The 46,326-nt window shown below is 50.7% G+C and carries 46 protein-coding genes, 2 tRNA genes and 1 pseudogene; 29 read left to right on the top strand and 20 right to left on the bottom strand.

The window, feature by feature from the left end:
- A pseudogene (locus B5D58_RS07335) lies at positions 1 to 236 on the bottom strand (IS982 family transposase); the annotation flags it as partial.
- Between the two features lie 13 nt (positions 237 to 249).
- On the opposite strand from B5D58_RS07335, the gene B5D58_RS07340 reads away from it, so the two are divergent.
- Complete coding sequence (locus B5D58_RS07340) at positions 250 to 750, top strand: EAL domain-containing protein (protein WP_041356677.1); 501 nt, start codon at positions 250 to 252, stop codon at positions 748 to 750.
- 64 nt (positions 751 to 814) lie between these two features.
- Here B5D58_RS07340 and B5D58_RS13955 read toward each other — a convergent pair whose 3' ends face one another.
- The 5 genes from B5D58_RS13955 to leuS form a co-directional block, all read right to left on the bottom strand.
- Complete coding sequence (locus B5D58_RS13955) at positions 815 to 973, bottom strand: hypothetical protein (protein WP_173251262.1); 159 nt, start codon at positions 971 to 973, stop codon at positions 815 to 817.
- Between the two features lie 164 nt (positions 974 to 1,137).
- Entirely contained in the window at positions 1,138 to 1,554 is a 417-nt protein-coding gene (locus tag B5D58_RS07345; RefSeq protein WP_011111727.1) for an OsmC family protein, read from the bottom strand.
- Positions 1,555 to 2,625: a DNA polymerase III subunit delta gene (holA, locus tag B5D58_RS07350; RefSeq protein WP_011111728.1), complete on the bottom strand. Its 1,071-nt coding sequence runs from the start codon at positions 2,623 to 2,625 to the stop codon at positions 1,555 to 1,557.
- An 11-nt stretch (positions 2,626 to 2,636) separates the two neighbouring features.
- The gene (locus B5D58_RS07355; protein WP_011111729.1) at positions 2,637 to 3,134 is read right to left on the bottom strand and encodes an LPS-assembly lipoprotein LptE; all 498 of its coding nucleotides are present in this window, start codon (positions 3,132 to 3,134) and stop codon (positions 2,637 to 2,639) included.
- Positions 3,135 to 3,151: 17 nt separating this feature from the next.
- Positions 3,152 to 5,761 (bottom strand): leucine--tRNA ligase, encoded by a 2,610-nt coding sequence (leuS, locus tag B5D58_RS07360; RefSeq protein WP_011111730.1) that lies wholly within the window; start codon positions 5,759 to 5,761, stop codon positions 3,152 to 3,154.
- Positions 5,762 to 6,010: 249 nt separating this feature from the next.
- Between leuS and queA the strand changes: the two genes are divergently transcribed.
- From queA to ubiE, 7 genes are all read left to right on the top strand, one after another.
- Positions 6,011 to 7,045, top strand: a complete 1,035-nt coding sequence (gene queA / locus B5D58_RS07365) for a tRNA preQ1(34) S-adenosylmethionine ribosyltransferase-isomerase QueA (RefSeq protein WP_041357138.1) — start codon at positions 6,011 to 6,013, stop codon at positions 7,043 to 7,045.
- A complete protein-coding gene (gene tgt / locus B5D58_RS07370; RefSeq protein ID WP_011111732.1) occupies positions 7,042 to 8,157 on the top strand; it encodes a tRNA guanosine(34) transglycosylase Tgt in 1,116 nt (371 codons plus the stop codon). The genes queA and tgt overlap by 4 nt, the downstream gene beginning before the upstream one ends.
- Positions 8,158 to 8,191: 34 nt before the next feature.
- Positions 8,192 to 8,668, top strand: coding sequence for a preprotein translocase subunit YajC (yajC, locus tag B5D58_RS07375; protein WP_011111733.1), 477 nt, complete (start codon positions 8,192 to 8,194; stop codon positions 8,666 to 8,668).
- A gap of 74 nt (positions 8,669 to 8,742) precedes the next feature.
- Positions 8,743 to 10,590 (top strand): protein translocase subunit SecD, encoded by a 1,848-nt coding sequence (gene secD, locus B5D58_RS07380; RefSeq protein WP_011111734.1) that lies wholly within the window; start codon positions 8,743 to 8,745, stop codon positions 10,588 to 10,590.
- A 23-nt stretch (positions 10,591 to 10,613) separates the two neighbouring features.
- The gene (gene secF / locus B5D58_RS07385) at positions 10,614 to 11,546 is read left to right on the top strand and encodes a protein translocase subunit SecF (RefSeq protein WP_011111735.1); all 933 of its coding nucleotides are present in this window, start codon (positions 10,614 to 10,616) and stop codon (positions 11,544 to 11,546) included.
- A 58-nt stretch (positions 11,547 to 11,604) separates the two neighbouring features.
- Positions 11,605 to 11,982, top strand: coding sequence for a gamma-butyrobetaine hydroxylase family protein (locus B5D58_RS07390; protein ID WP_011111736.1), 378 nt, complete (start codon positions 11,605 to 11,607; stop codon positions 11,980 to 11,982).
- Between the two features lie 49 nt (positions 11,983 to 12,031).
- Positions 12,032 to 12,766 carry a bifunctional demethylmenaquinone methyltransferase/2-methoxy-6-polyprenyl-1,4-benzoquinol methylase UbiE gene (gene ubiE / locus B5D58_RS07395; RefSeq protein WP_011111737.1) on the top strand — a complete coding sequence of 245 codons (735 nt, stop codon included), beginning with the start codon at positions 12,032 to 12,034 and terminating at the stop codon, positions 12,764 to 12,766.
- 69 nt (positions 12,767 to 12,835) lie between these two features.
- Here ubiE and speB read toward each other — a convergent pair whose 3' ends face one another.
- The 5 genes from speB to B5D58_RS07420 form a co-directional block, all read right to left on the bottom strand.
- Positions 12,836 to 13,807 (bottom strand): agmatinase, encoded by a 972-nt coding sequence (gene speB, locus B5D58_RS07400; protein WP_011111738.1) that lies wholly within the window; start codon positions 13,805 to 13,807, stop codon positions 12,836 to 12,838.
- 87 nt (positions 13,808 to 13,894) lie between these two features.
- Entirely contained in the window at positions 13,895 to 14,377 is a 483-nt protein-coding gene (gene lspA, locus B5D58_RS07405) for a signal peptidase II (protein ID WP_011111739.1), read from the bottom strand.
- A gap of 42 nt (positions 14,378 to 14,419) precedes the next feature.
- Positions 14,420 to 17,239 (bottom strand): isoleucine--tRNA ligase, encoded by a 2,820-nt coding sequence (ileS, locus tag B5D58_RS07410; protein WP_011111740.1) that lies wholly within the window; start codon positions 17,237 to 17,239, stop codon positions 14,420 to 14,422.
- A 1-nt stretch (position 17,240) separates the two neighbouring features.
- Positions 17,241 to 18,212, bottom strand: coding sequence for a bifunctional riboflavin kinase/FAD synthetase (locus B5D58_RS07415; protein ID WP_011111741.1), 972 nt, complete (start codon positions 18,210 to 18,212; stop codon positions 17,241 to 17,243).
- Between the two features lie 108 nt (positions 18,213 to 18,320).
- The gene (locus B5D58_RS07420) at positions 18,321 to 18,752 is read right to left on the bottom strand and encodes a group III truncated hemoglobin (protein ID WP_011111742.1); all 432 of its coding nucleotides are present in this window, start codon (positions 18,750 to 18,752) and stop codon (positions 18,321 to 18,323) included.
- A 162-nt stretch (positions 18,753 to 18,914) separates the two neighbouring features.
- Here B5D58_RS07420 and B5D58_RS07425 point away from each other — a divergent pair, with 162 nt between their 5' ends.
- From B5D58_RS07425 to B5D58_RS07460, 8 genes are all read left to right on the top strand, one after another.
- Complete coding sequence (locus tag B5D58_RS07425; protein WP_050731301.1) at positions 18,915 to 21,128, top strand: ABC transporter substrate-binding protein; 2,214 nt, start codon at positions 18,915 to 18,917, stop codon at positions 21,126 to 21,128.
- Positions 21,129 to 21,145: 17 nt separating this feature from the next.
- Positions 21,146 to 22,123 carry an ABC transporter permease gene (locus tag B5D58_RS07430; protein WP_011111744.1) on the top strand — a complete coding sequence of 326 codons (978 nt, stop codon included), beginning with the start codon at positions 21,146 to 21,148 and terminating at the stop codon, positions 22,121 to 22,123.
- 100 nt (positions 22,124 to 22,223) lie between these two features.
- Positions 22,224 to 23,924, top strand: a complete 1,701-nt coding sequence (locus B5D58_RS07435; protein WP_234989033.1) for a diguanylate cyclase — start codon at positions 22,224 to 22,226, stop codon at positions 23,922 to 23,924.
- A 47-nt stretch (positions 23,925 to 23,971) separates the two neighbouring features.
- Positions 23,972 to 24,916 carry a DnaJ C-terminal domain-containing protein gene (locus B5D58_RS07440; RefSeq protein ID WP_011111746.1) on the top strand — a complete coding sequence of 315 codons (945 nt, stop codon included), beginning with the start codon at positions 23,972 to 23,974 and terminating at the stop codon, positions 24,914 to 24,916.
- A 1-nt stretch (position 24,917) separates the two neighbouring features.
- Positions 24,918 to 25,217, top strand: a complete 300-nt coding sequence (locus tag B5D58_RS07445) for a chaperone modulator CbpM (protein WP_011111747.1) — start codon at positions 24,918 to 24,920, stop codon at positions 25,215 to 25,217.
- A 56-nt stretch (positions 25,218 to 25,273) separates the two neighbouring features.
- Positions 25,274 to 26,167, top strand: a complete 894-nt coding sequence (locus B5D58_RS07450) for a DUF2914 domain-containing protein (protein WP_011111748.1) — start codon at positions 25,274 to 25,276, stop codon at positions 26,165 to 26,167.
- A gap of 16 nt (positions 26,168 to 26,183) precedes the next feature.
- Positions 26,184 to 26,741, top strand: a complete 558-nt coding sequence (locus B5D58_RS07455) for an NUDIX hydrolase (RefSeq protein ID WP_011111749.1) — start codon at positions 26,184 to 26,186, stop codon at positions 26,739 to 26,741.
- 146 nt (positions 26,742 to 26,887) lie between these two features.
- Positions 26,888 to 26,964: transfer RNA gene (locus B5D58_RS07460), tRNA-Met, on the top strand.
- Positions 26,965 to 27,039: 75 nt separating this feature from the next.
- Here the strand turns inward: B5D58_RS07460 and B5D58_RS14090 are convergent.
- Both B5D58_RS14090 and B5D58_RS07470 read right to left on the bottom strand, forming a co-directional pair.
- Positions 27,040 to 27,225 (bottom strand): hypothetical protein, encoded by a 186-nt coding sequence (locus B5D58_RS14090; protein ID WP_041356680.1) that lies wholly within the window; start codon positions 27,223 to 27,225, stop codon positions 27,040 to 27,042.
- A 288-nt stretch (positions 27,226 to 27,513) separates the two neighbouring features.
- A tRNA-Asn gene (locus tag B5D58_RS07470) sits at positions 27,514 to 27,589 on the bottom strand.
- Positions 27,590 to 27,760: 171 nt separating this feature from the next.
- Between B5D58_RS07470 and B5D58_RS07475 the strand changes: the two genes are divergently transcribed.
- The 6 genes from B5D58_RS07475 to B5D58_RS07500 all read left to right on the top strand — a co-directional run bounded on the left by B5D58_RS07475 (position 27,761) and on the right by B5D58_RS07500 (position 33,118).
- Complete coding sequence (locus B5D58_RS07475; protein ID WP_011111750.1) at positions 27,761 to 28,030, top strand: exodeoxyribonuclease VII small subunit; 270 nt, start codon at positions 27,761 to 27,763, stop codon at positions 28,028 to 28,030.
- Positions 28,020 to 28,913, top strand: a complete 894-nt coding sequence (locus B5D58_RS07480) for a polyprenyl synthetase family protein (protein ID WP_011111751.1) — start codon at positions 28,020 to 28,022, stop codon at positions 28,911 to 28,913. The genes B5D58_RS07475 and B5D58_RS07480 overlap by 11 nt, the downstream gene beginning before the upstream one ends.
- 57 nt (positions 28,914 to 28,970) lie before the next feature.
- Positions 28,971 to 30,815: a 1-deoxy-D-xylulose-5-phosphate synthase gene (dxs, locus tag B5D58_RS07485; protein ID WP_011111752.1), complete on the top strand. Its 1,845-nt coding sequence runs from the start codon at positions 28,971 to 28,973 to the stop codon at positions 30,813 to 30,815.
- 48 nt (positions 30,816 to 30,863) lie between these two features.
- Positions 30,864 to 31,214: a hypothetical protein gene (locus tag B5D58_RS07490; RefSeq protein ID WP_011111753.1), complete on the top strand. Its 351-nt coding sequence runs from the start codon at positions 30,864 to 30,866 to the stop codon at positions 31,212 to 31,214.
- A 195-nt stretch (positions 31,215 to 31,409) separates the two neighbouring features.
- Positions 31,410 to 32,216, top strand: coding sequence for a GTP cyclohydrolase FolE2 (gene folE2, locus B5D58_RS07495; protein WP_011111754.1), 807 nt, complete (start codon positions 31,410 to 31,412; stop codon positions 32,214 to 32,216).
- A gap of 287 nt (positions 32,217 to 32,503) precedes the next feature.
- The gene (locus B5D58_RS07500; protein WP_011111755.1) at positions 32,504 to 33,118 is read left to right on the top strand and encodes a TIGR00645 family protein; all 615 of its coding nucleotides are present in this window, start codon (positions 32,504 to 32,506) and stop codon (positions 33,116 to 33,118) included.
- Positions 33,119 to 33,141: 23 nt separating this feature from the next.
- On the opposite strand, the gene B5D58_RS07505 is transcribed toward B5D58_RS07500, so the two are convergent.
- Positions 33,142 to 33,882: a pteridine reductase gene (locus B5D58_RS07505; protein WP_011111756.1), complete on the bottom strand. Its 741-nt coding sequence runs from the start codon at positions 33,880 to 33,882 to the stop codon at positions 33,142 to 33,144.
- A gap of 75 nt (positions 33,883 to 33,957) precedes the next feature.
- Here B5D58_RS07505 and B5D58_RS07510 point away from each other — a divergent pair, with 75 nt between their 5' ends.
- On the top strand, positions 33,958 to 35,130 hold the full coding sequence (locus tag B5D58_RS07510; RefSeq protein WP_011111757.1) for a class I SAM-dependent methyltransferase: 1,173 nt from the start codon (positions 33,958 to 33,960) through the stop codon (positions 35,128 to 35,130).
- A gap of 69 nt (positions 35,131 to 35,199) precedes the next feature.
- Here the strand turns inward: B5D58_RS07510 and B5D58_RS07515 are convergent, their stop codons facing one another.
- The 5 genes from B5D58_RS07515 to B5D58_RS07535 form a co-directional block, all read right to left on the bottom strand.
- Positions 35,200 to 35,940, bottom strand: coding sequence for a phosphorylase family protein (locus B5D58_RS07515; protein WP_011111758.1), 741 nt, complete (start codon positions 35,938 to 35,940; stop codon positions 35,200 to 35,202).
- Entirely contained in the window at positions 35,937 to 37,937 is a 2,001-nt protein-coding gene (gene shc, locus B5D58_RS07520) for a squalene--hopene cyclase (protein WP_011111759.1), read from the bottom strand. The genes B5D58_RS07515 and shc overlap by 4 nt, the downstream gene beginning before the upstream one ends.
- A gap of 124 nt (positions 37,938 to 38,061) precedes the next feature.
- The gene (locus B5D58_RS07525; RefSeq protein ID WP_011111760.1) at positions 38,062 to 38,832 is read right to left on the bottom strand and encodes an MlaA family lipoprotein; all 771 of its coding nucleotides are present in this window, start codon (positions 38,830 to 38,832) and stop codon (positions 38,062 to 38,064) included.
- Between the two features lie 52 nt (positions 38,833 to 38,884).
- The gene (gene hpnA / locus B5D58_RS07530) at positions 38,885 to 39,943 is read right to left on the bottom strand and encodes a hopanoid-associated sugar epimerase (protein ID WP_050731251.1); all 1,059 of its coding nucleotides are present in this window, start codon (positions 39,941 to 39,943) and stop codon (positions 38,885 to 38,887) included.
- A gap of 56 nt (positions 39,944 to 39,999) precedes the next feature.
- Positions 40,000 to 40,608, bottom strand: a complete 609-nt coding sequence (locus tag B5D58_RS07535) for a MotA/TolQ/ExbB proton channel family protein (protein ID WP_011111762.1) — start codon at positions 40,606 to 40,608, stop codon at positions 40,000 to 40,002.
- Positions 40,609 to 40,902: 294 nt separating this feature from the next.
- Here B5D58_RS07535 and xseA point away from each other — a divergent pair, with 294 nt between their 5' ends.
- The 6 genes from xseA to B5D58_RS07565 all read left to right on the top strand — a co-directional run bounded on the left by xseA (position 40,903) and on the right by B5D58_RS07565 (position 45,930).
- Complete coding sequence (gene xseA / locus B5D58_RS07540) at positions 40,903 to 42,249, top strand: exodeoxyribonuclease VII large subunit (protein ID WP_011111763.1); 1,347 nt, start codon at positions 40,903 to 40,905, stop codon at positions 42,247 to 42,249.
- 208 nt (positions 42,250 to 42,457) lie between these two features.
- On the top strand, positions 42,458 to 42,838 hold the full coding sequence (locus B5D58_RS07545; protein WP_011111764.1) for a DUF423 domain-containing protein: 381 nt from the start codon (positions 42,458 to 42,460) through the stop codon (positions 42,836 to 42,838).
- A 40-nt stretch (positions 42,839 to 42,878) separates the two neighbouring features.
- Complete coding sequence (locus B5D58_RS07550; protein WP_011111765.1) at positions 42,879 to 44,066, top strand: THUMP domain-containing class I SAM-dependent RNA methyltransferase; 1,188 nt, start codon at positions 42,879 to 42,881, stop codon at positions 44,064 to 44,066.
- A 6-nt stretch (positions 44,067 to 44,072) separates the two neighbouring features.
- Positions 44,073 to 44,567: a disulfide bond formation protein B gene (locus B5D58_RS07555; RefSeq protein WP_011111766.1), complete on the top strand. Its 495-nt coding sequence runs from the start codon at positions 44,073 to 44,075 to the stop codon at positions 44,565 to 44,567.
- A 27-nt stretch (positions 44,568 to 44,594) separates the two neighbouring features.
- A complete protein-coding gene (locus B5D58_RS07560; RefSeq protein WP_011111767.1) occupies positions 44,595 to 45,383 on the top strand; it encodes a peptidoglycan-binding protein in 789 nt (262 codons plus the stop codon).
- Between the two features lie 157 nt (positions 45,384 to 45,540).
- The gene (locus tag B5D58_RS07565; protein ID WP_041356684.1) at positions 45,541 to 45,930 is read left to right on the top strand and encodes a RidA family protein; all 390 of its coding nucleotides are present in this window, start codon (positions 45,541 to 45,543) and stop codon (positions 45,928 to 45,930) included.
- A 144-nt stretch (positions 45,931 to 46,074) separates the two neighbouring features.
- Here B5D58_RS07565 and B5D58_RS07570 read toward each other — a convergent pair.
- The coding region (locus B5D58_RS07570; protein ID WP_143779557.1) for an integrase core domain-containing protein at positions 46,075 to 46,326 on the bottom strand (252 nt) is incomplete at its 5' end.

Raw genomic sequence — 46,326 nt, forward strand, 5'->3', positions numbered from 1 at the left:
AACTTCGGAAACTCAGCCTGCAAGTGACGGCATACGTAAACCAGGTAGAAACTCTTGAACTGGCGAAAGCGCAATTGATGAAACAAAACGGTCAAGGTCATCAACTCCGACAAACTCAACCCGCTGCAGCGCTTGCGCTTCTTTACCCCTGTTTCCAGAAGGCGGCGTTCTAAAGCGGGCTCGAATTGGCAGCAGAAATCATCTATGAGACAAAAAAGTTCAGTTAAACTGTCCATGAGCGCCTCCTGAATGCGATTGATTTGTTTTTGGAAACATAATCTTACGCAAAAAGGCGGGCGCTCACTTCCTCTTTTCTTATCCCGAACTCAGGTTATTTACCATATCGATCCAAGCTTGCTGATATTCGAAATAACGGAAACTGCTGCATTAGACAATCTCCCCGGGACACGCAGCCTTTTACGTGATCTGAAGCAACTCGGCTGTGGCTTCGTCCTGGATGATTTCGGAGTGGGTTTTTCTTCTTTCTATTATCTGCGCGAATTACCGGTTGATGCAGTTAAGATTGACGGTACATTCATCCGTAATCTTGCCAACAATCCGGATGATCAGATACTCGTCAGTGCCCTGTGTACCGTAGCAAAAGGATTTGGCAAAAAGATCACTGCAGAATTCGTTGAAAGTAAGGAGATACTGGACATTCTGGATAGGATGGATATCGATTTTGCCCAGGGGTATTACATTGGCACACCTGTGCCGGCTGAAAATTTCTTTCCTGATCAAACAGATTGATAGAAAAATACCGGATAAAAAAACCGCCCGAAAGGGCGGTTAGAATATTCGAATCATATCTCTCTCAGTTTTTGTTGTCTTTTTCTGCCTTGTCTACGTTATCGGGCATGGAATCACGTTCCATCGACATGCTTGGCGGATATTGGGCAGGCTTTGGATCTCCGCAGGCAGTCAAAAAGGTTGTTACAGCCAGTGCAGCAGCCAATACAAGCGAAAGCTTCATTTTTTCATCTCCCATAAATTAAATATATAGTCTTTTTTGAGTCACTTTTTGCCTGGCTTCCATTACTGAAAAACCAGCGCACGTTATTTTTAGCAGAATCAAATTTTGTTGTCCAGTAAATTCGGAACAGACCTGATATTTATTTCTCTGTCAGCATATTCTGCTCATCCGACAATGATTTCATAATCATGCGTGATGTCCACTGTTGCCTTCAGCATCATAGAAGCAGAACAGTATTTCTCGGCAGAAAGACTGATCGCCCGTTCTATGTGTCGAGGGTCGAGATTTTTTCCTGTAATAATGAAATGCAGATGAATATGGGTAAACACTTTTGGATCTTCTGTTGCACGTTGTGCGTCCATCTCGACCTGACAACCGGTAATTACCTGTCGCCCCTTGCGCAGAATATGTACCACATCGAAAGCGGTACAGCCGCCCAGGCCCAGTAATATCATTTCCATCGGACGCGGCCCAAGGTTCTTTCCACCCGCTTCCGGCGCACCGTCCATCAATACGGAGTGTCCACTTCCGACCTGCCCGAGAAAACTGACTCCTTCCTGCCACGCAATATTTGCTTTCATTTACTTTAAAGATAAGTTGATAATGAATGAAAGATCTTTTCTTCCGATAATCTTGAAACTGCTATCAGCAGCAAAACAAATCCCGAGATTCAATAATTCCTCCCAGATATCCCCTTGCTCCACTCCCTTGATGATCCGATCAATGACAGCTGCCTGCAACAGTGCTTGTACCAGCAATGGATAGCGTATACGCTGAATTGCCCCCATCATCAGTTTTTGTCTGGCAGGCCATATTCGCAATGCTGTCATGGCCTGTTCGATCGTCATACCCCGGCTGGAATTTTTTAGCAGATGAATTTTTATCAGCAGACGAATCTGTTCCGACAAAATAGCCAGTATCAATGGAGGTGCCACCCCTTCCCCCTGCAACCCTTCCAGAATGTGGCGATAACGCACCATATCGGCCGTTAGCATGGTCTCCGGTAACTGCAGCACATCAAAACGGGTAACGTCGAGAATGGCATTTTTGACCTGTTCGAAAGTCAGTCGGCCGGGCGGATAGAGTAATCCAAGTTTGTGGATTTCCTGGTGAGCTGCCAGCAGATTGCCTTCCACCTTACCAGCAAAGAATTGCAGCGTATCCTGATCAATCATCTGATTCTGCCGGTCGAGACGCTGCTTTATCCAGTGTGCCAGCCGGTCACGCCCGACCGGTTTTACTTCAATCACCTGGCCTGCCTGTTCAAGTGCCTTGAACCACTTGCTTGCACGTCCCTGTTTATCGATTTCCGGCAGAGTAACGACAGTCACAGTATCACGCGGTAACTCCCGGCAGAATGTTTCGATCGCTACACCGCCTTCTCTGCCCGGCTTCCCGGAAGGAATTCGCAAATCGAGCATGCGTCTTTCACTGAATAGCGAGGATTGCCGCCCCCATTGAAACAGATTCATCCAGTCAAAACGCTGATCGGCAGTCAGGATCGTACGTTCGGTGTAGCCCTGCCCTCTGACATACGCACGGATCCCGTCAACGGCTTCCATTACCAACAGCAACTCATCCCCGAGTACCACATATAGTGGTGCAATACTTCCATCAAGCTGTCTGGCAAGATGCTCAGGATCCAATCGCATACGCTACTATCTTATCCCGCAGAGGTGACTGCCGAAACCTGACGAAGAATCTGTTGCACGGCATCTTTCTGCATATCCTTGTACAGCATCTCCTCCTCTGCCGCCTTCGCCAGCTCTTGTGCATCCAGGAAAGGAAGAATGCGGGTCAGTCTGATTTCCTGCAGAGACGCCAGTTCAGCATTGTGCGCATCGAGCAGCCGGGCAGCGACTCGATAGACCAGCTCAAACTCACGCACTCTTCCACTCTCTGACAGCGACAGGATTCTTTTTTCCCTGATTGCATGAACGATCTGAATGATTGCCTCGGATTTTTCGGCTTTATTGACGACCTTCGCCCGGGTATGTGTACTGATCACCCGTTCCAGATCGGAACCAATGGTCAGTCCTGCAGGTGCTGTGATGTAAACCCGTTCAAAAGGAAGTTCAGAAACCTGTCCCCGCAGTTTGAAACCGCAAGCAGCCAGATTCAGTACAAGCGAAACAGCCATCAGGGTTCGCAATGTCGTCATAGGTAAGACCTCTTCCGCTAAACAACGATATTGATCAGTTTTCCCGGCACGACGATGACTCTCTTGACAGGCCGGTAGGCTATACTCTTTTGTATATGCTCATCTTGTAATGCTGTTCGTTCAACAGCAGCCCGATCTGCTTCCCTGGCAATGCGTATCTGCCCGCGCAGCTTGCCATTGATCTGGACGACAATTTCAACTTCATCCTGAATCAATGCCTGATCATCTGCTTGCGGCCAGGGTTGATCGAGCAGTTCGGTACCCGGTCTCAGTTCACGCCACAATACATGACAGATATGCGGAACGATGGGTGAAAGCAGCAGCACGATATTCTCCAGTGCTTCCTGCATCAGTTGGCGTGCGGCCGGATGGGTGCCCTGTACATCGGACAGCTCATTCATCAGCTCCATGATGGCTGCAATCGCAGTATTGAACGTGTGACGCCGCTCAAGATCATCCGTCACTTTGACGATAGTTTGATGCAACTGGCAACGCAAATCCCGCAGATCAGCCGGGTATTCCTGATGCGGTACCAGAGTAGTAGTCGCAGCAGCTTCGCCATCCAGCTGTCTGTGCAAATAAACTTGTCGCCACAACCGCTTGAGAAAACGGAAAGCACCTTCGACACCGGCATCCGACCATTCCAGCGTTTGTGTCGGCGGGCTGGCAAACATCATGAACAGTCGCGCAGTATCTGCCCCATATTGCTCAATGATTTCTTGTGGATCGATCCCGTTGTTTTTCGATTTTGACATGGTGCCGATACCGCCGGATTCAACCGGTTGGTTATCCGCCTGCAAAACGGCGCCGACTCTTTTTCCTTCTCCATCGTGCTGCACATCCACTTCTGCCGGATTGAAATACTGGATACGCCCGCTGCTGGTTTTACGGAAAAATATCTCGTTCAGCACCATGCCTTGTGTCAACAGATTGGCAAAGGGTTCATCGAACGACACCAGCCCCAGATCGCGCATGACCTTGCTCCAGAAACGCGAATACAACAGGTGCAGAATGGCATGCTCGATCCCGCCGATGTACTGATCGACCGGCAGCCAGTAATTTGCCCGCTGGTCGGTCATGGCAGCAGACTGATCCGGACAGGCATAACGGATGAAATACCATGAGGAATCGACGAATGTATCCATGGTATCGGTTTCGCGGCGTGCCTGCCGCCCGCAACGTGGACAGGTACACTCATAGAATGAAGGTGTTTTTGCCAGCGGATTGCCCGAACCATCCGGTACCAGATCTTCTGGGAGTACAACAGGTAACTGGTCGTCTGCTACCGGTACTACACCGCAACTATCACAATGGATCAGTGGAATCGGACAGCCCCAGTAACGCTGACGTGAAATTCCCCAGTCGCGTAAACGATACCGCACCCGTTTCTCACCCAGCGCTTTCTGCCCCAGTTCCACTGCAATTGCATCGATCGCTTCCGGTGATGTCAGATCTGAAAACCGGTCGGAATTGAACGTTACCCCATATTCGGTAAAGGCCTGAACGAGTGGTACGGATAGCTCGCCATTTTCTGGCCTGATGACCGGTTTGATCGGCAGAGAATGCTGGCGGGCAAAATCAAAATCACGTTCGTCATGCGCCGGGACCGCCATGACAGCGCCTTCACCGTAGCTCATCAGTACATAGTTGGCGACCCATACCGGCAGACGCTCACCGGTCAGCGGATGCAGGACATACAACCCGGTGGCCATCCCTTTTTTCTCCTGGACAGCCAACTCCGCTTCCATGGTGGCACCCTGCCGGCAGGATTCAATGAAAGCCACCAGATCAGGCTGATTGTGTGCTGCATGTAAAGCAACCGGATGCTCTGCCGCAACCGCCACATAGGTCACCCCCATCAGCGTATCTGCCCGGGTAGTGAATACCTTAAGCGCTTGTGGCATGCCGGAAGCAGTATCCGGCGGGAACGTAATGTCCACACCAAAGCTTTTGCCGATCCAGTTGGCCTGCATGGTTTTTACGCGCTCCGGCCAGCCTGGCAGTTTTTCCAGGTCGGCCAGCAATTCATCTGCGTAGCGGGTTATCGCCAGGTAATAGCCCGGAATTTCCCGTTTTTCCACCACTGCACCGGTACGCCAGCCGCATCCGTCAATCACTTGCTCGTTGGCCAGTACAGTCTGATCAACCGGATCCCAGTTGACCACCTGCGTTTTCTGATAGGCAATACCCTTTTCCAGCATGCGCAGAAACAGCCACTGATTCCAGCGGTAATACTGTGGATCGCAAGTGGCCAGTTCACGCTGCCAGTCGATAGCAAACCCCAGACTTTGCAACTGGCTGCGCATGTAAGCGATATTGTCATAAGTCCATTTTGCGGGTGGCACTCCTTTCTGGATCGCAGCGTTCTCGGCCGGCAATCCGAATGCATCCCAACCCATCGGCTGCATGACGTTATACCCCTGCATGCGGCGATAACGTGACAATACATCCCCGATCGTATAGTTGCGCACATGCCCCATATGCAGCTTGCCGGAAGGATAAGGAAACATGGAAAGGCAGTAGTATTTTGGCCTGTCTGGGATCTCAGTCACATTGAAAATGTTTGTTTCCTGCCAGCTTTGCCGGGCTTGTCGTTCTATTTCCTGGGGATGGTATTTTTCTTGCATGGATAGATGATTTTCTGCCGGAATGATAAAACTGCGATTATACCTTTAAGGAACCTCTGATTAAGTTCTCCATGAGCCGCATTGCGGGCAAAATCGTGATGATTGCAAGAAGCACGAAGAAGATCGTAGCGTTGAAGGAGCAAGCCATTCAGATCTGACAGAAAACTTCTGGTGAGGAATCTCTCGCTGCTGTGTGTTCTTCCCGCAAAAGATAGGGCTACTTTGCTTGCCATCGGTATAATCCGCAGCATGAAAACCGATGATTTCGATTTCCACCTTCCCGATGAGCTGATTGCACAATTTCCGCTTGCAAACCGGTCAGACAGCCGGATGCTGTATGTGAACGGCAAGCACGCTGATTTGCGTGATGCTGCTTTCAGGAATCTGCCTGATTATCTCAAACGAGGCGATGTCATCGTGCTCAACAATACCCGTGTCGTCAAAGCCCGCTTGTCAGGCGTCAAATCCACCGGTGGTAAGGTTGAAGTCATGGTCGAGCGCATCCTGGACACTCATCGGGCACGGGTACTGATCCGTGCCAGTCATGCGCTGGTGATCGGCTCCACCCTGCTGTTGGAAAACAAGATAACCGCACAGGTGGAAGCACGCGAGCAAGATATTTATACCCTGTGCTTCATGCATTCACTGCCGCTGATCGAATTGCTCGATCAATTTGGACATACACCGCTACCGCCTTACATCGGGCGAAATGCGACTGTTTCCGATGAAAACCGCTATCAGACTGTTTTCGCACAGGAAAGCGGAGCCGTTGCAGCCCCTACTGCCGGCTTGCATTTTGATGAAACCATGTTGCAAACATTACGTACTCTGGGAGTGAAAATCATCTACGTCACGCTGCATGTCGGAGCGGGAACCTTCCAGCCGGTACGCGTGCAAAATATCGATCAGCATGTCATGCATACCGAGCCATACCATATTCCGACAGAAACGGTGGAAGCCATCCAAATGTGCAAATCTGCCGGTGGCAGTGTGCTTGCGGTGGGTACTACCAGCCTGCGCGCACTGGAATCCTGCATGCTGACTAACGATGGAACCCTGGTTGCCGGTGCTGGTGAAACCAATCTGTTCATCACCCCTGGTTTCCGTTTTCGCATCGTAGATCGGTTGCTGACCAATTTTCATCTGCCTCGCTCCACGTTACTGATGCTGGTATCGGCCTTCGCCGGAATGGAAACCATCCGCCATGCCTACCGGCATGCCATCGACAATCATTATCGTTTTTTCAGTTACGGTGACGCCATGCTGATCGACAGCCAGCCATGAAATTTCAACTCCACTGCCGTGATCATGAAGCCCGCCGGGGAACGCTGACACTTGCCCATGGCACGGTGGAAACTCCAGCCTTCATGCCGGTAGGTACCTATGGTGCAGTCAAAGGATTATCCCCGGATGAACTGCACACCCTGGGTGCCGGAATCATTCTGGGTAACACCTTCCATTTATGGCTGCGCCCCGGTCTGGAAGTGATCGGAGCACATGGGGGATTGCACCGGCTCATGAACTGGGACGGGCCGATCCTGACAGATTCGGGTGGATTCCAGGTATTCAGCCTGGGGGCACTGCGCAAAATCTGTGAAGAAGGTGTGCGTTTCCGTTCACCGGTCAACGGGGATACCTGTTTTCTGACACCGGAAGAATCCATGCGGATCCAGCAGGTACTGAATTCGGATATCGTCATGATATTCGACGAATGTACTCCCTACCCGGTCGATATGCAGATTGCTGAATCTTCCATGCAGCTGAGCCTGCGCTGGGCTGAACGTTCAAAAACAGCCCACGCCGGTAACCCGAATGCACTGTTCGGTATCGTGCAGGGAGGCATGTATGAGTCACTGCGCGATCATTCCGCGGCCGGGCTGTGTGCCATCGGTTTCGACGGCTACGCCATCGGCGGATTATCCGTGGGTGAACCCAAAGCAGACATGCAGCGCATCCTCAGACACACTGCACCGCAACTGCCCGCAGACAAACCACGCTACCTGATGGGTGTGGGAACACCCGAGGATATTGTCCATGCTGTAGCGCAGGGTATCGATCTGTTCGACTGTGTGCTGCCCACCCGCAATGCACGTAATGGCTGGCTTTATACCAGCCAGGGTATTCTCAGGCTGCGTAACAGCCGCTACCGGCTGGATACCTCGCCACCGGATGAACACTGTGATTGTTACACCTGCCGTCATTTCACACGTGCTTACCTGCACCATCTGCAGCGTACCGGCGAAATGCTGGGTGCCCGGCTCAACTCGCTGCACAACCTGCATTACTACCAGCGGCTCATGGCAAATATTCGTAAAGCAATCGAAACCGGTCAGTTTGAACAGTTTGCACGCAAATTTTCTGGTCAGGACTTCATGCTAAAATGTGCTTCAGTTTAATTCGCATCCATACCCAATCGAAGGAGAAGATCATATGCTCATAACAGAAGCTTTTGCCCAGACTGCCAATGGTGCAGCTCAGACTTCCGACCCCACCCTGATGAGCTTTCTGCCCATGATTGGTATTCTGGTCATTTTCTATTTCCTGCTGATCCGTCCGCAGACAAAACGAGCTAAGGAACAGAAAGAAATGCAGAATGGGTTACAGAAGGGAGATGAAATCGTCATCAGTGGCGGTGAACTGGGTCGAGTCGTCAGTGCTGGCGATAGCTACATCACCATGGAAATTGCAACCGGTGTCGAGATCATCGTTCTCAAATCCTCCGTTCAGACACTGTTACCCAAAGGAACGCTGAAAAGTGTCGAAACCGGTAAAAGCAATCGGGCACTGAAAAATAGCAGACAGAAAGCCGGCGAATCCCGTCAGGATGAACCTGAAGACAACGTAACGGAAACCAGTGAAGTTGAATCTTCCTCAGCACCCTCCAAACAGGATAGCGAAAAAAATTAGTTTAGCGGTATATCCGATCTCTATGAGATTGCAACAGCATTTCCGCCCTTTTTTCTTCTGAAACACTGGTTATCATGAATCGCTACCCCCTCTGGAAATATATCGTCATCGCCGTTTCAATACTGCTTGGATTGCTGTATACCCTGCCCAACTTTTTTGGTGAATCTCCCGCCGTCCAGATTTCACCCTTGCGGGCCGGCATTCAAACCGATATGGCCCTTCTGCAGCGTGCTGAACAAGTACTCAAACAGCATGGTCTCCCCTACAACGGAACGATACTCGAATCCACCGGAATCAAGATCCGGTTTTCCGATACCGATACCCAGATCAAAGCGCGGGATATTCTGGATGCTGAAGTGGGTAGTGATTACATCGTTGCCTTGAACTTGCTGCCGAATTCCCCTCAGTGGATGCGTCATATTGGTGCGCTGCCCATGTATCTGGGCCTCGACCTGCGGGGAGGTGTCCACTTTATGCTGCAGGTGGATATGGCAGGAGCATTGACCAAGGCACTCGACCGTTACAACGCCGATCTGCGCAGCACTTTGCGCGAACAGAGAATTCCTTCAGCCGGCATTGACCGGGATCGTTCGAGAATCATCATCAAATTCCGTGATGAACAGGCGCGTGAAAAAGCAATTTCTGAACTGGGAAAAACCTTTGAAGATCTCGCTTTTCGGTCGGAAGATGTCAACGGAGAGCGGCGCCTGGTTGCCTCGATCAAGCCTGAAGCACTGATACGCATGCAGAATACGGCAGTTCAGCGCAATATCACCACTCTGCGCAACCGGGTGAATGAGCTGGGCGTGGCAGAGCCGATCATCCAGCAGGCAGGCGCCGACCGGGTGATCGTGCAGTTGCCGGGTGTGCAGGATACCGCCAAGGCCAAGGATATTCTGGGCAGAACCGCCACACTGGAAGTACGCATGGTCGACGAGGACGGCGATATCGATGCCGCATTGCGCGGATCAGTACCTTCCGGGACTGAACTGCTTTCCGAGCGTGGAGGAGGACATCTGCTGGTCAAAAAACAGGTATTGCTCACTGGTGATCGCATCACGGATGCTCAACCCGGTTTCGATCAGGACAGACAGGCCGCCGTCCACGTTACCCTGGATAACAACGGTTCACGAATTTTCAAGCAGCTGACACGTAATAACGTAGGTAAGCGTATGGCTATCCTGCTGGTAGAGAAAAATGTGACTGAAGTCGTCACCGCTCCGGTCATCCGGGAAGAAATCGGTGGTGGGCGTGTACAGATCAGCGGACAGATGAACAGTATCGAAGCACGTGACGTAGCCTTGCTGTTACGTGCCGGTGCTCTGGCTGCGCCCATGGAAATCATCGAGGAGCGTACCGTCGGGCCAAGTCTCGGCGCTGAAAACATAGAAAGAGGATTCAATTCGACTCTGTATGGCTTCCTGATCGTATCCGTATTCATCATGATTTATTACTCGGCTATCGGTGTCATCTCTGTCGTGGCACTCGCTACCAACTTGTTGTTTCTGATCGGATTGCTTTCGATCTTACAAGCTACACTGACACTCCCCGGAATGGCTGGAATGGCGCTGACCGTGGGGATGGCAATCGATGCCAACGTACTGATCAACGAACGGATCCGCGATGAATTACGGCATGGCGCCACACCCCAGGCTGCTATCCATGCCGGGTATGAGCGTGCATGGGATGCAATTATCGATACGAACCTCACCACATTACTCGCCGGTCTCGGTCTGATGATGTTTGGTAGTGGGCCGATAAAAGGCTTCGCCGTCGTATTGTGTCTGGGAATTCTGACCACGCTTTTCAGCGCTGTCACCGTTTCGCGCGCAATGGTCAATCTGTTTTACGGAAATCGTAAACTGACGCATGTCCCGATCGGAGCCATCAAAATACTGAAAAAAAGCAGCAGCAAACGTTAAATATTTACTGAAACCGGATAACCATGGATTTTTTCAGATTCGAACGCGACATTCCTTTTACCCGCTGGGGAAAGTTTTCAATGACTTTCTCCCTGATTATCTCCATCCTGGCGATTTATTCCCTTACCACAAAAGGGTTGAATCTCGCAGTAGATTTTACCGGCGGTACGGTGATGGAAATCAGCTACCAGCAGCCTGCCAATCTCGATAAGACGCGTAAAATCCTTGCCGGCATCGGAATGTCTGATGCAATCGTACAGAATTTCGGAACATCCCGTGACGTCATGATCAGGCTTCCCGTCAAGCTGGAACACGCCGGGGGTAATCTGTCCGAAACGGTCATGACTGCACTCAAAGTGGATGACCCCTCAGTTGAGATGAAGCGGGTAGAGTTCGTGGGTCCGCAAGTGGGTGACGAACTGCTGGAAAACGGCCTGCTGGCGATGCTGTTTGTTTCCATGGGTATAGTCGCTTATCTGGCTGTCCGATTCGAATGGAAATTTGGTGTCGCCTGTATCGTAGCCAATCTGCATGATGTGTTGACTATCTTAGGCTGTTTCTCCTTTTTTCAATGGGAGTTCGATCTGACCGTTCTGGCTGCCGTGCTCGCGATACTGGGTTATTCCGTCAATGAATCCGTCGTTATCTCCGACCGGATTCGGGAAAATTTCCGCAAACTGCGCAAAGCAACCGTAACAAGAATCATCGATAATGCCATCACTGAAACCATGTCACGCACGATCATCACACATGGCAGTACACAAATGGTCGTTATTTCCATGTTCCTGTTCGGGGGAGAAGCGCTGCACAACTTTGCACTGGCACTGACCATCGGTATTCTATTCGGCATTTACTCATCGATCATGATTGCCAGCCCGATACTGCTATTACTGGGCGCCAAACGGGAAGATCTGGTCAAACCCGAACGCAAACCGCAAGAAGAAGCCTTACCATAAAGCTGTTTTTGTGGGCTTTCCGGTTACATGATTTTTTTGTATTCATAGGATGATATCCGTGGCAGGACTCAATCCACAAACACCTGTTCCGACAGAATTGAAACTGCACCGTAAATCCGGTGTACTAAGCGTGACCTTCAACGATGGCAAGGCATTCAACTTTCCATGTGAATTTTTGCGTGTCTACTCACCTTCTGCTGAAGTTCGCGGCCATGAGCCCGGCCAGGAAATTCTGCAGACCGGCAAGAAAAATGTAACCATAACCCATATCGAGCCGATTGGCCGCTATGCGGTCAGGCTGGATTTTTCTGATGGTCATAACACCGGGCTATATTCCTGGGATTTGCTCTATGATTACGGACTGAATCAGGAAACCATGTGGCAGGATTACCTGCAGCGACTGCAGGCTGCCAGTGGCAGTCGCGAAACAGGATAATCCTGTTACCCAGACATCGATCAACCACTCAGTACAACACATCTCCAGAATGACGAATTCCACACACTTTGGTTTCACAACCGTCTCGGAAACGGAAAAAGCCCGCAAGGTTGCGGAAGTGTTTCACTCTGTAGCAGCACGCTACAATCTGATGAACGATCTCATGTCCATGGGATTGCACCGCTTGTGGAAGCGGTTTGCGATCGATGTCAGCGGTGCCAAACCCGGGGATAAAGTGCTCGATATCGCAGGTGGAACTGCTGATCTGACCCGGCTTTTTCTTGAAAAAACAGGTAGCACAGGCGAAGTCTGGTTGACAGATATCAATAACTCCATGCTGTCGATCGGTCGTGATCGTATGCTGAATGACGGCAAAAGTGTACCGGTTGCACAATGCGATGCTGAAAAGCTACCCTTTCCGGATAATTATTTTGATCGGGTGTGTGTCGCTTTCGGTTTGAGAAACATGACGCATAAAGATGCGGCTCTTCGGGAAATGTGGCGGGTACTGTCTCCGGGAGGATCACTCATCGTACTGGAATTTTCCAAGGTATGGAAACCCTTGCAGCCTCTATATGACACTTATTCGTTCAAGGCACTACCCTTTATGGGAAAAATCGTTGCCCGTGACGATACCAGCTACCGCTACCTTGCCGAATCCATTCGTATGCACCCTTCTCAGGAAGAACTGAAACAGCTCATGCAGCAGGCTGGTTTTGAACGAGTCGAGTATTTCAATCTTACTGCGGGAGTCGTTGCACTCCATCGCGGCTATAAATTCTAAATCGTACGTTCCCACAACCTGCCGGACAGCCTTCTCCTGCAAATCAGGGTCCGGCAGGCAACGCAGATCCTATAACAGCCCGTCAGCCTTGCGCTTTGCCAGCAGACAGATCAGATCACAGGCGATATGGGCTGCCGCAAGCGCCGTTATCTGGCTGTGATCATAGGGAGGCGATACTTCTACGATATCCATGCCAATCAGGTTGATTGCCGTAAGACCACGAATGATTGCCAGTGCCTGAGCAGTAGACAATCCTCCACAAACCGGCGTACCGGTACCTGGCGCATAGGCTGGATCAAGGCAGTCGATATCAAAAGTAAGATATGCCGGTTGAGTTCCGACGATGCGCTCGATTTCTGCAACGACCGCATCCGTGCCCTGCCGGTGTATCCGATCGGCATCCAGAATATTGATCCCCATGAAATCATCATTCCAGGTGCGAATACCGATCTGAACGGAACGTTTGACGTCGATCAGACCCTCCCGCACCGCTTTGTAAAACATGGAGCCATGGTTCAGTGAAGCGAGTGAATCATCCGGCCAGGTATCACAATGCGCATCGAAGTGAATCAACGACAGCGGAGCACCTGTCTTTTCCACATGCGCCTGCAGCAACGGATAGGAAATCGAGTGATCACCGCCGAATGTCAGCATACGTGCGCCAGAGGCCAGAATATGCCGTGCATGGTCAACAATCGCACCATGGATCGTCAGCGGGTTATGCACGTCGAGAAAACAATCGCCAGAATCGATCACGGCAAGATGTTCGAATGGATCGAATCCCCACGGATAAGGCTTTAACGAAGCAACTTCGGCAGAAGCCTGACGAATCCCCAGCGGGCCAAAACGTGCACCGGAACGATAAGACACCGCCAGATCCAGTGGAATACCACTGATTACCAGTTCGGCACCCGTCAGGTCTTTGCGGAAATTGCAGCGCATAAAAGAAAGCATGCCCGAGAAGGTCGGTTCACGCAGCATGCCATAAGGTGTTTTACGCGCTATCGCACCATCGATTCTGATCTGATCATCATCCGACATGATGCAGCTCCGTTCTCATTTCAAATTTTCCATTGGATTCCAAAAGCGGGAAACAGCCTTGCAGAATCTGACAGATTGAAAATAATCTCATCCTTCCTGAACGGAATCATTGCGTCCATTGCGGATACTATCCAGAATCAACAGGAATGCACCGCAAAATATGGCTGAATCAGCCAGATTGAATGCCGGCCAATGATAACCGTTCAAATGGAAATCCAGAAAATCAACGACATGCCCAAGCATGATACGATCCCAGAGATTGCCCAGTGCCCCTCCCAGAATAAGGCTCAGCGCGAAGCAGAACAGCCGGTTGGCCGTATTCTTATACAGCAGATAAACAATCAGGACAGATACGAGAACAGCGATGGTACTCAAGAACCATCGCTGCCACCCGGAAGCATCACTCAGGAAACTGAAGGCAGCACCGGCATTATAGGTAAGTACGAGATTGAAAAATTCCGTAATCATAATCTGCTGACCATATGTCAGATTGAGCTCCACCCAGCGCTTGGTGAGCAGATCCATCACCAGAATGATTACCGCCAGAGTCAGGCTGAAATAAAGTTTCATCGTACGCCCTTCTATATTTTTTCGATGAGTGTTCCCGGGTAATCAGGCAAAACGACGATATTCACCGGAACCTGCCAAATTGCTTACACAACGGCTGCACAACGAAGAATGTTCGGGAACTGACCCCACATCCTGCCGATAATGCCAGCAACGTTCACATTTCATATGCGGACTGGCTGTCACCCGGATAACTTCCCCAGCCGCATCATCCACACGCTGCAAATGAACCTCGGACGTAATCAGTACGAACCGGAGATCATCTCCCAGTGAGTCGAGCAATGCGAAATCTTCACCCGCTGCATGGATTTCAACGATGGCAGCCAGTGAAGAGCCGATTTCACCCTGGATACGCGCATCTTCGAGCTGTTTCAGCACCCTGGCACGCAGTTCACGCAGCCGCTGCCAGCGCGGTATCAATATCTGTGCATCGGACAGTATTTCTGATTGATCGGGAAAGCAATGCCAGGTATGCAGAAATACGCTGTCTTCTGCTGATTCACCCAGCTCCTGCCAGACTTCTTCTGCGGTAAAGCTCAGCACGGGTGCAAACAGACGTACCAGACTGTGCACGATATGATAGAGCGCATTCTGAGCCGAACGCCGCGGAATTCCATTTGCCATTGAGGTATAAAGGCGATCCTTGAGAATATCCAGATAGAACCCGCCCAGATCTTCGGAACAGAAATGGTGCAACCGGGCAACTGCCTGATGAAACTCGTAACGCTCGTAAAACCCAAGCAGATCATTTTGTAATGCTGCTGTATAAGCGAGCATGTAGCGATCGATTTCCACCCATTCTGCCGGTGGTAATGCATCCGCAGCAAGATTGAAATCTGCCAGATTAGCCAGCAGAAAGCGCAAGGTATTGCGAATACGCCGGTAGGTTTCGACTGTACGCTTGAGAATTTCATCGGAGATGGACAATTCACCGGAATAATCCGTAGAAGCTACCCAGAGCCGCAAAATATCGGCACCGAGTGTATCGGCAATTTTCTGCGGGGCGATGACGTTACCCTTCGATTTGCTCATTTTGTAGCCCTGCCCGTCTACCACGAAACCATGTGTGAGCAAAGCGGTATAAGGCGCACACCCATCGATCGCACACCCCGTCAGCAGTGATGACTGGAACCAGCCACGATGCTGATCGGAACCTTCCAGATAAAGATCGGCCGGATGCCGCAACTGTATGTTCTGCTTCAATACGGTCTCATGAGTGGTACCGGAATCAAACCAGACATCGAGCGTATCCGTCAGTTTCTGGTAATGCTGTGCTTCCTCTCCCAACAATTCGGTCGCATCGAGGCTGAACCATGCCTCGATCCCCTGTTGTTCGACCAGGCCGGCCACCTTCTCCAACAGCTCAGGTGTACGCGGATGCAGTGTATGGGCTTCCTTATGGATAAAAAAAGTCATTGGAACACCCCAGTTACGCTGGCGTGAAATACACCAGTCAGGCCGGTTTCCGATCATGGCTTCCAGCCGCGCCCTGCCCCACGCCGGATAAAAGCGCGTAAGCTCCACCGCACGAAGAGCGAGATCCCGCAGCGATTCCCCGAAAGATTGTGATTCAGCAGTCTGCCGCTGCATGCCAATGAACCATTGGGGTGTTGCGCGAAAAATGATCGGGGTTTTATGTCGCCAGCAATGAGGGTAGCTATGCTCGATCTCTTCGGCATGCAGCAGATGTCCACTACTGCGCAAGGTATCGATCACAACATCATTGGCCTTCCACACGAACATTCCCCCGACCAGTGAAATCTGTTCTGAGAATTTACCGTCGCCTTTGACCGGGCTGTCACTGGGCAGGCCATACTGCTGACCAATGAAGTAATCATCCAGCCCGTGAGCCGGTGCGGTATGGACGAGGCCAGTACCCGCCTCCAGTGTCACATGTCGTCCGCAGATCACTTTGACGATACGATCGGCAAAAGGATGTTGCAAGGATAGCCCTTCCAGTGCCAGGCCTTTGCAAGTCGCTACTACCCGCCCTTCGAGCTGGTAACGGGCAAGACAGGCATTCGTCAGCTCGGAAGCCAACAGCAACCAGCCGCGGGAAGTGCTGACCAGACTGTAATCGAACTCGGGATGCACACATACCGCCTGATTGGCCGGGAGCGTCCACGGCGTCGTCGTCCAGATCACGGCAAAAATACGGGTACCCGCCGGAATTTCTGCTGCCATGACGCCGGCAAGCGGATGACAGACATCCTTTCGCCCGATTATTTCAAACCCGACATCGATCGCGGGCGAGCGCTTGTTTTCATATTCCACCTCGGCTTCCGCTAAGGCCGAGCCACAGTCGATACACCAGTTGACCGGTTTCTGTCCCTGATAAAGGTGGCCATTGCGAAAAATTTTCCCGAGTGCACGGATGATACCTGCCTCGATCGCATAATTCATCGTGAGATAGGGGTGCTCCCAGTCACCCAGGACTCCCAGCCGCATGAAATCAGCCTTCTGTCGATCTATCTGTTCCTGCGCAAAGGCCCGGCACAGTTTGCGCACCTGATCAGCCGGCAGGTGCTTGCCATATTTTTTTTCAATCTGATGCTCGATTGGCAGACCATGACAATCCCAGCCCGGAACATACGGTGCATCAAAGCCCGACAGCGTTTTACTCTTGATGATGATGTCCTTGAGGATTTTATTGACGGCATGGCCGATATGAATGTCACCATTGGCATAGGGCGGGCCATCATGCAGAATGAACTTCGGCCGTCCCTGGCTGATTGCACGGATTTTCCGGTAAAGATTTCTTTCCTGCCAGGCTTTGAGCATGGCGGGTTCGCGCCGAGCCAGATCCCCTCGCATGGGGAAAGATGTATCCAGCAGATTGAGTGTTTTCTTGTAATCGATCGTCATTTCAGCAATCCAGGCAGATCGTTTGATGCATGGCAGCATCTGTTCGGGAAAAATAGGCTTTGGCGCGATCCACGTCCTGTTCTATTTGTTTTACGAGTGTTTCCATATCAGGAAATTTTTCTTCATCTCTGAGTTTTTGTAAAAAATCGACTCGCAAATGCTGTCCATAGATCTGTTCATCAAAATCAAACAAATGTACTTCCAGCAGCGGTTGTGCGTGTTCGAAAACGGTTGGCCGGACACCCACACTGGCTACTCCCCGGATTCGCCGTGTATGGCCTGAATCATTACACCAGTTTGCTTCCACCACGAAAATACCGCTTAGTGGAAGATGATGATGCTTCAACCATATGTTGGCCGTCGGAAAACCCAGTTTTTTGCCCAGTTTGATGCCATCCACCACCCGCCCGCTGATGCTGTAAGGGCGCCCCAGGAAGTCTGCAGCCAGATCGAGGTTGCCCGATGCCAGGGCATCGCGCACTGCTGTACTTGATACCCTCAATTCATCCACAGTAACGGGGGACATGACCTCCAGCTCATCTGGCTCCGAAAAGAACTTTCTCAGCAAGGTAAGATCTCCCGAACGCCGGGCACCAAAACGAAAATCCTCTCCTATCAGCAGCCAGCGGACATTCATTTCCTGCAGCAGAATACGTGTGATGAACGATTCCGCACTGATTCCGGCAAATTCATGGTCGAAACGACAGATCTGCGTACGACTCACGCCATAACCCGCCAGCAGTTCCAGTTTCTCACGCAAATCCGTCAACCGCGCCGGAGCCTGCTCGGGCATCAGACGCTCTCGCGGATGCGGTTCAAACGTCATGACACATGATGCAATTCCCAAACGACCGGCAACCCGCTTCAGGCGGGCGATCATTGCCTGATGGCCAAGATGCACACCGTCAAAATTGCCTATGGTCAGAGCAACAGGCTCTCCCCTATAGATCACCGACCGTCGGGTTATACGCATACTATCGAACCAGGCATCAGCCAGCCGGAAATATAATCCGGCCGCAGACCTGCCTCATGACGACCGATGACTCGCGCATGACTGCAGGTAGCGTGGATCCATTGCTTTTTATACTTCGGAAGTATTGAGATCAGCCGGTTCACGATGCGGGAAATGGCTCATCTGATAGCCCATCCAGAGGCGTCCGGCAATAAATTCTGCGACGGTATCTGCATGTTGCTTCAGTAGCGGGTTGCCCAGTTCGAGCGTCGTTTGCCGGAAAAGCTGCAACCAGCGCTTGAAAAGTGTTTCATTCAGTTCCGGCAGGGCAATGTGTTTAGGCATGGGGGCACCACGAAAACGGCTGGTACCACGCAATTGGGCTGACCAGAAATTGGTCATTTGTACGAAATGCGCATCCCAGTCGATCACATGTTCTTCGAAAATAGGACCTAATGCGGCATCTTTTCTCGCTTTGGCATAAAATTCATGTACCAGTTTTGAAACTTCTTCCTCGGTGTACAGATCGGGACTGGGTTCAGGTATGGGACGGGGTATCATGGCTCTGTATTAAATATATCCGTATGGGTTAAAGTGTATGTGTACCGGAATGACTCAAGTCATAATCCAGCTGTTTGCAACATCAATTTTCTCATATTTGCAATACTCCTTCGAGTCTCTTTGCATAAGGTCTGAATGTTGTTCAAAACCAGTCGATCACTCATGAAAAAAATCCGGTTACAGGTTATCTGTGCAGGCTACTCTCTTGTATCGACCGGCCTGTTGTTACTGAGCCTGATATTGTCCGGTTGTACCGATATCTGGAATAATCCTTATCCGGCCGCGGATTCCGGTAAAAATATTCTTTATAATGTTTTTGCTGAACGCCCAAAACATCTCGATCCGGTGCAATCATACAGTTCGAATGAAATTCAGCTCACTTCTCAGATCTATCAACCACCGCTGCAATATCACTTCCTGAAACGTCCTCTTACCCTGATTCCGCAAACTGCCAGCAGGATGCCCACGGTAAGCTACTTCGACAGCAACGATACCCGGCTACCCGCCAATTCAGCAGATACCCGTATTGCCTACTCTGTTTATGAAATTTCGATCAGGCCCGGTATTTTCTACCAGCCTCATCCGGCCTTCGCCAGAGATGAAAAAGACAACCTGCGCTATCATGAACTAACCGTACAAGATATACAGCCCATCCACAAAATCAGTGACTTTGAACATACAGGTACCCGTGAACTGGTAGCCGACGACTATATCTACCAGATCAAACGACTTGCCCACCCCGGGCTGCACTCACCGATATTCGGTTTGATGGCGGATTACATTACAGGACTGCGCGAATATGCGAATACCCTGAGAGATCAAGCCAGGACCCGACCTGGAAACAGCTTTCTGGATTTGCGCGACTTTCCTCTGACAGGTGTGGAGCGAGTGGATGATTACACCTATCGCATCCGAATAAAAGGAAAATATCCTCAGTTTATCTACTGGCTGACCATGGCATTTTTTGCACCGATTCCATGGGAAGCAGATCATTTCTTCTCACAACCCGGTATGGCCGAGAAAAATTTCTCACTCGACTGGTATCCGGTGGGAACCGGTCCGTACATGCTGGCCGAAAATAACCCGAACCGGATCATGGTGCTGGAGCGCAACCCCAATTTTCAGGGGGAATATTACCCGGATGAGGGCATGCCGGAAGATATACAAAAAGGCCTGCTGCGTGATGCCGGGAAACCGTTGCCATTCATCGATAAAATCGTGTACAGCCGTGAAAGGGAAAGTATCCCTTACTGGAATAAATTCCTGCAGGGATACTACGATGCATCCATCATTGGCTCGGACAGTTTCGATCAGGCGGTACAGATAACCGGTCAGGGTGAGGCCACGATCACCGACGAAATGGAGGCACAAGGTATTCGCCTTGGAACGGCTGTCGCTCCATCGACATATTACATGGGGTTCAATATGCTCGATCCGGTAGTGGGTGGCCGCACCGAAGCGGAAAAGGCTGCAGCACGCAAGCTGCGCCAGGCTATTTCCATTGCCGTAAATTACGAGGAATACCTGTCCATATTTGCAAACGAGCGCGGTATTGCTGCACAAGGCCCGATCCCTCCCGGAATCGAGGGCTATCATGAAGGCAAGGAAGGGATGAATCCGATCGTTTATGAATGGCATAACGGCGAAATCCGGCGCAAGTCGATCAAACAGGCGCAGGCATTACTCGCTGAAGCAGGCTATCCTGATGGTATCAGTCGCAAGACCGGTAAACCGCTGGTGCTGTATTACGATGTCACTGCACGCAGCGCAGACGATAGATCCATCCTCGACTGGATGCGAATGCAATTCCGCAAACTCAATATCCAGCTGGTCGTGCGCAGCACTGACTACAACCGCTTCCAGGACAAGATACGCAAGGGAAATGCACAGATTTTTGAATGGGGCTGGAACGCGGATTATCCTGACCCGGAGAATTTTCTGTTTCTGTTATATGGCCCACAACGCAAAGTGGGCAACAGTGGCGAAAACGCAGCGAACTATGACAACGCCGAATACAACCACCTGTTCGAACAGATGAAAGACATGGAACACGGCCCGCAGCGTGTACGGATCATCGACAGAATGATCACCATTCTGCGGGAAGATGCCCCCTGGCTGTGGGGCTACCACCCGAAGGAATTTGCCTTGTACCATGCCTGGTATCAGAATGTGAAACCCAACAGAATGGCGTATAACACGCTCAAATATTATCGGATCGATCCTGCGTTACGCGATCAGAAACGAAACGAATGGAATAAACCCGTACTATGGCCGATCGGCGCGGGTACGGCCCTGCTGGTCATCATTCTCTTGCCGGCATGGGTTGCATATCGCCGCAAACAGCAACAGCAGAGTATTACTGAACAGGCAACCTGATCCAATTTTATGCATTTATGCTAAATTACATCATCCGCCGGATACTTTACGCACTTCCGATTCTCATCGGTGTCAATCTCATCACATTTGCACTCTTCTTTGTGGTCAATACCCCTGATGATATGGCACGCATGCATCTTGGCACGAAACACGTCACGGAAGAGGCCATCTGGAAATGGAAAGAAGAGCACGGCTACAACAAACCTCTGCTCTATAACGAGGCAGCTCACGGGTTCGAAAAATTTACTGATACTATTTTTTTTGAAAAATCAGTCTCGATGTTTGCATTCGATTTTGGTCGTGCCGATGACGGCCGTGATATTGCTTACGAGATCCAGTCACGCATGTGGCCCAGCCTGGCGATTGCATTACCCGTATTTCTGCTGGGTCTGCTGACCTATATCACGTTTGCTCTGGTGATGATTTTCTTTCGCGCCACCTACGTCGATTTCTGGGGTGTCATCCTGTGCGTGATGCTCATGTCCATTTCCAGCCTGTTTTATATTATCGGCGGCCAGTTCCTGATCAGTAAGTTGTGGCATCTGGTTCCCATCTCCGGCTACGGCAACGGACTGGATATCGGCCGGTTTCTGCTGCTTCCGGTCATTATCGGTGTGGTCAGCAGTGCCGGCGCCAACACACGCTGGTACCGCACCCTTTTTCTGGAAGAGATCAACAAGGAATATGTGCGCACGGCCCGAGCCAAAGGATTGGCGGAAAGCGTAGTACTGTTCAGACATGTACTCAAGAACGCGATGATTCCCATACTGACCGGCACCGTCGTCGTCATTCCGCTGCTGTTTCTCGGCGGACTGATTACCGAATCGTTCTTTGGCATTCCAGGACTGGGCAGTTATACCATCGATGCCATTCAATCACAGGATTTTTCGGTGGTACGTGCCATGGTATTTCTGGGTTCGTTGCTGTATATCGCCGGGCTGGTGCTGACCGATATTTCCTACACCTTGGCAGATCCGAGAGTGCGACTGGAATGATCATCCGTTTCTGCAACCAGCCTGCCTTTCCCGAGCAAAATCAGATACTGCTCCTTGCTCAAGTGCATCATTCTGTGATCGAACATTCGGACGATATGGATTGTTCATCGCTTCATTCGAGGTCTGGCCTGTTTTGAAACCGGTTCTGTACAGTATAAAAAGCAAGATCGTGATTTTTGCCGTGATTGCCACCCTGCTGCCCACGGCCGGTCTCGGTTTGTTGTCATTCAAGCAGAACGAAGCACTGATCATCGATAGTGTTACCCGCGAATTACGCGTACTTGCGGATAACGTCAACCGCCAGCTCAATCTCTGGATGGATGAGAACACACTTACCATCCGCGCATTATCGACATCCAACCCTGTCATCGAAGGACTGACTATCCTGAAAAAGCAGACGGACAATACGCATGAAAATACGGCGAAACAGACACAATCCGTTATGTCCGGTTACTTGACTGCGGTACGAGACAAACTGGATGACGTACTGGAGCTGACCGTTTTCGACAGTACCCGGAAAATCGTGGCAAGCAGCGCCAGTACCCCTGAGGTGCTCGAATCTCCCGAGCGCTGGACGCATGCATCTCTTACCAGAGGATCCATTGCCATTACCCCTCACTGGAACGATCGTTACGATACCGCGGCGTTCAGTGTCATTTATCCGGTCCTCTCCTATGACAGTCAGCTCATCGGCGCTATCGCAGCTACGCTGGACTTGGGAATATTCAGAAATAAGCTGATGGAAACCAGAAAATTTTCATCGGGCGAAATCACCCTGCTGGACCAGAATAGCAGAGTATTACTGAGCAGTGCCTCTGGCATCGATCATCTGGCAGTACCGAATCCACATTATCTGGAATCGATGCAGATACTTGAAGAATCGATCACACATGATGGATTGTCTTACCCCAAAGCAATCGGCCTGCTGTATGCATCGGAGAACGTTCCGGTAACGATTCTGGTGGAACAGGATCAAAGTGCCATACAAGCTTCATGGATGAAATTACGTAACCGTTTTCTTGAATTCGTCGCAATTCTGATCGTCATCGTAACTCTGGTGGCTTTGTATATGGGGCATTCTATCGTCACCCCTCTGAAACAGTTGATCAGTGCAGTCAGGGGAATTGTAGAGGGAAATCTGGATATTTATCTGCCGGTCAAACGTAAGGATGAAGTCGGGCAACTGACGACCATCTTTAATCAGATGACTGACGCCCTGCGTAACAAACATACGGAGATCATGGCCGTCAATCAGGCCATGCAGCAGCAAAATCAGCTTCTGCAGAAACTTTCGATCACGGATGGTTTGACGAGCCTGTACAACCGGGCAAAACTCAATACCATCCTGATCGAACAGCTTGCCAGATTCAAACGCAACGATCGTACCTTCTGCCTGCTGATGATCGACGTGGATCATTTCAAAACCATAAATGATAAACTTGGCCATATCACAGGCGATAAGATTCTGATCACGGTAGCTTCTGCCCTGCTGAAATCGATCAGAACGATAGATTACGCTGCACGCTACGGTGGTGACGAATTCATGGCCATCCTGACCGAAACCAACTCCAGTGCTGCAATCAAAACAGCAGAGCGGATCCGCTCCGAAGTAAGTGCTGCCTGCTCTGCACTCGAAGAACATCCGATCCAAATCACCCTGAGTATTGGTATTACCCAGAGCCATCATGACGATACCACCCCGGGTGATCTGATTGCACGCGCAGATGTGGCACTGTATGAAGCCAAGAAACGGGGACGCAACCGGGTGTACTGCGTTGATGTAGCGCACACTGATCCATGAGGCCACCACCGATTCCAGCGTGACTTACTCTATCCGGATACAACAAAATGGAATATAAGGATTACTATCAGACCATTGGTGTCCCGCGAGATGCGACTCAGGATGACATCAAACGTGCTTATCGCAAGCTGGCACGCAAATACCATCCCGATGTCAGCAAGGAGCCAGAGGCTGAGGCCCGTTTCAAGGAAATCGGCGAAGCCTATGAAGTACTCAAGGATCCAGAGAAGCGAACGGCTTACGACCGACTGGGAACTCGCTGGAAAAGTGGACAGGAATTTCAGCCTCCACCAGGATGGGATCAGGGATTTGAATTTCATGGTGGTGGATTCACTGAGGCTGCTTCTCAATTCAGCAGTTTTTTTGAATCATTATTCGGACGAAACCAGCAAAGCCACCGTTATCGTGATCGGGAGTTCAATTTGCATGGAGAAGATTCCCACGCACGAATTTCGATAGCCCTGGAGGATTCTTTTCAAGGAGGCATCCGCAGTTTGACCTTGCAACATACGGAATCCGGTCAGGATGGACGACCTCTGATCAAAGAACGCACATTGAAAGTCCGGATACCCAAAGGCATTCAGCAAGGACAGCATATCCGGCTAGCCGGCCAGGGAAGTCCCGGAACCGGAGGAGGCAAAGCCGGTGATCTTTACCTTGAAATCGTATTCAAGCCACATCCTCTATTCAGAGTGGAAGGTAAGGATATTTTCCTGGATCTGCCCGTAGCCCCTTGGGAAGCTGCATTGGGTGCCACAGTCGCGATCCCTACTCCGGCAGGAACAGTGGATCTCAAAATCCCTGCCGGCTCCCGGTCGGGACAAAAACTGCGCCTGAAAGAACGCGGTATTCCAGGCACACCCTCCGGGGATTTATACGTCGTTTTACAGATCGTGCTGCCTGCTGCCGATAGTGAACAGGCACGTGCGTTTTATCGCGAAATGGAACAGAAGCTCGCATTCAATCCTCGTGCCGGAATGAGTATCCGATAAAATGGACTACGACATCTTGCATGGCATTGTCATCGAAGAAAGTGAGGCACTCTCACTTTCTGAACTTTGCCAGATTTGCAACGTCGAGGTTGAATGGATCATGGCGCTGGTAAATGAAGGTATTTTCGAACCCGCTGGAACCCGGCCGGAAGACTGGTTCTTCAGTGGAGTTGCTTTGCGGCGTGTACTGGTCGTGAGACATCTGCAACGAGATCTGGACGTCAATCTTTCTGGTGCTGCATTAGTACTGGAGCTGCTGGAAGAGCGGAATGCACTGCTTGCTAAAATAAACTTGTATTGATTTTTAAACGAATTTCCATTTGAAACCTGCTCCGGAAATATCGAACGGCAGGATGAATGACAGTCAATTCCAAACCGGCGATCATTATGAACCAGACACAGTTAAAAATTCGTATCCACCTGGATCAATCAGCTGATCATCCGAAGATTGAACAAAATTTACCGGAATTGCCGGAGGAGTCCGTATTTCCCCCGCTCCCTCCGGTATATGAATATAACTGGCCAAGGATCATCGGCGCAGGACTGGTACTGTTGTTTGTACTGATAACCAGTATCTGGATCGCTGCAGATTGGTTGTCTGATGATGAGAAACTCGAAACGAGTTCCACGGAAATATCATTATCAGCTGTGTCCCCTGCCAGTTCTGAAACACCCTCCACTGAACCGGTACCATTGCTGCCATCTGTCGGATTCTCGTCAGATCAACCGTCTGAAAACAATCCGGCAATCGGGAATGTACCTGATGGAGATATTGGATCTGATCAGGCCGTGCAAGCGCCTGATCCACAGCCACAACGAGCTGCTCCATCTGCATCGGCCCCTCCGGTCAAACCTGGAATCAAACCGGACATCACTATTCCTCAGGCAAAAACGAAAAACGTCTCACAAGGAAGCAATCATTCTTCCGGCCTGATCAAAGCACAATTGACTTCGAATATCCGGCAACGACAACCGGTCGATAATATCAATCAGATTTCGCTGGGTAGCAAATCGAGCAGACCGATTTTCCTTTTTCTGCATCTGAACAAATTCAGAGGCGAGAAAATATTGATCAACTGGTACTATCGGGATCAGTCCATTGCCAGAATCGTTCTACCGGTCGGTAATAATGACTGGCGCACCTATTCCAGCAAGGTGCTCAACCGGAACAGGCTGGGTCCGTGGCATGTCACTGCCTCGGATCAGGCAGGAAACCTGCTGGCTGAATTCAAATTCAGAGTGACTCGTTAATCTGACCTTTCAAGGTATGAAATTTTGCAGTCAATGTGGCGGCGAAGTTATTTTACGTATCCCGGAAGGTGACACACTACCCCGGTATATATGTCCGAAATGCCACACTATCCATTACCAGAATCCCAAAGTGATCGTCGGCTGCATCCCTGAATGGGAAAACAAAGTTCTATTGTGTAAACGTGCTATTGCACCTTATCGGGGCAAATGGACATTGCCTGCGGGGTTCATGGAAAACAATGAAACGCTGGTACAAGGTGCAGCAAGAGAAACGCTGGAAGAAGCGAATGCCAGAGTGGAAATTCGTGAACTCTACGCGGTTTACAGCCTGCCACATATCAGTCAGGTCTACATGTTGTTCCGGGCAAAATTACTGGATCTCGATTTCTTTCCGGGAATCGAAAGTCTGGAAGTCAGGCTTTTTGGAGAACAGGAAATCCCCTGGAATGACATTGCTTTCCGTGTAATACATGATCCCTTGAAACGTTATATGGAAGAGCGACATCATGGACAACCCGCCTTTCACCTTGGCATCATCAATAAACCTCAGGCAGGTAGTAATTCGAATGAATGAATTACCGATAACCTTTCTTGTGATTGGATGCTGTCCCTTCCACAGCATTTTTCAGAAAAAGCTTGAATTTTTTGTGTTGCCGATAGCGATGCAGAAATTTACCATTTGACTTAAAACAGTATTTTCCTTATAATGTTTGGCTCAGTCGCGGGGTGGAGCAGTCTGGCAGCTCGTCGGGCTCATAACCCGAAGGTCGTAGGTTCAAATCCTGCCCCCGCAACCAGCTTATCTTTGCAAAGTTCCATGTAGTTCCCCGGTAAGAATTCAGATTTATGGGATGAAGTCAGTTATCCTGTTTCTATCCGGCAAAATTTCGAATCTTCCCACCAGTCATATTTCTGCTGACTGATCCAGTTACCACTTTGGCTTGTTGCTGCAGTGAAGAATCATCATCACTAGCCTTACTGCCTCCGCCAAACATTCCAGCAAAGCTACCATGCAGATCTGGCGTATTCAGATTCAGCAACCCTATCTTTTCAAGCATGAGTACAATCTACCAATCAGATTTCCAAGCAGGTCTGCTGCCACAGTGCTGATTTCTTCCCCGCCGGGAGAAATTCGCAGTGCTTCAACTTCTTCCTTGCCCGAGGCAGTGTATTCACCATGGAAACGGAGTATGAAAAAGTCCATATTGTCGGGCTGACCGAATCTACATACTTTTAGAAATACAATGCAGTCGTTCAGATAAAAGAAATCAGGAAAATCATCCCGACAAAATAGAGAACTGCGGAAATACCGGAATGGCAGAACCAGATGTAAATATCTGATTTATTGGCTCCCCGACCAGGGCTCGAACCTGGGACCTGCGGATTAACAGTCCGTCGCTCTACCGACTGAGCTATCGGGGAATATGTTGTGGTAACTGCTACAAGCGCGGTATGTTAGACTTTTATGCTGTGCCGGTCAACTTTTCTCGTAGCCAGTTACGGAATCAATGATATCGTCAGCCAGATCAGATTGTTTTTTTAAATAACACAGATAAAACTGCCTTTTTTATCACTGGAAAGAATCCTGTCTGCATGAGAAAAAAATCATCATCGAACAAAGAAGAAACAGCATTACATCCGCCACCGGAAAATTTTGAAACAGCCACGGCCGAACTGGAACAGATCGTAGCCGGCATGGAAACCGGGCAAATGTCTCTGGAAGATGCGCTTTCTGCGTACAAACGCGGGGTGGAATTGTTACAATACTGCCAAAATATACTGAAAAATTCGCAACAACAGATAAAAATACTTGAGGCGGATATGCTGAAACACTTCTCACCTGCTGAGCACGATGCATCCTGATTTCCAGTCATGGGCAAGCGAACAGCTTGCTCTGGTTGAAACCTGTCTGGAAAAACATCTTCCGGAGACCAATTGTGCTCCGGCACGTTTGCATGATGCAATGCGATATTCCGTGCTGGGCGGAGGTAAACGGGTACGACCGCTGCTGTCGTTTGCGGCCGGAGAATTGAGTGGCGCAGATAAAACACACGCCACCATTGCCGGTGCGGCAGTGGAACTGATTCATGTCTACTCCCTGGTACATGATGATCTGCCCTGCATGGATAACGATACACTGCGACGCGGCAAACCAACCTGCCATGTCAGATATGATGAACCTACCGCCCTGCTGGTGGGTGACAGCCTGCAAAGCCTGGCTTTTCAGTTATTGACGGAAACTAATCTGACTGAAGACCCACATGTCCAACTCGAAATGGTTCGACATCTTGCATTTGCAGCCGGATCCCGAGGTATGGCGGGCGGACAGGCAATAGATCTGGACAGCGTAGGTAAAACACTGAGCCTGCCGGAACTCGAATTTATGCATATTCACAAGACCGGCGCGCTGATTCGGGCTGCAGTCATACTGGGCGCCCGCTGTGGCAACAGACTGGATGAGACACAATTCAAGCTGCTGGATCATTTTGCCAAATGCATGGGGCTTGCGTTCCAGGTAATAGATGACATCCTCGATACAGAAGCCACCACTGCCGCGCTGGGTAAAACAGCTGGAAAGGATGCAGAAAACAATAAACCCACCTATGTTAGTATACTGGGCATCAAACAAGCACGAGAACTTGCCCACGAGCTCCGGCAGGAGGCCACCGGGGTATTGAATCAGTTTGGATCCGAGGCCCTGCGTTTGCAGCAGGTCACTGATTTCATTGTACAGCGTGAGTTTTGATCTTACGCTGCCAACCTGTAAGTCGTTCATTTTAAGCTACACATCTTTTAAATCTGCATGTATCCATTACTTGATCGCATTGAGATACCCGCACAGCTACGTACACTGAAACGCAATCAACTGCCGCAGTTAGCGGATGAATTACGTAATTTTCTGGTTGAATCCGTGGCAGGCACAGGCGGGCATTTATCTTCTAATCTCGGGACGGTCGAACTGACCATTGCACTGCACTATGTGTTTGATACACCCTTTGATCGTCTGATCTGGGATGTCGGACATCAGACTTATGCTCATAAAATCCTCACTGGCCGGCGTACAGGAATGGCTCGTCTGCGCATGCAGGGAGGAATTGCCGGCTTTCCCAGACGGGATGAAAGCGAATACGATGCTTTTGGCACCGCACATTCCAGCACCTCCATAAGTGCAGCACTCGGCATGGCAGTCGCCGCACGGCTCAAAGGCGTAAAGCAGCATGCAATTGCCGTGATTGGTGATGGTGCAATGAGTGCAGGTATGGCTTTTGAAGCACTGAACAATGCCGGCGTAATGGATGCCAATCTGCTGGTTATTCTGAACGATAATGATATGTCCATTTCCCCTCCTGTAGGGGCGCTCAACAATTATCTGGCCAAACTGATGTCCGGTCGTTTCTATGCTACTGCCAGACGCGCAGGCGAGAAAATGCTGGGTGTGGTTCCTCCTGTTTTGGAGCTGGCAAAACGAGCCGAAGAACATGTCAAAGGTATGGTAACGCCCAGCACACTATTCGAAGAATTCGGCTTCAATTACATCGGTCCGATAGATGGTCACGATCTGGATATCTTGCTGACCACGCTGAACAATATCAAGCAACTCGATGGCCCGCAGTTTCTACATGTCGTCACCCGTAAAGGCAAGGGTTATAAACAGGCAGAAGAAGATCCGATTCTCTACCATGGAGTCGGAAAATTTCAACCGGATCAGGGTATTGTATCGAAACCTTCTGCCAAACTGGCTTACACGCAGATATTCGGTGACTGGTTATGTGACATGGCAGCAAAAGATTCACGTCTGATTGGTATCACTCCTGCCATGAGAGAAGGCTCCGGACTCGTTCGTTTTTCGAAAGAGTACCCGGATCGCTATTTCGATGTAGGGATCGCAGAGCAGCATGCCGTGACATTTGCCGCAGGTGCAGCTTGCGAAGGATTGAAACCGGTCGTGGCAATTTACTCGACCTTCCTGCAACGTGCTTACGATCAGCTGATCCACGATGTTGCCATTCAGAATCTGCCGGTTGTTTTTGCAATCGACCGTGCCGGGCTGGTGGGTGCAGATGGACCGACACATGCCGGCAGTTTCGATCTGAGTTACCTGCGCTGCATTCCCAATATTACGGTCATGACGCCCGCCGATGAAAACGAGTGCCGTCAGATGCTCTACACTGCCTTCCAACTCGATACCCCTGCTGCCGTTCGCTATCCACGCGGCTCAGGTCCCGGTGTACAGATCCAGCAGGAAATGCAGACCATCCCGCTGGGTAAAGGTGAAATCCGCCGACAGGGTAAGCAGATTGCACTGCTGGCATTCGGCAGCATGCTGACCCCCTGTCTCGAAGCGGGAGATGAACTAGATGCCACGGTAGTAAATATGCGTTTTGTCAAACCGTTGGATCAAGAGCTGGTTGCAACCCTTGCTGCCGAACATGAATTACTGGTTACCATTGAAGAAAACACCATCATGGGAGGCGCTGGCAGTGCAGTCATGGAAAGTCTTTCCAGTCTGGATAAAAACGTCAGACTGCTGCAACTCGGCTTGCCAGACAGCTTCATCGATCAGGGTGATCCCGCACACATGCTATCCGACTGCGGACTGGATAAGGCCGGCATTATCCAGTCGATAAAAGAAAGGTTCTCTTTATAATGTCACTAATGTCATACATCGCAGCGTTAGGCCGCTAGGGAGGCCATCGTGGATCTTGCGCAAAAATCAGATGCAGAAATCTTGGCTGTAGCGACTCCCATCATGGACAACCTGATGGATGCTTCCACGGCTATCGACTACGAGCGTCATACTCGTGACTTCACGGAACGGGCCAGAAGTGTTCTGTCCGAAGAGTCGCTTCAGTCAATCTGCGAGCACTATCAAAGCACCAAAGGGTTCTTTGCCAAACGCGAATTTGTGGCAGCTTTCAGGCGCCCCGACTCTGTGGCTATCGTCTGGCGTCAGCAGTTCACTAAGCAACCGGGGGAGTTCGTAGCCGAGCTAATCTTGGTGCAACAAGGCGGCAAGTATCTCGTTGACCATGTGATGGTCTTCTAGTACGCGGCCTAACAATTCATTCAAGCCGACACCGCTTCGCGGCGCGGCTGAATTCAGGCGATAAACGACAACACTGACCGAATGTCGTTTTTCACTGTCTGATTCAATGATCTCTCGTTACCCGGAATAGAGCGGGTATTCAAACGGCAATCAGCCGGCGTTGATCCTGGATCAGTTTTACAGGAAGGAGTTTTTATGAACAAACAGATCGATCTACCCATTGCTGATGTACAAGGCTCGTTGGACACAAGACATATTGCCATCGACAGAGTAGGAATCAAAGCGATCCGGCATCCTGTCGTGGTGGCAGATAAAGGCGGTGGCTCCCAGCATACCGTGGCGCAATTCAATATGTACGTCAATCTGCCCCACAACTTCAAGGGAACCCACATGTCTCGCTTTGTCGAGATACTGAACAGTCACGAGCGCGAGATTTCGGTCGAATCGTTCGAGGAAATCCTGCGTTCCATGGTCAGCAGACTGGAATCGGATTCCGGACATATCGAAATGGCCTTCCCTTACTTCATCAATAAATCTGCACCTGTCTCGGGTGTAAAAAGCCTGCTGGACTACGAAGTGACATTTATCGGTGAGATCAAACACGGCAATCAATATAGTTTTACCATGAAGGTAATCGTCCCTGTTACCAGCCTGTGCCCCTGCTCCAAAAAAATATCCGACTACGGTGCACACAACCAGCGTTCACATGTCACGATTTCGGTGCGTACCAATAGTTTCATCTGGATCGAGGACATCATCAGAATCGCGGAAGAGCAGGCCTCATGCGAACTGTACGGCCTGCTGAAACGCCCGGATGAAAAATATGTTACGGAAAGAGCTTACAACAATCCGAAATTTGTCGAAGATATCGTCCGCGATGTGGCCGAAGTACTCAACCACGATGACCGTATAGACGCCTATATCGTTGAATCAGAAAATTTCGAATCCATACACAACCACTCTGCCTACGCATTGATCGAACGAGACAAAAGAATACGATAAGCAGAATTACCTCATCAAACGAAGTAATTCCGGGACGGCAAAGGTCAATGTGCCCTGCCCGGAGTTATTTCTCTGACATTCGACAAGCCAGTCAACCCAGAGTCTTTGTTTTCCAGATAAAACGCATATAACTGTCTGCTTACTAAGCGTACTGATACAAATTACTCTTTTACAACCTCACGCCTTTTCCCTGCCATAACGAGTTGTATAAGACTGCAGATTTCTTTGTGCCTACTCATTGTCGTGATAACCTTTCACGCTTTTCAGAATTCAGACAATAAACTGCCATGCAACAAGATCACAACAAAATTTCTTCGGCACGAATACCTGCAATTGCTTATTTTCTGTTTCTTTCCCGCTGGCTGCAGTTACCTTTGTATCTCGGGCTGGTATTGGCACAGTGTGTCTATGTGTACCATTTCTGGGTCGAACTGGTTGATTTGATTGGTTCAGTTTTTGGTAATCAGAGCGCTTTACAACATACCCTTGAGATGGTGACGGTCAAAGGTGCAGAAAGTAGTGGAAAGCTGACTGAGACCACCATCATGCTGGTAGTACTGGGTTTGATCGATGTGGTCATGATTTCGAACTTGCTCATCATGGTGATCATCGGCGGATATGAAACCTTCGTCTCACGCATGAATCTCGAAGGCCATCCCGATCAGCCGGAATGGCTGTCACATGTCAATGCCTCAGTATTGAAGGTCAAGCTGGCAACTGCCATCATCGGCATTTCATCGATCCATCTACTGAAAACATTTATCAATGCTACTGCTTACGACGAGAAAACACTGATTGCGCAAACAGTCATTCATCTGGCATTTCTGCTTTCTGCACTTGCAATTGCCTATTGTGACCGGATCATTTCGCGAACCATCCATCATGCTGATGAGCATGAATGAGCAGAAAATGTAAAAAAATGATCCTAAAGATTGATACTGCGCCCGCCATCGACGGCGATGATCTGCCCGGTAATAAATGGTGCATCTTCGATCAGGAAGCTGACCGTTCGTGCAATATCATCCGGTTCCCCCATGCGTTTGAGCAGTGTTCTGTCGATGATATGCCTGCGTGCCGTTTCATCCTGCCATTCACCCGTTTCCGGCCAGAGAATCGGCCCGGGTGAGATACCGTTGACACGGACTTCCGGAGCAAGCTCCATGGCCAGGGAACGTGTCAGAGCAGCCAGCCCGCCTTTGGCTGCATTGTAGATCACGTAGCGTTTGAGAGGCTGCTCGGTATGAATATCAATGATATTGACAATGCACCCTCGATTCTTTTTCAAATAGGGTGCGACTGCCTGCGACAGAAACAAAGGAGCCTTCAGATTGCTGCCCACCAGATCATGCCAGGCTTGTTCGGTACAGTCACCAACAGGCGTCGGAAAAAAGCTGGAGGCATTATTGACCAGTGCATCCAGCCGCCCAAACTGCCGGGCTGCCTGATCGACCAGCGCCGGGATCCCGCCAGTATCCAGTAAATCAGCCTGCAGCAGCGCGACTGAATCCGGGTGTCCCTGTTCAAGCTCCTGTTTCAGCCGTTGTGCATCAGCAGATGAATCACGATAATGAACCACGAGCCTGGCGCCTTTGCGGTGCAGCCATCGGCAAATGGCTGCCCCCACCCGCCGCGCACCGCCAGTCACCAGAATTACTTTATCTTTCACAAAGATCCTTTCTGTTTACGCTACACTTCAGTGCTGCACAATCTACCATAAACCTTTTTATTGCTGAAAACACCCGTGGCTCTACCCCTTCCTGATCCATCCGAGCAAGCTTACAGCGACACTTTGAAGACGATGCTCCATGAACGGATCGCGCATTCCGGCGGCTGGATTTCGTTTGCAGATTATATGGAAACCGTCTTGTATACACCTGAAACCGGATATTACAGCGGTGGCGCAGCCAAATTCGGAACGGCAGGTGATTTTGTCACTGCCCCGGAAATCTCGCCGTTATTTGGCCAGGCTCTGGCGCGGCAGATCGCACCTATCCTGAGTGCAGTCAACCAGGGCTCGATCCTGGAATTTGGTGCAGGTTCCGGCAAGCTGGCAGTGGATCTGCTGTGTGCACTCGAAGAATTGAACAACCTGCCGCAACATTATTATATTCTCGATCTCAGTGCAGATTTGCAGCAGAGGCAACGGGCAATGATCGAACAACATATTCCTCATCTGGCATCGCGGGTAAGCTGGTTATCAGCCCTGCCGGAGCAATTCGAGGGCTTGATACTCGCCAATGAAGTCCTCGATGCTATGCCCGTTCATCTGGTTGCCTGGCAGAATGGCAACATTGCAGAACGGGGAGTGATCTGGAAAGATCAAGGGCCGGTATGGCAGGATCAGCCTTTGGCAGCCGGCGAACTGCTCGATGTTGCCCGACAACTTCCCCCGGCTGATCAATTCTCCTACCCTCTTTATATCAGCGAAATCAGCCTCACCAACCGGCATTTCATCTGCTCGCTGGCCATGCTGCTTCAGCGGGGCGCCATTCTGCTGGTCGATTACGGCTTTGGGCAGAATGAGTACTATCATCCACAGCGCCATCAGGGAACGCTGATGTGCCACTATCGGCATCACGCCCATGATGATCCATTTTTTCTGCCGGGATTGCAGGATATCACCAGCCACGTCGATTTCAGCACTATTGCCCGGACAGCTCTGGATTCCGGGTTGCAATTGGCCGGCTATACCACGCAGGCACATTTCCTGATCAACTGCGGGATTACTGATTTACTGGCGCGCACCCCGGCAGATCAGCCGGGCAGTTATCTGCCGCTGGTCAGCCAGGTACAACGACTGGTCAGCCCTGCCGAAATGGGGGAATTGTTCAAGGTAATGGTCTTGAGCAGGGATATCGATATTGATGCTGCTTCTTGCGGCTTTACGAGAGGAGATTTGCGACGTCTGCTCTAGGAAACCTCTGATCATGCCTCACTCGCCTCGCATTCCATCCGCAAAACACAGTATACGGCCATGTGGGACTTAATCAGAGATCCCCTGGCAGGTGCCGGATACTTGCCGGCCCAGTTCATGTCGAGTTGCCTGAACGACCTGTTTCAGTGTTTTAAACGCGATCTGTGCATCCGACCCAAACCTTAATAACTCGCCTAATTTGAGTGAGCCATTCAGCAGGTAAGCCAGCAATGCAATCGGCTTGACACGCCCATCCGGGTGTAATACATCCATGAGAGCCGCTGGCGGGGAAAACTGTACCGGGTCTGAAATCACGCGAATCACAACAAACGGAACCCCTTTTTCAGAAGCAACAGCAGCAATTGCACCGCTTTCCATATCAACCGCGCAAGCGCCACTTCGAGCCGCAAGTGCATATTTTTCATCTGCGGTAGACACCAGCTCATCACTGGCAGCCACCGGACGGCGAATAATATTGAGATGAGCAGGCAGACTGCGCTCTATCCGTGTCCGCCACGCACTGTCTGTTGAATAGCTTTGCTTTGTCTGCACGGATTCCGGCGAAACCAGATCGCCCGGCTGCAGCGCATCATCCAGTGCACCGGCAATGCCAAAGCTGATCAATCCTGCTACGTTTTCCTGATCGTATAAATCGATTGCCGCACGGCGAGCAGCAACCGGACCCATGCCGCACATCCTGATGACCAGATGATCATCAATCGGTACTGCCTGGTCGAATGGCAAGTTACGTTGTGAGGTAATACAAGCAGCTTCCGATCGCATTGCTATCACAATCCCGGTACGACTCATACAACAGACCTGCTATTCATTGCACGATACCGGTTCAGCGCCCATAGCGGAAAGTATTTGGAGTAGCCGTGATATTTCAGGTAGAAAACTTTTGGAAAACCCGGAGCGGTAAACCAGGGTTCTTCCCATAATCCGGCAGCACTCTGGGTACGGATCAGATAATCGATCCCGTTTCTTACTGCTGTGCTCCCCACCTCGCCTGCCGCCATCAGCCCAAGCACTGCCCATGCGGTCTGAAAAGAAGTACTGGTTTCCAATTGTCCGGCCAGCTCGGAATCGAGATACGAATCGTTGGTTTCTCCCCATCCCCCATCGGCACGTTGCACCGACTTCAACCATTGCACTGCACGTTTTACCGCCTGATGATCATGATCCACCCGCGCTAACTTCAATGCCTCCAGCACGGACCAGGTGCCATAAACGTAGTTGGTACCCCAGCGCCCGAACCAGGCGCCGGATGGCTCCTGCTCATTGAATAAAAATGTCAATCCGCGCTTCACGGTTTCCTGGTGTCTTGCCTCACCATTCAGAGCAAGCAGACCGATACAGCGCGCCGTCACGTCGCTCGAAGGTGGATCCAGTAACGCACCATGATCTGCGAATGGAATCTCATTCAGGTAATAGTGCACATTGTCTATGTCAAATGCGGCAAAACCGCCATTACTCGATTGCATACCCGCCAGCCAGTCTGCTGCCCGGGTAATACTGGTACGATAATCCTCTGTATCCGCCTGACATAACGCCCACGCTGCAGCAGCAGTATCATCCAGATCCGGATAATGCGGATTGGCATACTGGAATGCCCAGCCCCCTCCCGGCAGATCAGGGCGGCTATTTCGCCAGTCGCCTGGCTGATCGAGTGCCTGCAGGGGCACGAGCCAGTCGAGAGCATGGCGAACCGGCCCGTTATCAGCCCGTTCATCCTCCTGCAACGCCAGCGAAGCCAGTACGGTATCCCACACGGGAGACACACAGGGTTGGCACCAGGTGATATCTTCCCCTTCATTTACCAGCAGTTCACGCAAAGCCAGACGGCATTGCTGAAGTAATGGATGATCATGGTCGTAGCCCAGCAATGTCAGTGCCTCATAGGCATTGACCATCGCCGGAAAAATCGCCCCCAGGCCATCTCTTCCATTGAGCCGTTCGATGGTCCACTGCTCGGCTTTTTTTAAGGCTCTGCGCCGAATGAACGACGGAATCAGAGGTTCCAGTTTTGAGCCCAGTCGCTCCAGATACAACAGCAAGTGATTAAGGGGGGTGCGTACCGGAAAATAGTTTTTTTCCATTTCCGGGTCGACCGTAAACAGTTCACGTACATGGATATTACGCGGATTGGCTGCTTTGGCTTTCAGTGTACACAGAATGGAAAGTGGCACCATCACCGTCCGTGACCAGTACGCCACTTTACTCAGATGAAAAGGAAACCAGCGCGGCAGCAGCATGATTTCAGCTGGAACAAACGGCACACCGCGCCATGGAATCTGGCGGTACATGGCCAGCAGCAAGCGGGTAAATACATTCGAGCGCGCAGCCCCTCCCCGCTCCAGTATGGCATTACGGGCACGGACCATGTGCGCTGCTTCCGGTGAATCCCCGGCCAGCTTCAGCGCATAGTAAACCTTGACACTGCAGCTCATGTCGAAGTCACCGCCATAGTACAGCGGCCAGCCGCCATGCCCGTCAGTTACCTGCCGATTACGCAAGAAATTGGCAATTCTGCGTTCCAGTGCGGTATCTATTTCATCCATGAAATGCATCATCAGGATATATTCAGCCGGAATCGTGCAGTCTGCTTCCAGCGAAAAACACCAGTGACCATCTTCCCGCTGTTGCGCCAGCAAAGCTGAGCGAGCGCGCGTAATGGCATCATCCAGTGCAACGGCAGAAATCCCGTTCACCCTGTCAACGACCGTAAAAGGTTCTGATATGGTCGAGTGATCTGATAATGAAGACTTTTGCAGGGAAGATCCGGAAAACGTCGGTGAAATGGACATAAAGCGTAAAATCCTTATTCGATAAATCAGCTGAAATGATTGTGCAGCTATCAACCACAGACGATAGCCCAATAATCTAAGGAATTGTATTTTTTGAGAAAACTATATGACAAAATTACAACACTCAAGGTGCCGAATCTGTTTTTTCAGGATCTGCTATTAAGCCGGAATCATCGATCAGCAAATCATCGTAATGGCTGGCAGGCAAATTGCCATCGTGAATCAGGTATTCGCGCTGTTGCATATAACCTTCACGCACGAACAGATAAGGATCCAATGCCGATTCATCACGCACTTTCATCGGTCCCGAGAGACCGGCCCTCTTGTCGACGATGCGCAGAACGGCCAGTGGAATGATCACCGGCCCGCTCAGTACATAAGCCAGGTAGTACAGTCCATCCGTAAACACACTGACTGGCAGATCCGCTACATCGCGGGAAGTACTCGGACCATAGATTGGAATGAACAGATATGATCCGCTGTTCATTCCCCATACTGCCAGCGTCTGTCCAAAATCCTCATTATGCTCCGGAAATCCCATGTGCCCGGCCATATCGGCAAGCCCTCCGACACCGATCGTGGTATTGATCACAAAACGCATCGTGTCCGAAAATCCCTGATGTATTTTTCCCTGCAGGAAACTGTTCAGCACCACACTGGGATAAGACAGATTGCGGTAAAAATTACTGACAGGACGCTGTATCGCTTCCGGAACATACTTCAAGTACACATCAGCAATCGGTTCGAGCAACCTGCGATCGATTGCATCGGTAAAACGGTAAGATTTACGGTTAAACGTTTCATACGGATCATACACTCCCTCCTGATGTCCTTCTCTGGGGATCGAGCCACAGCTCGTGCAGATCAACACCAGACACAGGAGAAGGTTACGCAAGTAACAGAACCCTGCAGATGCAGGCTGACCGCTGCCACTGACTAGATCGGTGCTATTTCTTTTCTGTAGATCCAAAATGTTTCCTGAATGAATGAACAGGCAGATTGATATGCCCCGTCTCGACCAGCCAGATAATTTCATCGATCAGCGCCTGCCGAATCGGGGTTTGCCTGAAGCCGAGTTCACGCACGGCCTTGTCACTGTCAAAATCATTCCCTCGCCCGGCCAGACGCACCCCCGTCAGTGGTGCCATGGGAGCTTTGTGTGTCACATGATCAGCCACGAACTCCTGCAATATCCCCACCACCAGAGCCAACCAGTACGGAATCTTATGTTCAGGCATCACCACACCGGTGATTTCCTTAAGCATGAGTAGCAACCGGCTCAACATTATGTTCTCATGACCAAGCAGGTAGCGTTCTCCGGAACGTCCTCGCTGAGCAGCCAGGATATGCCCTTCTGCCACGTCCCGGACGTCGACCAGATTCAAACGACAATCGAGATAAGCAGGAATTTTGCGGTTCAGGAAATCCACGATCATACGCGTAGGCGGAGTAATATGCCGATCTCCCGGACCCACCGGCAACGTTGGTGAGACAACGACGACTGACAAACCATTTCTGGAAGCTTCCAGTGCAGCCTGTTCCGCCATCAGCTTGGCCTGGCAATACGGCCCCAAAGTTTTCCTTTTGCGGGATGAAGATGACAGTGTGCGATCTGATTGGTCCGGATCACCCCGCCCGGTCAGTATGGCTTCTGTCGAGGTATGCACTACTACCTCGACATCCGCATACATCGCCTCACGCAACACGGTACGAGTACTTTCGTAATTGATCTGCCGGAATATCCGTTTATCGGGTGCCCATAAGTCAGTATGGGCGGCCAGATGATAAACCCTGCGGACACCTTTCACTGCCCGGTGTACCACTGCTTCATCCGCAACCGAACCACGAATGACCTCGGCTCCATCCAGAACGGGTACATCATCCAGTTCGAGCACTCTTACCCGCTCCCCCTGCTCCAGCAGCAACCGCACGAGATGGGTACCGATAAATCCACCACCACCGGTCACCAGGGAGCAACCCCGGCTGGCCGGCATGGATTCAGCCAAAAAAACTCCTGAAAAGATCTCTACTCGTCATTACCTGGACAATCATTCAAATACGATCAGATACGCCGTTCACCGTGTACCACTTCAACCAGTTTAAGCGCCTGCAGCTCCATTTCCAGCACCAGCTCATCGACTTTGGCACGGAAATACCGGTAAAAAACAATGCTGGGAATAGCTACCAGAATGCCAAACGCGGCATTATACAGAGCAACTGAAATTCCATGAGCAAGTTGTATCGGGTTACCGCCGGTCGGCGTGCCCGATCCAAAAATTTCGATCATGCCGATCAGGGTGCCGAACAACCCCATCAGCGGACTGAGCGAGGCAATCGTCCCTAACGTGGTAAGGTAGCGCTCCAGCTCATGTGCTGCCACTCGCCCGGCTTCCTCGATCGATTCTTTCATGGCCTCACGCGGACTGTCGATATTTTTCAGCCCTGCCACCAGAACCTGTCCGAGTGGAGAGTGTTCCTGTAAACGCGTCAGCGTATCGGTATGTACGCCAGAGCGGCGATATTCCTGAAGCACCCTTGGCAACAGGTCCCGCGGAGAAACTTTTGATCGACGCAGACTCCACAAACGTTCACCGATAATGCCCACTGCCAGGACAGAAGCCAGTATGATCGGCCATATTGGCCACCCTGCCGCCTGAATGATTGAAAACACGAACTGATCCCCTTGATTGTAATGAAGTCACGATATTATATTCTGCAACACCCGCCTGCTTTGCTCAACAAGCATCACAAAAGGTTATACACAATTCCTGTGGATAACTATGTGAATAAATCCTGAATAAGGCTGATAAGTATCATTGCATACATGAAGTTTTTTGAACTGCCTAATTTTTAGGCCAAATAAAATTAATGAGAACAATGACTTATTTTAAACTATTGTTATCATACAGACTTTTTTATGCATACCAGAATAATCAGATGTCATTGTGGATGATTATGGAATGATATGACCGATCACAATCTCTTGCCCGAGCCGAAAAAAATCCTGTGGCGTGTCAGTGAATTAAACCGTAATGCTCGTGTAATACTTGAACAGACTTTTCCACTGTTATGGGTAAGCGGGGAAATTTCCAACCTGAAACGCTATCCATCCGGGCACTGGTATTTTTCACTCAAGGATGACAGTGCACAGGTGCGCTGCGTCATGTTCCGCCATAAAAATCTGTATCTGGACTGGATACCGCAGGAGGGTATGCAGGTTGAAGCCCAGGCACTGGTTACACTGTATGAAGCGCGTGGAGAATTTCAACTGACTGTCGAGCAGTTGCGCCGTGCCGGGTTGGGGGCACTGTTCGAGGCATTCGAGCGACTCAAAGCCAGACTACAGCAGGAAGGACTATTCAGCCCCGAGTACAAGCAACCGTTACCCCGTTTCCCGCGACAAATCGGAATCATCACCTCTCCCAACACCGCAGCATTACGGGATGTACTGACGACCTTGCAACTGCGTTTACCTTCCATTCCCGTCGTGATCTATCCTGCACCAGTGCAGGGTGAAGGATCAGCTGCTGCAATTACCACCGCACTGCACACTGCTGCAGTACGGGGCGAATGCGATGTCCTGATCCTGTGTCGGGGAGGCGGGTCGATCGAAGATTTATGGGCATTTAATGAAGAAATCGTGGCACGGGCCATTGCTGCCTGCCCGATTCCAATCGTAACCGGTATCGGCCATGAAACCGACTTCACCATTGCCGATTTTGTGGCCGATGCTCGTGCACCAACTCCTACTGGTGCTGCTCAACTGGCTTCACCTGACAGACAGGCAATTCTGCATCGCCTGCAGTACTGGCTGCATCGCCTGCAACAGACGATGGAACGCCATATCGAACGCCGCATGCAAGCCACTGATCTGCTTGCCCATCGGCTGATTCATCCCGGTGAACGAATCCGTCATCAGCAGATGCATTTGTTGCAATTACGTGGCCGTCTGCAAAATGCCTGGAACCGGCAGGTTGAAATCCGCACATGGCGAATCGAAGAAACCGGACGACGCATACACTCTGCAAAGCCCGATATCCAGGCCGGCATCAGGCATCAGCAGGAACTGGCCGCACGACTGCAGCGCGCAATGGCACACCGGCTGGAAAATCTGCAATTCAAGCTGCGCCAGCAACAGCAGCACCTGATCCACCTCGACCCGAAAGCGGTACTGGCACGCGGTTACAGTATCGCCTATACTGCCCGGGGTGATATTCTGCATGACAGCCGGCAAACCCGGGCGGGTGACAATGTGCGACTGGTTTTTGCCAGCGGCTGGGCCAAAGCGGATATCACTGAAACAGGCGAATGAATCCGAGCTGCCCGTTTTCCTTCAGGAACCCCTGAAAAACGTCGGCGAGGCAGTCAGATCAGGGCAAAAATCGGCAAAAAAGCAGAGTTTATACGTAATAAATGAGTATTTTGAGCCGATTTTTAACGTAGAAATGGCAACACAGGTAGTTTTTCAGAGATTCCTTCATTCTTTTCACCCCTCACTTTAACCGGGAGTTCAACCGACGATGTCCAGAATCTTTCTTGCGCTGGGCGCAGTAAATGCATTTTTATGTGTCATGCTGGGTGCCTTGGGGTCACATGGCCTGAAATCCATATTGGCCCCCGACATCCTCACCACCTTCCAGATCGGTGTGCAATATCACTTCTACCACGCCATCGGGCTGATACTGGTCGGACTGGCGATGGATCGGCTTCCACAGGCACGTGCATTGAAGTTTTCCGGGATACTGATGATGACCGGTATCGTGCTGTTCTCCGGCACGCTGTATGTCGTCAGCCTGACCGGATGGCGCGGGCTGGGAATGGTGGCCCCATTGGGAGGGACATCCTACATGGCAGGCTGGCTCCTGTTTGCCTGGGCCACCTGGAAAAACAAATCCGCATGAAATTCGTATTCCGGATTTCTTTGTGATCTCTCCACATGAAATGACAGAGCGTTTCTTCGCTCCCTGCCCGCGCGGGCTGGAAACCGTCCTGGCAGCGGAGCTTGAACGTCTGGATGCAACATCCATCCAGGCTTCACCCGGCGGTGTGGGTTTCCACGGAAACTGGCAGACCTGTTACCGTGCCAACCTCGAAAGTCGCATCGCCAGCCGTATTCTGTGGCAAATCGCCAAAGATCAGTACCGCAGTGAAGCCGATATCTACGACCTTACCCATTCTCTGCCCTGGCAAGACTGGTTCGAACCGCGGTTATCGATAAAAGTAAACCTGGCTGCAATCAAGTGTCCACTGCGCAGTCTCGATTTTGTGACACTCCGCATCAAGGATGCTGTATGCGACAAATTCCGGGCAATTCACGGTAAGCGGCCTGATATCGACACTGTTGCACCGGATATGCGCATCCACGGTTTTCTTAATGCGCAGGAATTCACGCTTTACCTCGATACTTCCGGTGAAGCGCTGTTCAAACGCGGCCTGCGCCAGACTCAGGGCGAAGCGCCTCTGCGCGAGAACCTGGCTGCCGGCATCCTGGCATTGACCGGCTGGCAGCCCGGTACGCCCCTGCTCGACCCGATGTGCGGCAGCGGCACACTGCTGCTGGAAGCCGCCCAGATCGCCTGCCGGATTGCGCCCGGCTCCGGACGGCAATTTGCATTCGAGCAGTTGAAACTGTTCGATGCCCGTTCCTGGAAAAAACTCAAACAGACAGCAACGGAACGTCAGCATGAGCGTACATTTCAATCCATTTATGGCAGTGATCTGTATGGCAGCGCACTGGCCCATACCCGCAACAATCTTGCCGCAGCGGGACTGGCCGAATGCGTCACGCTGAAACAGGCGAATGTCCTGGAAATTTCCGCTCCGGCTGAAACCGGTATACTGGTCAGTAATCCGCCGTATGGTGTACGCATCGGAGATCATCAGATGCTTGCTGAATTTTATCCTCGATTGGGAGATGTTCTGAAACAGCGGTTCAGCGGCTGGCGCGCTTTTCTGCTGACTGCCGATCCGCTGCTGGCAAAATCCATCCGGCTCACGCCTTCACGTCGAACTCCACTGTTCAACGGCGCGCTGGAATGCCGTCTGCTTGAATACCGACTGGTTGCCGGTAGTATGCGCAGAGAAAAACAACCGTCAAGCGAATCAAGCACAAACCAGCCCATAACATAAGGAACCATGAGAATAATCTTTCTGCTGATTGCCCTTATCTGTGCCGGACTGGTGAGCTACGCACTTTATCTGCAACTGGCTGATGGATTGCTGCCCTGCCCGCTGTGCATCTTCCAGCGTATGGCCTACTGGCTGGTTGGCATTACCGCATTATTCGCGTTCATCCATCATCCACAACGATTGGGAAGACGCATCTATTGCGGACTGATCATCCTGTTTTCACTGGCAGGTGCGATCGTTGCCGGCCGGCAAGCCTGGCTGGTACGTTTTCCTGAAGCATTCGAATGCGGCATCAGCCCGGAAGAAGCTTTTCTGAATGAACTGCCTCTCGCCCGATGGTGGCCGGATATGTTTGAAGCCAACGGCGACTGCACCGATGGCACCTGGCAGTTTCTGTCATTGACGATTCCCGACTGGTCACTGCTGATATTTCTGGCATTCAGCCTGATAGCCGGATTACTCTGGCGAAGTCGGTCAATCAGCTCCTCAAATCTCAAATAAGCACCTGTCCTGGCTTGGAGAAACGAAATGATTCCAGTCGATGGCAATTTCATACTCGCAGTTGCTCCACAGTTCTCTGGTGACAAGAAAGCTGCCCAGGAACAGATCATTGGAGCAATTTCAGCCATTTTTTCTGCAACGCTCGATGGTTATGCAATCAATACCAGATTGCGGATCGCTCATTTCATGGGGCAGGTTACTCATGAATGTGCCGGTTTCAGAACCACGGAAGAATTTGCCTCCGGGGCAGCATACGAAGGCCGCCAGGATCTGGGCAATACTCAAGCGGGAGATGGCAAGCGTTATAAGGGACGCGGACTGATTCAGCTGACCGGTCGTGCAAACTATCGGGATATCGGCCAGATACTTGGTCTGCCTCTGGAAGACAACCCTGCGATGGCAGCAGAACCGGTCACTGCGCTGAAAATAGCATGTGAATACTGGAAAAAGCGAAATATCAATTCGGCAGCAGATCGCGATGACCTGATCAGCGCCACCAGACTCGTTAATGGCGGCCTGAATGGGCTCGAAGATCGCCGTGGTTATCTGATCAAGGCCAAGTCCGAATTAGCAAGAATCGAAGGGCTCGTCATATCGGCAGACGAAGGTGGCAACACCATGATTCTGCATCGCGGATCATTCGGAGCTGGCGTGGCCGAGCTGCAGGAATTACTGATCAACAAGGGATTTTCACTTTCCATTGACAGCAGCTTCGGTGCAGCAACCGAACTTGCCGTCATGACATTCCAGAAAGCCAACAGCCTCGAGGCAAATGGTATCGTCGAGAGAAATACATGGACCAGGTTGCGAGCCTGACCAGGACGAAAATAACGATACGTTCTCACCAATGATGAGTAACACTGGTTTCCATTGAAACAGATCCGGAATACTGCAAGTTTTACAGAAACCCTAAATGAATAGCTGCACGGCATCACAGGTACGAATCATTTAATCAGCACGGAGAAATCATTTCATGACACGTAAACTCATCAGCTCGGGCTCAACCTTTGAAAAAGAAATTGGTTATTCGCGTGCAGTCGTCGTAGATAACTGGGTACTGGTATCCGGCACGACAGGTTTCGATTACAGCAAAATGTCCATTTCCGATGACTTGCTGGAACAGGCGGAGCAATGCTTCAGGAATATCGAAGCAGCACTCGATCAGGCAGGGTCGAACATGAAAGAAGTAGTGCGAGTCACTTATGTATTCCCCCAGGCAGAAGATTTTGAGAAATGCTGGCCGGTGATGCGCAAATACCTGGGTGATGTCAGACCATCTGCCATGATGCTGACTGCCGGTTTATCCGATCCGCGCATGAAAATTGAAATTCAGGTAACGGCTTATCGCGGTGCCGGAGTCTGATTGGATTCGATTTCCCGGAATCCCGTTTATCTGATGGATTGCTTCATCCTTACCGGGTTTGCAAAGGCGGTATTACCCTCATCTGTAGTAGTTGAGATCTGATCTGACAGTTACCCGATTTGACGAGTGCCTGTTAGATCAGATTCAGTTATTCAATTCGGTAATTTTATCGTCCCATATCTCCTTTGCGTCAATTAAAGTTTGCATCGGGGTGCGTCCACAGCACATTTTTCCCTGGTGAGTCCGCACACTGTTGTAGTACGCCATCCAATCATCCAGATCGTGTTGTAACTCTTCAATGGACTGGTAAATCTTGCGCCGGAATGTCACCTGGTAGAACTCCTGCAAGATGGTTTTGTGAAAGCGTTCGCAAATACCGTTGGTCTGCGGATGATT

It is taken from the genome of Nitrosomonas europaea, from assembly GCF_900167395.1.
GTDB classification, from domain to species: Bacteria; Pseudomonadota; Gammaproteobacteria; order Burkholderiales; family Nitrosomonadaceae; genus Nitrosomonas; species Nitrosomonas europaea.

Bases quoted from the DNA above. Each gene is read 5' to 3' on its own strand.
- B5D58_RS07340 (WP_041356677.1), top strand. From the start codon at position 250: ATGCGATTGATTTGTTTTTGGAAACATAATCTTACGCAAAAAGGCGGG.
- B5D58_RS13955 (WP_173251262.1), bottom strand. From the start codon at position 973: ATGAAGCTTTCGCTTGTATTGGCTGCTGCACTGGCTGTAACAACCTTT.
- B5D58_RS07345 (WP_011111727.1), bottom strand. From the start codon at position 1,554: ATGAAAGCAAATATTGCGTGGCAGGAAGGAGTCAGTTTTCTCGGGCAG.
- holA (WP_011111728.1), bottom strand. From the start codon at position 2,625: ATGCGATTGGATCCTGAGCATCTTGCCAGACAGCTTGATGGAAGTATT.
- B5D58_RS07355 (WP_011111729.1), bottom strand. From the start codon at position 3,134: ATGACGACATTGCGAACCCTGATGGCTGTTTCGCTTGTACTGAATCTG.
- leuS (WP_011111730.1), bottom strand. From the start codon at position 5,761: ATGCAAGAAAAATACCATCCCCAGGAAATAGAACGACAAGCCCGGCAA.
- queA (WP_041357138.1), top strand. From the start codon at position 6,011: ATGAAAACCGATGATTTCGATTTCCACCTTCCCGATGAGCTGATTGCA.
- tgt (WP_011111732.1), top strand. From the start codon at position 7,042: ATGAAATTTCAACTCCACTGCCGTGATCATGAAGCCCGCCGGGGAACG.
- yajC (WP_011111733.1), top strand. From the start codon at position 8,192: ATGCTCATAACAGAAGCTTTTGCCCAGACTGCCAATGGTGCAGCTCAG.
- secD (WP_011111734.1), top strand. From the start codon at position 8,743: ATGAATCGCTACCCCCTCTGGAAATATATCGTCATCGCCGTTTCAATA.
- secF (WP_011111735.1), top strand. From the start codon at position 10,614: ATGGATTTTTTCAGATTCGAACGCGACATTCCTTTTACCCGCTGGGGA.
- ubiE (WP_011111737.1), top strand. From the start codon at position 12,032: ATGACGAATTCCACACACTTTGGTTTCACAACCGTCTCGGAAACGGAA.
- speB (WP_011111738.1), bottom strand. From the start codon at position 13,807: ATGTCGGATGATGATCAGATCAGAATCGATGGTGCGATAGCGCGTAAA.
- lspA (WP_011111739.1), bottom strand. From the start codon at position 14,377: ATGAAACTTTATTTCAGCCTGACTCTGGCGGTAATCATTCTGGTGATG.
- ileS (WP_011111740.1), bottom strand. From the start codon at position 17,239: ATGACGATCGATTACAAGAAAACACTCAATCTGCTGGATACATCTTTC.
- B5D58_RS07415 (WP_011111741.1), bottom strand. From the start codon at position 18,212: ATGCGTATAACCCGACGGTCGGTGATCTATAGGGGAGAGCCTGTTGCT.
- B5D58_RS07420 (WP_011111742.1), bottom strand. From the start codon at position 18,752: ATGATACCCCGTCCCATACCTGAACCCAGTCCCGATCTGTACACCGAG.
- B5D58_RS07425 (WP_050731301.1), top strand. From the start codon at position 18,915: ATGAAAAAAATCCGGTTACAGGTTATCTGTGCAGGCTACTCTCTTGTA.
- B5D58_RS07430 (WP_011111744.1), top strand. From the start codon at position 21,146: ATGCTAAATTACATCATCCGCCGGATACTTTACGCACTTCCGATTCTC.
- B5D58_RS07440 (WP_011111746.1), top strand. From the start codon at position 23,972: ATGGAATATAAGGATTACTATCAGACCATTGGTGTCCCGCGAGATGCG.
- B5D58_RS07445 (WP_011111747.1), top strand. From the start codon at position 24,918: ATGGACTACGACATCTTGCATGGCATTGTCATCGAAGAAAGTGAGGCA.
- B5D58_RS07450 (WP_011111748.1), top strand. From the start codon at position 25,274: ATGACAGTCAATTCCAAACCGGCGATCATTATGAACCAGACACAGTTA.
- B5D58_RS07455 (WP_011111749.1), top strand. From the start codon at position 26,184: ATGAAATTTTGCAGTCAATGTGGCGGCGAAGTTATTTTACGTATCCCG.
- B5D58_RS14090 (WP_041356680.1), bottom strand. From the start codon at position 27,225: ATGCTTGAAAAGATAGGGTTGCTGAATCTGAATACGCCAGATCTGCAT.
- B5D58_RS07475 (WP_011111750.1), top strand. From the start codon at position 27,761: ATGAGAAAAAAATCATCATCGAACAAAGAAGAAACAGCATTACATCCG.
- B5D58_RS07480 (WP_011111751.1), top strand. From the start codon at position 28,020: ATGCATCCTGATTTCCAGTCATGGGCAAGCGAACAGCTTGCTCTGGTT.
- dxs (WP_011111752.1), top strand. From the start codon at position 28,971: ATGTATCCATTACTTGATCGCATTGAGATACCCGCACAGCTACGTACA.
- folE2 (WP_011111754.1), top strand. From the start codon at position 31,410: ATGAACAAACAGATCGATCTACCCATTGCTGATGTACAAGGCTCGTTG.
- B5D58_RS07500 (WP_011111755.1), top strand. From the start codon at position 32,504: ATGCAACAAGATCACAACAAAATTTCTTCGGCACGAATACCTGCAATT.
- B5D58_RS07515 (WP_011111758.1), bottom strand. From the start codon at position 35,940: ATGAGTCGTACCGGGATTGTGATAGCAATGCGATCGGAAGCTGCTTGT.
- shc (WP_011111759.1), bottom strand. From the start codon at position 37,937: ATGTCCATTTCACCGACGTTTTCCGGATCTTCCCTGCAAAAGTCTTCA.
- xseA (WP_011111763.1), top strand. From the start codon at position 40,903: ATGACCGATCACAATCTCTTGCCCGAGCCGAAAAAAATCCTGTGGCGT.
- B5D58_RS07545 (WP_011111764.1), top strand. From the start codon at position 42,458: ATGTCCAGAATCTTTCTTGCGCTGGGCGCAGTAAATGCATTTTTATGT.
- B5D58_RS07550 (WP_011111765.1), top strand. From the start codon at position 42,879: ATGACAGAGCGTTTCTTCGCTCCCTGCCCGCGCGGGCTGGAAACCGTC.
- B5D58_RS07555 (WP_011111766.1), top strand. From the start codon at position 44,073: ATGAGAATAATCTTTCTGCTGATTGCCCTTATCTGTGCCGGACTGGTG.
- B5D58_RS07560 (WP_011111767.1), top strand. From the start codon at position 44,595: ATGATTCCAGTCGATGGCAATTTCATACTCGCAGTTGCTCCACAGTTC.
- B5D58_RS07565 (WP_041356684.1), top strand. From the start codon at position 45,541: ATGACACGTAAACTCATCAGCTCGGGCTCAACCTTTGAAAAAGAAATT.